This window comes from Peptoniphilus grossensis, assembly GCF_001940285.1.
Lineage (GTDB): Bacteria > Bacillota > Clostridia > Tissierellales > Peptoniphilaceae > Peptoniphilus_A > Peptoniphilus_A faecalis.
Map to the genome: position 1 here is coordinate 57,672 of NZ_MJIH01000001.1, position 57,671 is coordinate 115,342.

A 57,671-nucleotide genomic window follows, 5' to 3' on the forward strand; every position below is an offset into this window, starting at 1 on the left:
AATTTATAATCCTAGAAATTTTATTACTAGTGCTGGTCTTGGCACTATGGGCTTTGGAATGGGAGCAAGTATAGGGGCTAAATGTGCAAACACAGATAAAGAAGTGATTCTAATTACTGGAGATGGATCTTTTCATATGAATTTAAATGAATTAGCTACATCAGTATTTTATGGAATAAAAATTATTGTAATAGTTCTAAATAATAAAGCTTTAGGAATGATAAAACAATGGCAACATTTAATATATCATGATAGATTTTCACATACAAAGGGCAAAGATACAAAATTTGATATTGTTGCAAAGGGATTTGGGGCAATGGGATATGATGTAAACTCACTAGAAGAATTTAGAGATGCCTTTAACAAGGCAAAGGAAAGTAAAATTACATCAGTGATAAATGTTAATATATCAGATAAAAATTTAGTTTTACCAATGATACCAGCTGGTGGAACGGTGGATGATTTAATTGTGGAGTAGTTTATGAAATATGAAGTATTAAGTTTATTAGTAGATAATCAGTCAGGAACACTGACAAGGATAGCATCTCTATTTGCAAGAAGAGGCTATAATATTGAATCTCTTACAGTTTCTGCTGTTAAAGATAGCAAGCATTCTAAAATAACAATAACAACTATTATAGAAGACAAATATGAGTTAAAGCAAATTGTTAGTCAATGTGCAAAACTTGAAGTAGTTAGAGATATTGAAATCATAACTAGGGAAGAGGCTGTACAAAGAGAGATTTGTCTAGTAAAGATAAAATGTAAAAGTGAAAGGGCAATAGAAGTTGTAAACATTGCAAATATATATAAAGCTAATATAGTGGATTTTTCAAAGGACTCACTAATAGTAGAAATTACAGGTAAGCCTGCAAAAGTCGATGCCTTTTTAAAGGTCATTGAATCTTATGAAATTATAGATTTTTGTAGAACTGGCATAACAGCCATGAAAAGATGAAGGGAGTAAAAAATGATAAAAAAATATTATGACAAAGACGCAAATTTAGAATTATTAAGTGGTAAAACAGTAGCTATTATTGGCTTTGGATCGCAAGGTCATGCTCATGCATTAAACCTTAAAGAAAGTGGAGTAAATGTAATAGTTGGACTTCATGAAGGTTCGAAATCAATACAAAAAGCAAAAGAATATGGTCTAGAGGTTTTTAGCGTAGAAGAAGCTGCAAAAAAAGGCGATATGGTTATGATGCTCGTACCAGATGAAATTTCTGCTGATTTGTATAAGGAAAAAGTTGCACCATATATGAAAAAAGGTGACACATTGATGTATGCTCATGGATTTAATATTCATTATAATCTAGTGAGACCATCAGAAGACATAAATGTAATTATGGTTGCTCCAAAGGGACCAGGACACACTGTTAGAAGTGAATATGAAAAGGGAGCAGGAGTACCTTCTCTAATTGCAGTATATCAAGATGCAACAGGTAATGCAAAGGATCTTGCTCTTGCATATGCATCAGGAATTGGAGCAGGCCGTGCAGGAATTCTTGAAACTACATTTAAAGAAGAAACAGAAACAGATTTATTTGGAGAACAAGCTGTACTTTGTGGTGGAGTTACAGAACTTATGAAATCAGGTTTTGAAACATTAGTAAATGCTGGATATGAACCAGAAATGGCATATTTTGAATGTATACATGAAATGAAATTAATTGTAGATATGATTATTGAAGGTGGATTTGAAAACATGAGAAATTCAATTTCAAATACAGCTGAATATGGGGACTATCATGCTGGCAAAAAAATAATTGGCAAAGAAACGAGAGAAGCTATGAAAGATATTCTTGATGATATACAAACAGGTGCTTTTGCATCAGAATTTATGACAGAATTTTCATCAGGAAGAAAAATCAAATTCTTAACAACCAGAAGAAAAGAAAGAGAACATCAATTAGAATCTGTTGGCAAAGAACTTAGAAAAATGATGAGTTGGTTGAAAAAATAAGAGAGGAGAAATTATGAATTTAAGAAGTGATAATGTAGTAAGGGGACCCGAAAGGGCTCCCAACAGGTCACTTTTTTATGCATTAGGATATACTGATGAACAGCTAGATAGACCACTTGTTGGAATAATATCTGCATATAGCGAAATAGTACCAGGTCATATGTTTTTAGACAAGCTTGAAAAAGCTGTAAGAGAAGGAGTTTTAATGAATGGAGGAACTCCAATAATGATTCCTTCAATAGGAGTATGTGATGGGATAGCTATGGGACATACAGGAATGAAATATTCACTTCCAAGTAGAGAACTCATTGCAGACAGTGTAGAATCTATGGCTATTGCACATGGGCTTGATGCATTAGTACTTGTCCCTAACTGTGATAAAATTGTGCCTGGAATGATAATGGGTGCACTTAGAGTAAATATTCCTACTATTTTAGTTAGTGGAGGACCAATGCTTGCAGGACATGATCAAAATGATGAAATTTCTCTATCAAAAATGTTTGAAGCTGTTGGTGCATTTAAGGCAGATTTAATAACAGCAGAAAAACTTATGGAATTAGAAAAATCCGCATGTCCTAGTTGTGGATCATGTGCAGGAATGTATACAGCTAATTCAATGAATTGTCTTAGTGAAGCAATAGGACTTGCTTTAACTGGAAATGGCACAATCCCAGCAGTATACTCGGAAAGACTAAGATTAGGTAAAAAAACAGGAATGCAAATAATGAATCTTTTAAAAGAAGATATAAAGATAAAAGATATCATAAACAAAGATTCAGTTAAAAACGCACTAACTTGTGATATGGCACTAGGTTGTTCTACAAATACAATTCTTCATCTTTTAGCAATTGCAAATGAAGCAGGAATTGAAGTAGATTTAAATGATATAAATGAAGTTAGCGATAAAGTGCCAAATCTTTGTCATCTTGCACCAGCAGGAGATACTCATATAGAAGATTTATATTTTGCTGGCGGTATTGCGGCTGTTCAAAAAGAACTTTCAAAGAAAAACCTCTTAAAACTTGACGTAATAACTGCAAGTGGCAAAAATCTTTCTGAAAACATAAAAAATGCTATAAATAAAAATAAAAATATTATTAGAGATATTAATAATCCCTTTTCTGAAACAGGAGGACTTTGCGTTTTATTTGGAAATATTGCAAAAGATGGAGCAGTTGTAAAAAAATCTGCTGTTGCAGACAATATGTTGAAACACACTGGACCAGCTCGAGTATTTAATTCAGAAGATGATGCCATAAAGGCGATTTATAGAGGAGATATAAATCAGGGCGATGTGGTAGTAATTAGATACGAAGGACCTAAGGGTGGACCAGGAATGAGAGAAATGTTAAACCCAACATCAGCCCTTGCAGGTATGAAACTTGATACATCTGTTGCACTTATAACAGATGGAAGATTTTCAGGAGCAAGTAGAGGCGCATCCATTGGTCATGTTTCTCCAGAAGCTGCTCAAGGCGGAGCTATTGGAATAATAAATGAAGGGGATTTAATAGAAATAGATATATTAAATCATAGTTTAAATTTAAAAGTATCAGATGAAGAGTTTAGTAAGAGAATTGAAAACTTTACCCCTATTGAAACTAACAAAGTATCTGGATATTTAAATAGATATAGAAGGTTGGTAACAAGTGCTGATAAAGGAGCTATATTAAAATAAGTTCCATATAAATATAGGAGACTCAATTTTAAACTGACAACAAAAGTTGGATCTAAAACCAACATAGGAGGCAGTTCATTTTTGAGTCTCTTTTATTATTTTAAAGACATGAAAGTACATGAAAAGGATTTAATTGTAAAATTAATTTTCAGAAAAAATTTTACAATTTTCAGAACATGGCTTAAGAATTTTTAATAATTTAAGAAGGATAAAATATTTACGATTAGATATTTTTGCAGTAAAAATTATAAAAAATGATTAATTTTAAAATACTTAAAGATTAGATTAAACAATACGTAAAAATTTTAATAATTACTTTTCAGTTATAATTTTTTTGTTATAATAAGTGATGTAGTGAAAAAGGAGGTATTATAAAAACGTGAACATTTCATTCAATTTAATGCAAACGGTAGGATTTGCGATAATAGTTTACTACATAGGAAAATTTCTAAGACAAAAAATTAATTTTTTTCAAAAGTTTTGTGTGCCAGCACCTGTAATTGGCGGATTTTTATTTGCTATAATTAGATTTTTATTACAAATAGGTGGCATTGCAACTTTTGAATTTGATCAAACCCTACAAAATCCATTTATGATGGTATTCTTTACAGCAATAGGTGTTGGAGCAGACATTGACACTTTGAAAAAAGGTGGAAAAGGATTTTTAATATTCTGGTTAATATCAGCAATATTAGTTATAGGACAGGATACAATTGGACTTGTACTAGCTAAAACTCTTAACCAAAATCCTCTTCTAGGGCTTATTTGTGGTTCAGTTACAATGGTAGGTGGACATGGTTCTGCTGGAGCTTGGGGAGGCACATTTGCTAAATTAGGTTTGGACAATGCCAAGACATTTGGATTAGCTGCAGCAACTTTCGGAGTTATTATGGGGTCTTTAATTGGTGGACCAATTGGATCAACTCTAATTAGAAAGCATAATCTCACAGGAAACAACCCTAATGTATCAAACTTTGACGAAGTGTTGGAAAACCTTGAAGAAAACAATGCAGGAGAAGGATATGAAAGAGTAATTCCTCTTCAAGCAGGTGATTTCATTAAAGTTCTTGGATTAATTTTTGTATCAGTTGGATTAGGTTCAATTCTTCAAGAATTTATCAGAACTCATGTATCAATTCTTGGAAAAGAATTAAATTTACCGGCTTACGTAACTGCCATGATTATTGCAGGGATTTTTGTAAATACTATTGGCAAAAAGGGACCACTAATGGTTAGCCAAAGAGCTAACTCTATTTGCGGCGATGTGGGGCTAAATGTATTCTTAGTAATGGCATTAATCGATATTAATTTATTAGATCTTAAAGATGTTGCAGGTCCTATGTTAATAATTCTATTTGCACAAACAATATTCATGGCTCTATTTGCTTACTTTGTAACTTTTTGGGCAATGGGTAAAAATTATGATGCAGCAGTTTTATCAGGCGGTATTTGTGGATTTGGTATGGGTGCAACTTATAATGCGCTTGCAAATATGGACTCAATTACTGAGAGATTTGGGCCATCACCAAAAGCATATTTTATATTGCCTATGGTAGGTGCTTTTGCAATCGACATTACAAATTCAGTATTTATAACAGTATTCTTAAATATTGCGCAAAGTATTTCATAAAAATATTTAGGTCAAGACCGAGCACAAAAGGTGTTCGGTCTTTTTGTGATGAGTTTAATTGATTAATAAATTTTTAAATGATATTATATTTTATAATAGTCTTTTAGACTACATTAGAAGAGGTGAAGACAATGAAATGTCCTTTTTGCGGATACAATGATTCAAAAGTTTTAGACACCAGACCAACAGATGAAGGTTATACAATTAGAAGAAGACGCGAGTGTTTAAAATGTCAAAAAAGATTTACTACTTATGAAAAAATAGAACAGTCTCCTGTAATGGTTATAAAAAAAGATGGAAATAGGCAAGCTTTTGATCGAGAAAAAATAATTAAGGGAATGATCAAGTCATGTGAAAAAAGGCCAGTTTCTGCTGATAAGATAGAAGAAGCAGTTAATAATATTGAAAAGAAAATTGAAAACTCTATGCGCCGAGAAATTACTTCTCTAGAAATTGGAGAAATGGTAATGAATGAACTAAAAGATTTAGATGAAGTTTCCTATGTAAGATTTGCATCAGTTTACAGGGAATTTAAAGATTTACAATCTTTTGTTGATGAACTTGAAAGTTTTGTAAAAAAGAAGAATTAATATGGACTTATTTGAACTTAGCATGCAAAAAAATTTAATGAAGCAGGCACCTCTTGCCGATAGGATGAGACCTAGAAATTTGCTTGAGTTTGTAGGACAAGATCATGTTATTGGCGAGGGAAAATATCTTTCACGACTTATAAAAAGCGACAGACTTAGTTCAATTTTATTTTATGGTCCACCTGGAGTTGGTAAAACTACTTTGGCAGAAATAATTGCAAAGACTACAAATAAAAATTTTATAAAACTTTCCGCTGTCACATCAAACTTAAAAGAACTTCGTGAAGTTTTGAAAAAGGCTGAAGACTCTATGAAATTTCACGATATTTCAACAATAGTTTTCATTGACGAAATTCATAGATTTAATAAGACGCAACAAGATGCACTTTTGCCTTTTGTAGAAAGAGGAGTAATAACTTTAATTGGAGCAACAACAGAAAATCCATATTTTGAAGTTAATAGAGCTTTGTTGTCTAGGATGCAAATAATAAATTTATTTCCACTTGAAGACAAGGATTTATTCAAAATATTAGAAATGGCTTTAAGTGATAGGGAAAGAGGATTTGGCAATAATAATATAGAGATCACAGATCTGGCAAAAAAAATTCTTATAAAAAACTCCAATGGAGATGGAAGATTTTTGTTAAATAGTTTAGAAATTGCAATTCTTTCAACGGATAAAATTGATGGGAAAATTTTAGTGGATGAAAATGTAATAGAAAATTCTCTTTTAATAAAAAATGTAAAATACGATAAAAATAATAATGAGCATTACGATACAATTTCTGCTTTTATAAAGTCCATGAGAGGCTCTGACCCAGATGCAGCTCTTATTTATCTTGCAAAGATGCTTGAAGGTGGAGAGGACATAAAATTTATTGCAAGAAGACTTATGATTTTTGCATCAGAAGATGTGGGAAACGCAAATCCACAAGCAATGGTCATGGCTTCAGCGTGTTTTAATAGTGTCAACGCTGTGGGAATGCCTGAAGCTAGAATTATTTTAGCACAGACTGTAACTTATCTTGCATCCTCAGAGAAATCAAATGCATCCTATCTTGGTATTAATAAAGCCATGGCGGATGTCAGAAATTCAAGTAATATAATTATTCCTAAAATTATTAGAGACAAGCATAATCCGCAAAATGAAACTAATGAAAATTATTTGTATCCACATAATTATAAAAACTCCTATGTAGATCAAACTTATATGCCAGATAATTTTATTGGCAGAAAATATTATGAGCCAAAAAATATTGGATATGAAAAGATTATTAAGGAGTATTTAGACAGTTTAAAGTGAGTAAAATTGACAAATAAGGGATTTAATTATATACTTAAACATTATGTGACAAATACAAATTAGGAGGAATTATGTCAATTAGCATTAGAGATATTTTTAAAAATCCAGAAGATTTTTTAGATAAAGAAATATTATTAAATGGTTGGATAAAAACAAGCAGAGCATCAAAGAATTTTGGGTTTATTGAGCTTACAGATGGTACAAGCTTTAAACCAATTCAAGTAGTTTATGGAAAAGACTTGGAAAATTTTGATTTAGTTGAAAAATATCCAATTAGTTCATCATTAGAAGTTAGTGGAAAGGTTGTCAAATCTCCAGGAAAGAATCAATCTTTTGAACTTCAAGCGGATAAAATTGTTGCGCTTTGTTCATCTGATCCTTCCTATCCTTTGCAAAAAAAGAGACATACATTGGAATATTTAAGGACAATTGCACATCTTCGCCCAAGGGCAAATACTTTCAATGCTGTTTTTAGAGTAAGGTCATTAATTGCTTATGCAATTCACAAATTCTTCCAAGAAAAAGGGTTTATTTATGTTCATGCTCCAATTATCACAACATCAGATGCTGAAGGTGCAGGAGAGATGTTTCAAGTAACAACACTTGATATAGATAGTATTGCAAAGTCAAATCCAACAGAAGTTGATTATTCAAAGGACTTTTTTAACAAAAAGACTCACTTAACTGTATCTGGTCAACTTGAAGCTGAAGCATTTGCAGAAGCTTTCAAAAATATTTATACTTTTGGACCTACATTTAGAGCAGAAAACTCAAATACACAAAGACATGCAGCTGAGTTTTGGATGATTGAACCAGAAATGGCATTTGCTGATTTAAATGTAAATATGGATGTTTCAGAAGAAATGTTAAAATATATTATTTCTTATGTTTTGGAAAATGCACCACAAGAAATGGAATTTTTCAACAATTTTATTGACAAAGGTCTTTTTGAAAGATTGCAAAATGTACTTAAAAATGAATTTGCAAGAATAACATATACAGAAGCTATTGAAATTCTTGAAAAAGCAGATAGAGAATTTAACTATCCTGTAAGTTGGGGCATTGATCTTCAAACTGAACATGAAAGATATATTACAGAAGAAGTTTATAAAAAACCAGTTTTCGTAACAGATTATCCTAAAGAAATTAAAGCTTTTTATATGTATCAAAATGAAGACGAAAAAACTGTTGCAGCAATGGATCTTTTAGTTCCAGGAGTTGGGGAAATCATTGGAGGAAGCCAAAGGGAACATAGACTTGAAGTACTAGAAGAAAAAATGAAAAATATTGGAATGAATATGGATACTTATAATTGGTATCTTGATTTGAGAAGATATGGCTCTGTTGTTCACTCTGGTTATGGACTTGGATTCGAAAGGGCTGTAATGTATATAACTGGAATGAAAAACATAAGAGATGTAATTCCATTCCCAAGAACTGTTGGAAATGCTGAGTTTTAGGAGTTAATATGAAAAAATATATACCTAGTGAAATAGAAAAAAAGTGGCAAGACTTTTGGGATGAACACGAGTCCTTTGTATGTGAAAATAATTCCGACAAAGAAAAATTCTATGCACTTGTAGAATTTCCTTATCCATCAGGGCAAGGACTTCATGTAGGGCATCCGAGACCTTATACTGCTCTTGATATTGTTTCTAGAATGAAGAGAATGCAGGGATATAATGTACTTTATCCAATGGGTTGGGATGCTTTTGGCTTGCCGACTGAAAATTATGCAATAAAAAATAAAATTCATCCAGCAATTGTTACAAAAAACAATATTGAACATTTTAAAAGACAATTAAAGTCTATTGGCTTTTCCTTTGATTGGTCGAGAGAAATAAATACAACTGATCCTGAATATTATAAGTGGACACAATGGATCTTTTTACAACTTTTTAAACATGGACTTGCTTACAAAAAAGAAATGCCAATAAACTGGTGTCCTTCTTGTAAAGTTGGACTTTCTAATGAAGAAGTTGTTGGTGGAAAATGCGAAAGATGTGGAGAAGTTGTTGTAAGGCGTGTAAAAAGTCAATGGATGTTAAAAATTACTGATTATGCAGATAGACTCATTGAGGATCTTGATGACCTTGACTTCATCGAAAGAGTTGTAACACAACAAAAAAACTGGATTGGAAGAAGTGAAGGGGCAAGTATAAAATTTTCTCTTAAGGATTTTGATGAAAAACTTGAAGTTTTCACTACTAGACCTGATACAATTTACGGAGCAACTTATATGGTAATTGCACCCGAACATCCGCTAATTAAAAATCATTCAGATAAAATTGAAAATTTAGATGAAATAAATGCTTATAAAGAAGAAGTTGCAAAGAAAAGTGACTTTGAAAGAACTGAACTTGAAAAAGAGAAAACGGGTGTTGAAATTAAGGGAATTAAAGCCATTAATCCTCTTACGAATAAAGAAATGCCAATTTGGATTTCAGATTATGTTCTCATGACTTATGGAACTGGAGCAATTATGGCTGTTCCTGCTCATGATGATCGTGACTACGACTTTGCAAAAAAATTTGGTCTTGAAATAATTCCTGTAATCGAAGGTTCTGACATAAGTGAACATGTAAACACTGAAACTTCTACTGGAAAAATGATAAACTCAGGTATTTTAAATGGTCTTGAAGTTAAAGAGGCTATTGCCAAGATGATTGATTATCTTGAAGAAAATAATATTGGAGATAGAAAGGTCAATTATAAGCTTAGAGACTGGTTGTTCTCAAGACAAAGATATTGGGGAGAGCCAATACCAATAGTTCATTGTGATAAATGTGGTTATGTTGCTCTTCCTGAAGAAGAACTTCCACTTTTACTTCCAAAAGTTGAAAATTACGAACCAACTGATTCTGGTGAATCACCACTTGCTACGATGACTGATTGGGTTAATACTACTTGTCCAAAATGCGGAGGACCTGCAAAAAGAGAAACAGATACTATGCCACAATGGGCTGGATCATCTTGGTATTTCTTGAGATATACCGATCCACACAATGACAAAGAGCTTGCAAGTAAGGAAGCGCTTGAATATTGGACTCCAGTAGACTGGTATAATGGTGGTATGGAACATACTACACTTCACTTACTTTATTCAAGATTTTGGCATAAATTTTTGTATGATATTGGAGTAGTTCCAACTAAAGAACCATATAAAAAGAGAACTTCTCATGGCATGATTCTAGGCAATAACAACGAAAAAATGTCTAAATCAAGAGGAAATGTTGTAAATCCAGATGATATTGTAAGGGATTATGGTGCTGATACACTTAGATGTTATGAAATGTTTATTGGTGATTTTGAAAAGCCTGTTCCATGGTCAGAAAATGGAGTTAAGGGTTGCAGAAGATTTTTGGAAAGAGTTTGGAATTTACAAAGTATTGTCGTAGATGGAGAAGATTATAGCGAAGGTTTAGTTTCAGAGATTCACAAAACTATTAAAAAAGTTACAGAAGATTATACAAATCTAAAAGCTAATACTGCAATAGCACAACTTATGACACTTTCAAATGAGTTTAATTCTGTTGGAAAAATCACAAAAGAAGACTTCAGGACTTATTTAATTTTATTAAATCCCGTTGCTCCACATATAACTGAAGAATTGTGGCAAATATGTGATTTAGGCGGAATTTTATCAGAAAAAGATTGGCCTAAATTTAATGAAAAAATAATTATAGATGATGAAATTGAAATTCCAGTTCAATTTAATGGTAAGGTTAGGTATACTATTAAAATTGAAAGAGATGCATCTGAAAGTAAAGTATTTGAAATAGTAGAGGAGAACGAACTTTTTGCTAAAAATACTGAATCAAAGAAAGTTATAAAGAAAATTTATATTTCAAATAAGATAGTAAATATTGTTGTAAAATAAAACTGAAAGGCACTATATAGTGCTTTTTAGTTTTTATGAGGAGTTTTTATGAATAGCATGACTGGCTACGGCCTTTTTGAGAAGAGAAGTGATGATTTTTGTATCAAAGTGGAGATGAAATCTGTTAATAATAGATTTCTTGATATTAATGTAAGGATGCCGAGTTCTATTATGTATGCTGAAGAATCCGTTAAATCTTTTATAAAAGATAAAATTAAAAGAGGTAAAGTTGATGTTTTTATAAATTTTGATTATCTAAACTCTAAAGATGTTAAAATTGATATTGACTATGAGCTTTTAAATAAGTATATTAGTATAAGTAAAGATTTACAGAAAAAATTCGGAGTTATAGAAGATCTTTCTTTTTCAAAATTAACTGAAGATTCGAATATTTTTAAACCACAAAAAGCTGAATTTGATGGCGACTATATTAAAAAAGAGCTACTAGAGGTTGTTGAATTTGCCGCAAAGGATTTTATCGAAGCTAGAAATATTGAAGGTGAAAAAATCAAAAATGATTTTCTAGTTAAACTTGAAGAAATTAAAAAATTAACTGATTTTATAGAAAAGAGAGCTCCAATTACTCTTAAAGAAAATGAAAAAAGACTTAGAGATAGAGTTAGTGAATATCTTGATTCGAATAAAATAGATGAAGATAGAATTTTGACTGAAATTGCGATAATGCTTGACAAGCTTTCCATTGATGAAGAAATCACTAGATTGAAAATACATATAGACAATTTTAATGATATAATAAATTCAGAGGGAGCTATTGGAAGAAGATTAGATTTTCTTATTCAAGAGATGAATAGGGAATCTAATACAATTGCTTCAAAATCTAATGATATCGAAATTATAAGTAAAGTTCTTCTACTTAAATCTGAAATTGAAAAGCTGCGTGAACAAGCACAAAATGTTGAATAGTTAATAATTAGGATGGTGATGATTTGGACGGCGGATTTTTATTGGTTTTATCAGGTCCTTCTGGTTCTGGGAAGGGAACTGTAAGCGAGGCTCTTATGAAAAACAATGACGATATAATTTTTTCTACTTCTGTAACCACGAGAACACCTAGACCAGGCGAAGTTAATGGTGAAAATTATTTTTTTGCTACAAGAGAAGAATTTGAAAAAATGGTGGACAATGATGAACTTTTAGAACATGCCTTTGTTCATACAAATTATTATGGCACACCAAAAAAGTTTGTTTTTGATGAAATTGAAAAGGGCGAAATTGTACTTTTAGAAATTGATGTGCAAGGAGCTTTACAAATTAAAGAAAAATACAAGGAAGCAGTCTTTATTTTTTTAATTCCTCCAACTATGGATGAACTTAAATCTCGTCTTGTTAAGAGGGATACAGAAACTGAAGATGAAATTGAAACTAGATATAGAAATGCCTTTAAAGAACTGGATTTTGTTGGTGAATATGATTATTTTGTTATAAATGATGTAATAGATAATGCCGTTAAGGATATCGAAAATATTATTGCTGCAGAAAAGTTAAGAGTAAAAAGACATAAAAATATTAAAAAAGAAGTTCAAGCAGAAGAGGAGAGAAATAAATGATAATACCATCTTTTAAAGATTTAAGAGAAGTTGCAAATTCCAGATATGAACTTGCAATTTTAGTTTCAAAGAGAGCTAGAAAGATAATTGACGGAAATCCAAAACTTGTTGATACAGAAAGTAAAAAGCCAGTTACAATTGCTTTGGAAGAAATTATGGCTGGAAAAATTAAATTTGGAGAAAAGTTATCTGACTCTCAATATGAAAAGAAAATTGCAGAAGAAAAAGAAGAATTAATTGAAAAAATTAAACAAGAAAGAATTGAAAAAATAAACTCTGAAGGATTGGAAGAGGAATAAAATGTTAAAGGGCAAAAAAATTCTACTTGGCGTAACAGGTGGAATTGCATCTTATAAATCACCTGGAATTTGTAGTTTACTTAGAAAACTAGGGGCAGAAGTAAAGGTTGTAATGACCAAAAATGCAACAGAGTTTGTAACTCCTCTTACTTTTCAGACTATGTCAAACAATACAGTACACTGCGAAATGTTTAATCAATTATTTAACATGGATGTGGAGCATATTTCTCTTGCAAAATGGGCAGATATAATTGTAATTGCACCAGCAACTGCAAATGTAATTGGAAAATTTGCAAATGGAATAGCAGACGATATGCTTACTACAGTTTTAATGGCATCTAGGTCAAAAGTAATAATTGCACCGGGAATGAACACTGTAATGTTAGAGTCAGAGGCTAATCAAAAAAATATGGAAATTCTCAGAAAAAGAGGAGTAATTATTTTAGATACTAAAGAAGATCTTTTGGCTTGCAATGATTATGGCAGTGGAAAAATGCTTGAACCAAGTGAAATTGTCGACGAAATAGATAGGGCTTTGACAGAAAAAGATTTGAAGGGAAAACATGTTGTAATTACGGCTGGACCTACTGTTGAACCAATTGATCCGGTGAGATTTATTTCAAATTATTCTTCAGGGAAAATGGGCTATGCTTTGGCGGATAATGCAAAAAAAAGAGGAGCAAAGGTAACTCTAATCTCTGGGCCAACTAAAATAGACATTCCAAAAGTCGACAATTTTGTAAGAGTTAAAACTACACGAGATATGTATGAAATTGTTGGAAAATATTTTGACGATTGCGACATACTTATTAAGGCTGCCGCACCTAGTGATTATAGACCAAAATTTTATAGTGAAGAAAAAATTAAAAAGGGCAATGACAGTCAAATGAATTTAATTGAAATGGAAAAAAACCCAGATATTGCTGCTCATTATGGAAGCCTTAAGAAAAATCAAATTATTGTTGGCTTTGCAGCTGAGTCAACAAATATTTACGAGTATGCAAAGGAAAAACTCGTAAAAAAGAATTTTGACATGATTGTTGTAAATAATATTAAGAAAAAGGGTGCAGGTTTTGGAAGTGACACTAATATAGTTTCTATTATCAGTAAAAGTAAAACTGATGATTTAGAAATTATGAGTAAATCTGATCTTGCAAAGGAAATTTTAGATAGAATATTAAAGCTTATGAGCTAGAGAAATCTAGCTCTTTTGTAGGTGAAAAAGTGTTTGCAGATATTTTTATAGAAAATAATTTTCAAAAAATAGATAAACTTTATACATATATCGTAAAAGATGATGTTAAACCAGGTATGCGAGTTCTTGTAAATTTTGGAAATAGCTACCGAGTTGGTATCGTCCTTTCTTTGCATGCAAATTATTCTGAAAAGTATTTAGATAAATTAAAAGAAATTCATTCGGTACTAGATGACGAGCCAATTATTTCAAGGGATTTAATTGAACTTGGACTTTGGATGAAAGATAGGTATTTAATTGGATATTCAAAGGCTTTTTCTCCAATTTTACCTCCTGGAAATTTGCAAAAAATAAAAAAGAAAATTATTGTAGAAAAATATCCTCATGGAAAGGACCTTGAAAAATTAAATTCTATTGATATAAATAAATATTTTGAAGATTTAAGTGAAACTGAAAAGAAATTTATAAAAAAATTAAGAGCCAAGGGTTTCATTAAATATATTTACGATTCTCTAGTTATGGTAAAGCCAAAGCTTGTAAATTATCTTAAAGTATCAGAAAATTTTGCCCCAAAAAATTTGGAAGGTATAAGTGAAAAACAAGCTCAAGTCTTTAATTTTGTAAAAGAAAAAAAAGATATATCAAGAGTTGATGTAATGGCTAGTCTTGGAATTTCTTATTCTCCAATAAAAACTTTAATAAAAAAAGATTTAATCTGTGAATATAAAAAGGAAATAAAAAGGGAGCCAGTTGAGAAAAATTTTGCAACACAAAAGATTTCTTTAAACGAAGAGCAGCAAAAAGCTATAAAAAGTATAATAGAAACTGATAAAGTTGTTTCACTGCTCCATGGGCTTACGGGAAGTGGGAAGACTGAAGTCTATTTAAATCTTGCATCAAAGGTAATAGAAAAGGGTGGGGAAGTAATAGTTCTAGTGCCAGAAATTGGACTTACTCCACAAATGATAGATAGATTTAAGGGAAGATTTGGAGATAAGGTTGCAGTTATTCACTCAAAACTTTCTCAAGGAGAAAGATACGATGAGTATAGAAAAGTTTTAAATGGAGAAGTAAATATTGTTGTTGGAGTAAGAAGTGCAGTCTTCGTTCCCTTTAAAAATTTAAAAATGATTATAATAGATGAATCTCACGACTCTTCCTACGAATTTCACGACAACCTAAAGTATGACACTATTGAAGTTGCAATAAATCGAATGAAGCACAGAGGAAAAGTTGTCCTTGGTTCAGCAACGCCTTCTATTGAAACCTATTTTTATGCAAAGAAAAATTTTTACAATTTATGTGAGTTAAAGAATAGAGCAAAAAAGGGTGCCTATCTTCCAGAAACAAAAGTTGTGGACATGAGAGATGAATTAATCATGGGAAATATTTCTATTTTTAGCAGAGAACTTAAAAAAGCAATGGAAGAAAAATTAAAAAAGAAGGAACAAATAATTTTATTTTTAAATCGCCGTGGTTTTTCTAATTTTATTTCATGCAGATCTTGTGGCGAAGTTATAAAATGTGACGATTGTGATATTTCCATGACTTATCATAAGACAAAGAATAGGCTTATTTGTCATTATTGCGGAAGTACAAAACCTCTTCCTAAGGTATGTCCAAGTTGTGGATCAAAATTTATCAAACAATTTGGAGTTGGAACACAAAAGGTTGAAGAGGAAGTAAAAAAATTGTTTCCTGAGGCACGAGTGCTTAGAATGGATAGAGATACCACTACAAAAAAAGATTCCTTCGATAAATTTTATGAAATTGTAAAAAATAGGAAAGCAGATGTAATTATTGGAACGCAAATGGTTTCAAAGGGTTTTGACTTTGAAAATGTTACTTTAGTTGGAATTGTTGCAGCTGATATGTCTCTTTATGTTTCTGATTACAAGGCAAAGGAAAGAACTTTTCAACTTATCACTCAGGTTTCAGGAAGAGCTGGGCGTGCATCGAAAAAAGGTGAGGTAATTATTCAAACATATAGTCCTGATAGCGAGATCATAAAATATTCTGCCACTGGCGATTATGTTGATTTTTACGATTATGAAATTGAAGAGAGAAAACTATTTTTATATCCACCTTATACAAAATTAATTGAGATTGAATTTTCTTCCTACGATGAAAAGTTAACTCAAATATGGGCAGAAAGGTTTTTGCATCAAATGTCTACTGATATAAAAAATGTAGAATTAATGGTAACAAAATTTATTAAGATGCCAAAGATAAAAAATATAAATAGAACTAAATTTTCAATAAAGGTAAAACCAAAAAATTTAGTTCTGTTAATAGATGGACTTAAAAGGGTAATTAATAATAGTAAGATAGAAGAAGATAATAAAATATTTTTAAACATAGATTTTAGGTGATTATATGGCAATAAGAAAAATTAGAACGGATGGAGATCCAATACTTAGAAAAAAATCAAAAGTAGTTTCAAATTACAACGACAGATTAAAAGTTTTAATTGACGATATGTACGAAACCATGGATATAGCTTATGGAGTAGGTCTTGCCGCACCGCAAGTTGGAATTTTAAAAAGAGTTATTGTAATTGACAATAGAGACGAAGAAGATGGCAATAGATTTTACATGATTAATCCTGAAATTATTGAAAAGGAAGGAGAAGAAGTTTCCTTGGAAGGTTGTCTTTCAGTTCCTGGCAAACAAGGAAGTGTAAAGAGGGCAAAAGATGTAAAAGTTAGATACAATGATTTATATGGAGAAGAAAAAATTATGGAAGCTGAGGATTTTTTAGCGAGAATTCTTCAACATGAGATTGACCACTTAGATGGAGTTTTATACACGGACAAGGCAATTGAAATGTTTGAAGCGGAGAGTGAATAGAAATGAGATTTATTTTTATGGGAACGCCAGATTTTTCAGTTCCTATTTTAGATAAATTAAATAATCTTGGTGAAGTTGCTCTAGTTGTTTCTCAAGAAGATAAGAGAAAGGGAAGGGGCAAAAAACTCACAAAAACTCCAGTAAAGATTAAGGCTGAAAATTTAGGACTAGAAATTTTTCAACCTGCTGATGTAAATTCAAAGGATTCTATAAATAAATTAAAAGAAGTTGATGCTGATATTATTGTAGTTGTTGCTTATGGACAAATATTATCTAGAGAAATAATTGATCTTCCAAAAAAATATATTGTAAATGTTCACGCATCAATCCTTCCAGAGTTAAGGGGAGCTGCCCCAATTAACCGAGCAATTATGGAAGGACACAAAAAAACTGGAGTTAGCCTTATGAAAGTAGAAGAATGTCTTGACTCTGGCGCAGTTTCATCTGTAAAAGAAATTGAAATAAAAAATATGAATGCTGGAGAATTGGAAGATAAACTTTCACTAATGGGTGCAGATCTTTTGGAAGAATTTATTAATGAAGTTGAAGAAAATAAAGTTAAATTTACTGAACAAGATGATTCAAAAAAACTTATGCAAATAAAATTTTGAAAAAGGATTTGATTTTAGATTTTAAGGACAATTCAAAAAATATTGTAAATAAAATAAAAGGGCTTAGTCCACACTATGGTGCAAAATTTAATTATGAGGACAAAGTTTATAAAATTTTTGATGCAGAAGAAATTAAAAGTTCAGCGATTGAAGTTCCAGGAACAATTTTAAATTCAGATGAGAAATTAATTATCAAGACAAAGGATGGAGCAATTTCAGTAAAAGTTATACAAGCACCTGGCAAAAAAGCCATGGGAATTGATGATTTCCTCAGAGGAAATAAAATTGAAGAAAATTATGTGATTGGAGGAAAATGATGTTTCCATATTTTTATATTTATGATTATAGCTATTTAGTTTATATTTTACCTGGACTTATTTTAGCATTTTACGCACAGGCAAAGATAAGTTCTGCTTATGAAAAATATAATAAAATTGGATCTTCCACAAATCTAAGTGGAGCAGAAGTTGCGAGAGAAATTTTAGATAGAAATGGACTAAATTATGTAAAAATAAATTTAGTTGATGGAAAACTTTCGGATCACTATGACCCAAGGGATAAAACTCTAAATCTATCTCGAGATGTTTATTACAAAAATTCTATTGCATCAGTTTCCATTGCTGCTCACGAAGTAGGCCATGCAATTCAAGATTCAGTTGAATATGTACCTTTAAGAATTAGAGGTGCTTTAGTTCCTCTTGCAAATTTGGGAACTCAAGTAAGTTTCTTTTTAATAATACTCGGATTCTTCTTTTCAGTTTTTTTTACAAAACTTGGAGTTGCATTATTTTTCTTTGCAGTTTTATTTCAAATAGTTACGCTTCCTGTGGAATTTAACGCATCAAATAGAGCAAAAAAAGAACTTGCAAAGGGAATTATAACTGAAGAAGATTTGACAGGGACTAAGGAAGTTTTAAATGCAGCAGCACTTACTTATGTTGCATCGACAATAGTTGCAATAGGACAATTTTTGAGACTACTTAGCATATTTGGAAGAAGAGATTAATGAAAAATACTAGGGAAAAAGCATTACAAATAATTAACGATGTCCTCTACAAGGGGGCATTTTTAGAAGAAAGTCTAGAAATTCTTAAAAAATCAAATATTGATGATAGGGACTACAATTTTATAAAAGAAATAACAACTGGAGTAATTAGGAATAGATCTTATTTAGATTACGTAGTGAAAATAAACTCTAAAGTAAAGATTAATAAAATTCATAAAATCATTTTAACTATTCTAGAGATGGCAATTTATCAAATGTATTTTTTGGATAAAGTTCCAGATTATTCAATTGTCGATGAGTCGGTAAATCTTGCAAAAATTTATGGGAATAGAGGCTCAATTTCTTTCACAAATGGAATCTTAAGAAGTATTTCAAAAAAAGAAGCACCACAAGTTAAAATTGAAGATAGCATTGAAAATTTATCTACTTTTTATTCTCATCAAAAGTTCTATACAGAATATTTTTATAAAAACTATGGAGAGAATTTTACAAAAAAACTTTTAAAAGCAAATAATGAAAAACCTCCCTTTACCATTAGAGTAAATACTCTTAAGACTAATAAAAAGGACTTAATGAAAAATTTAAAGGATTTAGGCTTTGAAATAAGAGAGACAACTTATGAGAATGCTTTAAACATTTTAAACCCAAAGGGAATAATTGATACAGAATTTTTTAAAAAGGGACAATTTTATGTGCAAGATCTTGGATCAATTTTGGTTTCAACCTTTTTAAATCCAAAGGAAGAGAGCAAAGTTCTGGATTTATGTGCAGCACCAGGGGGCAAGACAACTCATCTTTCTGAAATTATGAATAACACTGGTGAGATCATTGCCTGTGATAAATCAAAGGGAAAAATAAAATTAATAGAAGAAAATGCCGAGAGACTTGGTGCAAAAAATATTAAAACAATGGTTAATGATGCCAGAGTTTTAAATGAAAGTTTCCTAAATAAATTTGACTATGTCTTAGTTGATGCACCTTGTTCTGGTACAGGATTATACAGGAAAAAACCTGATATAAAGTGGAATAAGAGCATAGAAGACATAAGGGAACTTTCAAAAATTCAAATAGAAATTTTAGAAAAAGCAAAAAATTATGTAAAAGATAAGGGAAAAATTTTATATTCAACTTGCTCTCTTTCAAAAATTGAAAATGAAGATGTAATAAATGAATTTTTAAAAAGCAATAAAAATTTTAAAATAAAAAATTTAAGAGATAAAGAAATACTAAAATTATTTCCATCAATAGATGGTACGGACGGTTTTTCTATAACTCTTTTAGAAAAGATTGGACTGTGATTAGACAGTCCTTTTATTTTATTAAATTTTTTAAATTCATTTTTATTTGTCAGAGTCTAATGGTATAATGAGTAAATGAATAGGTGATTTAATGGAATTAAATTCTATGTATGAAGATGAATTGCGCGGTTTTTTTGAAAATAAAGGTGAGAAGCCTTTTAGAGGATCTCAACTCTTTATTTTTTTCCATGACAAAAAGAGATATGATATAGAAAATTCAAATCTTTCCGATAGGGCAATTTCCATAATAAAAAACGAAGAAATAAATAAAGTGAAAATTTTTAAAAGTTTCGATTCAAAATTAGATGAGACAAAAAAATTTATCTTTAAACTAAAAGACGAAAACTTAATAGAAGGTGTCCTCATGGAGTACAAACACGGTTATTCTCAGTGCATATCAACTCAAGTAGGTTGTAGAATGGGTTGCGATTTTTGTGCCTCTACAAAATCTGGTCTTGTGAGAAATCTTACAGCTGCAGAAATGTTAAGTGAGGTCTATGAAATTGAAAATAGATTAAATATTAAGGTTTCTAATTTTATCTTAATGGGAAGTGGTGAACCCCTTGATAATTTTCAAGAAGTGATGAGATTTATAAAACTTCTTCACGATGAAAGGGGACACAACACAAGTTATAGAAATATAACAATATCAACTTGCGGAATAGCAGATAAAATTTATGAATTAGCAGATTATAACTTACCTATAAATCTTGCGATTAGTCTTCATCAGACAAATGATTTTGATAGGTCAGTCCTTATGCCAATTAACAGAAAATTTAATTTAGCGGAATTGAAAAAATCTTTAAAATATTATGTCAATAAGACAAATAATAGAATTACCTTTGAATACACTTTAATTAAAAATCAAAATGATGGTAAAAAAATATTGAAGAGCTTTATAATTTTGCCAAAAATTTAAAATGCCATATTAATTTAATACCATTAAATCCAATTGATGAATTTGACGAAAAAAGACCTTCCAAATTAGAAATAAATGAATTTAAAGATAAGCTTGAAAAAATAGGATTTAATGTGACTATAAGAAGAGAGCTTGGAAGGGACATCAGCGCTTCATGTGGACAACTTAGGCGCAAAGTTGAGGTGAAATAAATGATTGTTGTATCAGCAACAAATGTAGGCAATTACAGAAAAAATAACGAAGACAGTTATTTTGTAAATGAATCAAAAAATTTATATATATTGGCTGATGGAATGGGAGGACATCTTGCTGGCGAAAGAGCATCTAAGATGGCAACTGAAATAATTGCTTCTGATTTTGAAAAGGCAGAGGAAGTTAATAAGATTGAAGATGCTATTGAAATTTTGTCTTCTTCAATTAGAGATGCTAATAGAGAAATATTTAATAGTTCTGAAAAAAATGAGGATTACAGAGGTATGGGTACAACAGTATCTGCTGGTATCATTTTAGGAGATTTTTTAATTTATTCAAATGTTGGCGATTCAAGAATTTATAAAATAAATAAAGATATAGAGCAAATTACAAGAGATGATTCCTTTGTAAATTACTTAAAGGAGATTGGAGAAATCACTGAAGAAGAGGCAAAAAATCATCCAAAGAAAAATGTGCTTACAAAAGCCGTTGGAACAATAGCTGATTTAGATGTACATGTAAACACTTTAAAGATCGAAGAAGGGGACATATTTTTATTTTGTTCAGACGGACTTACAAATATGATTCCTGATGAAGAAATTTTCAAAATAATAAAAGAAAACACTCCTGAAGTTGCAAAGGATAAACTTTTGGCTCTCGCTTTAAAAAATGGCGGCATGGATAATATTACATTTATTTTAGTATTTAATGAGTAGGTGCACAATGATAAATAAAATTTTAGCAAATAGATATGAAATATTAGAAAAAATTGGAACAGGCGGAATGGGCAATGTATTCAAAGCTCATGATAAAAAGCTTGATAGAATTGTTGCCATAAAGGTTTTAAAATTAGAATATAACGAAGACAATAATTTTATTAGAAAATTCAAGAGAGAGTCCCTTGCAGCTGCAAGTATTTCTCATCCTAATATTGTAAGTATTTATGATGTAGGAACTGAAAAAGTTGAAGACAAAGAAGTTCATTACATTGTAATGGAATATATTGATGGTAAAACTCTAAAAGATTTGATAAATGATGAGGGCAGGCTTTCTGAAAAAAGGGCATTAAATTACTGCATTCAAATTGCAGAGGCTTTAAAGGTTGCTCACTCAAAACATATTGTCCATAGAGATATTAAGTCACAAAATATCATGGTTACTCGTGATGATCGAATTAAAGTTACAGATTTTGGAATTGCAAGAGTTGCGGATAATACAACTGTTACAGCGACTAATGCAGTAATGGGTTCAGTTCATTATTTTTCACCAGAACAAGCAAGAGGAGCAAAGGTAGATAATAGATCGGATATATATTCTTTGGGTATTGTTCTTTTTGAAATGCTTACAGGAAGACTTCCTTTTGATGCAGATAATCCTGTGTCCGTTGCACTTATGCAAGTTCAATCACAAATGCCAAAGCCTTCAGATTTTATTAAGAGTATAGATCCATCTGTTGATGCACTTGTTATTAAAATGACTGAAAAAGATCCTAAAGATAGATATAAAGATGTCTTCGAACTAATTAAAGATATTAAGGATTATACAATTGGAGCAAAAACTTTCTCAGTTAAAAGAGAATACCAAGAGGATGATAGAAGGGTCGTTACTCCAACAGTTAATAGAAGACCAAAAAGAAATCATTCCAATAATATGGATATAGAACGACAAAAGCCAAAAAAAGTTGTTAAAAAGAAAAAATCGGCTGCTCCAGCCATACTTGGAATTTTTTCTGCAATAGTTATTATAGCTCTATTGATTTATGTCGTTCCAAAGGCTATGAAAGGTATGAAGAATAGCGATGTAGTTGAAAAGATTGCCGTAGAAAATTATATTGGAAAAACAAGGGATGAGGCTAAGGAGCTAATAGAAGCTCAAGGTTTGGTTTTAGATGTTAATACCGTAGAAAATGAAAATGAACCTGATGGCGTTGTACTTGGTCAAAAGCCAGAAAAGGGAACTTCCGTTGATAAGGGCTCAACTGTTACTCTAGAAATTAATGAACTCCCTGATTCTGTTCCAGTTCCACCACTAAAGGGATTAAGCAAAAAAGATGCACAAAAAGTTTTAGAAGAAAATTCTCTAAAACTTGGTTCTGTTGAAGAAGAGTTTAATGAAGATGTTGAGGAAGGTAAGGTAATTTATTCAAATCCAGATGGCGGTTATTCTGTTAAAAGAGGAACTGCTGTAAAAGTTATAATATCTAAGGGTGTTGACAAGACTCCAGTCGTATTAAGTGACTACAAGGGAATGGAACAAGATGTTGTTGTAAATCAATTAAAGAGTTTAGGATTTACTGTTGTAATTGAAAATGGAAATAGCAATAGCGTTGGCGAAGGACAAGTTTATGACATGGATCCAAAGCCAAATACAAGTGTGGAAAAGGGCTCTACTGTTACTATTTACATCTCAAAGGGGTCAAAGGTTGACGAAGAAGTAAATGAGGACAACGAAAGCAATCAAAATGAAGATAATTTCAATAAAGTAAATCATGTAAAGGTAAGGGTTCCAGATGATGGTGCTACTCACAATGTTTCAGCTGAAAGAGTAAAAGACGGCAATGGAAATAAAATTGGAGCAACTTCTGTTTGGGATTACAATGTTGATAGTGGACAAGTTAGTAATGTAGAGTTAATTGGTCCTGGTGAATACAATATATACGTAGATGGAAATCTAGTGAAGACTGAGAAAATAAAATAATGATTGGAAAAATTATTAAGCTAACAGGTGGCTTCTATTATATAAAATCTGGAGATAAAATTTTTGAAACTAGAGCTAGAGGAAATTTTAGACATTCAAAAGTAACACCTATTGTTGGTGATGATGTAGAATTTAAATATGAAGAAAAAACTCTGGGATATATTGAAAAAGTATATCCCAGAAAAAATATGCTCACAAGACCAAAGGTTAGCAATGTTGATTTAGCTTTAATTGTTATACCAGTAATGGATCCAAAGTATAATCTAGTAATAATAGATAAAACCATTGTACAAGCTGAGCATGAAGGAATTGATGTTGCCGTTGTAGTAAATAAATCAGATTTAGATAAGGAAAGCGCAAAAGAACTTACGAAAATTTATAAAAATTCAGGATTTGATACTTTTATGATTTCTGATAAGGATGACAGCATTAAACTATTGAGAGAATATCTTCATGGAAAGACTGTTGCCCTTTGCGGCGTAAGTGGTGCTGGTAAATCTACTATTACTTCAAGAATTTTGGATAAAGATGTGGAAATTGGAAAAGTTTCTGAAAAAACCAAGAGAGGCAAACACACCACTAGGCACACAGAAATACTTTACAATAAAGATATTTATATTTTTGATACTCCTGGATTTTCTTCATTAAGTTTAAAAATTGGCGAAGATAATTTAAAAAATTATTTTCGAGAATTTAAAAAATTTACAAGTTGTAAATTTAACAATTGCAATCACATTAAGGAGCCAAAATGTGCTATTAAAGATGCAGTTGATAGTGGCGAAATAGAAAAATCAAGATACGAAAATTATTTATACATTTACAATGAATTAAAAGAAAAAGGAGAATACTAATGATTTCACCTTCATTACTTTCAGCAGATTTTACAAATTTAGAAAAGGAATTTAAAATTTTGAATGAAGAAAAAGTTGACTTCATTCACTTAGATATTATGGACGGAAATTATGTACCTAATATTTCCTATGGTCCAGGAATTGTAAAAAGTCTTAGACATCTAACTGAAATACCCTTTGATACACATCTAATGATTGAAAGACCAGAAAATTTTATTGAAGAATTTGTAAAAGCTGGATCGGATATTATTACAATTCATCCCATGACAACAAAACATCTTGATAGAACTCTTTCTCTAATTAAAAGTTATGGAAAAAAGACAGGACTTGCATTAAATCCTGGAGATAGTCTTGATGTTTTAAATTACAACTTAGAAAAATTAGATTTAGTATTAATTATGAGTGTAAATCCTGGATTTGGGGGACAAAAGTTTATTCCATCTGTTTTAAGGAAAATTAGAGAAGTAAAAAAATTAATTGAGGAGAGAAATTTAGATACATTAATTGAAGTCGATGGTGGAGTTAAACTAGATAATGCAAAGGAAGTTCTCGATGCAGGAGCAGATATTTTAGTTGCCGGATCTGCAATTTTTAAAAAAGACAAGACTCGTGAAAATATAAAAGCTTTTAAGGAATTATAATGAAAAAAGCACTTTTAATTTCAGGAGGAAGACAGGTTTCAAGGGAATTAATAGAAAAATATAGTGATAGATTTATTTTAGTTGCCGACGGAGGAGCAAAACTTTTAAAAAAGTACGAACTTGACGCAGATCTTCTTCTTGGAGATTTAGATTCAATTGATGAAGAGTCTTTATATTATGTAAAAAAACATAATATAAAGATAAAAAAATTTCCTAAAAAAAAAGATTTTACAGACACAGCACTTTGTTTAGATTATCTTTTTGATGAAGGCTATGATGATATAATAATATTGGGAGCATTGGGAACGAGACTTGATCACGAGCTTGCAAATCTATCTTATCTTAAAAAGGCATATAGATGTGGGGTTTCTGCAAAAATCATTGATAATTATAACGAAATCACCTATGCTGAAGAAGGAGAATATGAATTTTATAAATCAGATAAAAAATATTTTTCATTAATAAATGCTGGTGATAAAATGAACTTTACAACTAAGGGACTTTATTATGAGGTAAAGAATTTAGAAGTTAACTCTGAGAATCCAAGTAGAGCTGTTAGCAATGAAATAGTGGCTGATAAGGCAATTATAAAAATAAACTATGGAGCTGCTTTTATAATTCAGTCTAGGGACTAATTTTAAATATTAATTAGAAATAAGGATGAACAAAAAAAACCAGCGGTGAAACTGGTTTTTTTATGTTAATAATCTATTTCTCTAATTTATAGTACATTTTATAATGTTTTATTGAACCATATTTTCTCTTTAGATAAGTTATTTTTCTACTAAAGCTGAAATCTTTTTTGTTGTTAATTGTAAATTCGTAGCCATTTTTTAAAAGTTCATCAATAATTTTGTGATATTTTTTGTCAGTATACTCCTTTAACAATTTAGGGTGGGCATTCATCCAAATTTTTGAAGTTTCCTTGTGGTAATAAACTTCTTCCTCAAATCCTAAATCTAAAAGGTCTCTAATGTAAAAATCCAAAACATTAACGCCACCAGCAGCCATAAAGTAATGACTTTGGGGAAGTCTCAAGTTCATCTCAAAGGCCTTATAAGTATTGTCTCTTGGATCATATTTTAAATCTATATTTGAATAGCCAGTATAGTTGATGGATTCAAGCTTTTCTTTGTAAAATTTAAAAAGTTCAGGCATATATTTTGTATAGATTGCATCGTTATTTCCAATTCTAAGGGGAAGAGGGTCTGCAAGAAGAATTTGTCCATAGACCATCATGCGTACCTTGCCAAATTTGTCACAATACACATTAAAGGATGCTTGGTTTGATGCGGGTCCAGGGATGTATTCTTGCACAAGCATTGTGCCTTCATAGTGATTGTCATCGTAAATAGTTTCTACAACAGATTTAAGCTCATCGTAGCTATAAATAGTGTAGACTTTATATTTATTAGGAAAGGATAATTTTACATAGGAAATTGAATCGTTGGGTTTAAGTATTAGAGGAAATTGTAAGTCCAATTTTTCGATTTCCTTGGAATTATTTATAATTGCAAATTTTGGATAAGGTATGCCTAATTCTTCACAAGAATTGTAGAAATCAATTTTATTTTCCAATCTTTCATTTAATTCTGTAGAAGGTGTGTTAAATTTATAGTACTCTTTAATTTTTTCCTTATTGTTTGAAAGAAGTTTTGAATATTCATCTCCGCAAGGAATAGTTATTAAAGTGGCATCTTTATTTTCTTCCGCAAATTTTATCATCTCATTTACAAAAACATCATCATTAGAAAAGTTATTTATAATTTTTCTATCTAAAATTTTTGAGTTATTTGTGGCAGGGAGTGCCCTTTGACAAAATATAGTTGAGATCAAATCATAGTTGTCATTTAATATTCTAGCAATTCCATAGGCATTTTCATCGGATCCAAGAATTACAAATTTGACATTTAATTTTTTTAGTATATCTTTAGAAATGTTTTTCATATTTCTCCTTATAAATTAAAATTTAACATTATCTTACATTATACACTAGAGCAAAGTATTTTTTAACCTTTATCAATAAATGCATTATCTTTATCTTTCCAATAAGATACTATTTTTTTAATTTTATCCTCTGTTACAATTTTTTCATTAGATTCCTTTAGTTTTTTATCAATTTTTGAAATTACTGAAAGTTTGTCAGCACACCACTTTGGCTCAAAAAGTTTAGATTTTGGCGGATCACCAGTAATTCTGTGAACTACAGTTTTTTCGTCAATATTTTTTAGTGCAAAAATAACTATATCAATATATTCTTCCCTTGTTAATATTTTAAAACTTTTATTTTTATAAAGCTTATAGATTGGCGAGTCCTTTAAAATATATAAATTGTGAAATTTAACTCCAAAGGGAGATACATTTTTTATGTAATCAATAGTATTTACAAAATCAATATAATCTTCAAAGGGAAGACCAAAAATTGCGTGAATTAAAAATAATAAATTTGCATCTTTGAGTTTACTAATAGTATCATCAAAAAATTTATGAGAGTAACCTCGATTAATTAATTTAATAGTATTTTCATTCACACTTTGCATTCCAAGTTCAAGCCAAAGTGTTTTTTTATGAGAAATTTCCTCAAGATATTTTATCTTTTCTTTGTCAAGACAATCGCATCTAGTTGCAATAGATATGGCAGAAATGTCATTGCGACTTGCAACTGGATCGTAAATTTTTCTTAAATCATTTAATGAACCATAAGTGTTTGTAAAATTTTGAAAGTAAGCAATATAGTTTTTTGCTTTCCACTTTTTTTCTAAAAATATTTTTTGAGACTCAATTTGCCTAGATATAGAGTAATTTTTTGAGGCAGCAAACTCACCGCTGCCCTCGTCAGAGCAAAAAACACAGCCAATATTTGATAAAGTGCCGTCTCTATTTGGACAAGAAAAACCACCGTCTAGAGAGAGTTTTACGCTCTTTCCAGAAAAATATTTGCGAAAAAAATCGTTAAAAGATAAAAATCTTCTCATTTAATCACCTAATTCATTATATATTCTTTTAAAAATTATTTCCATGGGTTTGAAATTAGAAAAAATACTATATAATATAATAAGAATTGGAGTTTTTTATGGATTTAAAGTTTAAAAATTATTTAATTTTAGCAGAAGAGTTCTTATTAGAAGGCGATAGCGATAAGGCGGAAAATTTGTTACTTAAATCTCTTAAATTTACTAACGATGAAGATGCAGATGAGAGGATTTCTGTTTATTTTGAACTAGCTGATATATATCTCAAGGAAGAAAATTATGCTAGGGCAAAGTTTTATTTTGAAAAAATTTTGAGCATAAAGAAAATGGCAGGTGCTTTTTATGGGCTTGCAATAACAAATGACTTTATAGATGGAGATATAAATTATTCAATAAAAAATTATAAAAGGGCAATTGAACTAGATGATGATTATGATAGAGCGCACTATTACCTTGCCCATGCCTACGATAAAATTGGAAAAACTAATCTTGCCATAGAGGAATTTAAAAAAGTTCTTGCCATTGATGAATACGACTTTGTAACTTATAATGATTTAGGTTCAATTTATGAAATAGAAAATAAAAATGATTTAGCAGAAAAATTTGTGAAAAAATCTCTTGAGATAAAAGCGGATTATGGAAGAGCACTATATAACATGGGAGTACTCTCAAAAAGAAGGGCGACAACAAATTGGCTTTAAAATATTATTACGAAGCTATTGGAAAATTTGAAGATCCTTTTTTATTTTTAAATATGTCCGCAGTATATATTGAAGAAAAAGATTATAAATCTGCTATAAATATTTTAGATAGGGGATTAATGGATTTTCCAAATTCAGTGAACCTACATTATAATAAGGCTTGCTCCTTCTCTTTACTTGGAGATGTTAAAAGAGCAAAGGAAGAAATTATAAAGGCAATAAAAATAAACGGCGATGCCTATACATGGGCAAAAACCGATGTCGATTTATGTGAAATTGTAAAGGAGTTAAAATGATTATTATTAAAACAGAAGACGAAATAAAAAAAATGCAAGTTGCAGGAAAAGTATTATCTGATGTACATCATAAACTTAGAGATCTTATAAAACCAGGCGTAAAAACTATTGAGATAGATAGATTTGTAGAAAATTATTTAAGGGAAAGAGGAGCTTATCCTGAACAAAAGGGATATGAAGGCTATCCTTATTCAATTTGTGCATCTGTAAATGATGAAATTTGCCATGGATTTCCATCAGAATATGAATTAAAAAATGGCGATATAATCACTGTTGATATGGTTGTAAATGTTGACGGATGGCTAGCTGATTCGGCATGGTCTTATGAAGTTGGAGAAGTTTCTCCTGAAGCAAAAAAATTACTACAAGTTACTCGTGAATCTATGTACAAGGGAATTGAAAAGGCTGTAATAGGAAATAGACTTGGCGATATAGCAGCGGCAGTTCAAAAACATGCAGAAGAAAATGGATACTCTGTTGTAAGAGAATTTGTAGGTCATGGAATTGGTCAAGAAATGCACGAAGACCCTCAAGTTCTTCACTATGGAAAGCCTGGTCGTGGATTAAGATTACAAGAGGGGATGGTATTTACAATTGAGCCAATGATTAATATGGGGAAAAAGGAACTTACAATAGATGACAATGGTTGGACAGCAAGAACTAAGGACGGCTCTCTTTCTGCACAATATGAGCACCAAATTGCAATTACAAAGGATGGACCAATAATAATTACTGACCAAGGCGATTGTTGATAAATGAGAGAAGTAAATTTGTTAAAGGGAAATATTTTTTCTGCACTATTAAAAATGGCTTTACCATTAATGGGTACTGCCTTTGTGCAAATGGCATATTCCTTAGTTGATTTAATGTGGCTTGGAAGACTTTCCACAGGAGCAGTTGCTGCTGTGGGAACTTGTTCCTTTTTAGTTTGGATTGCACAATCCATTACTCTTATTGCTAAAACGGGGATTTCTGTTGGACTTTCTCAGTCTTATGGCAAGGGAGATAGCGAAGGTTGCAAGAGTGTTTGGGTTTCTGGGTTTGTCTTAAATCTTATTTTTTGCCTAAGTCTTACAATTTTTTATATCGCTATGAGGAATAAAATTATTGGATTTTATAATCTCGACAGAGATGTACACGCCATGGCAGTAGATTATCTTGTAATAATAAGTGGTGGACTAATTTTTACTTTTTTGAATCCAGTTTTATCAGCTGCATTTTTTGCAAAGGGAAATTCAATAACTCCCTTTAAAATTTCAATAATTTCGCTAATTATAAATTTAATACTTGATCCCTTTTTAATTTTTGGAATTTCTATTTTCCCTAAACTTGGTATTAAAGGCGCAGCAGCGGCAACTGTTTTTGCACAAATGATTTCCACACTTTTATACTTACACATTGGATTAAAGTCACGAGAAATATTTGTGCGAACTAATTACTTTAAAATGCCCGAGAAAAATTACTTTAAATCAATTTTAAATTTAGGATTTCCTGCCTCACTTCAATCCATGATTCACGCAATGGTAGGCATGGTTTTAAATAAATATATTTCGAGTTTTGGATCATTATACATTGCAGTTTATTCCATTGGGTCACAAATTGAATCGATTTCTTGGATGACTGCTGATGGATTTTCTGTAGCATTTTCAGCTTTTTTTGGTCAAAATTTTGGTGCAAAAAATTATGACAGACTTCACGACGGAAGAAGAGAAGCAATGAAGATAGTAAATATGATTGGGATTTTTACTTCATTTTTGTTATTTTTCTTTGCTAGAAATTTATTTACACTTTTTATACCAAGGGACCCAATGGCGATTGTCAAGGGAATTGATTATCTAAAAATTATGGCTCTGTCACAGTATTTTATGGCATTGGAAATAGGAACTACGGGGATGTTAAATGGTTTGGGGCTTACAAAATACCCTGCAATCAATGCAATGATATTAAATATTAGCAGAATACCTTTGGCACTAATTTTGATGCCAATTCTTGCAATTAATGGTATTTGGGTAGCTATGAGTTTATCATCTATTTTAAAGGGAATATTTTTAACTTTAATTTATTTCTATTTGCGTAAAAAGACAGATGGCTTTAGAATTAATTTGAAGACATATATTTGAAAGGAGACACAATGTTAAAACAATTTGAAAAACCTGCAATTGGAGAAAAAATTGCGGTACTAAAGACAAGTAAGGGAGATATAAAAGTTAGATTATTTGAAGAAGCAGCACCTCTTGCTGTTGAAAATTTTATTTCATTAATAGAAGACAAGTATTATGATGGAATAATTTTCCACAGAGTTATCGAAAACTTTATGATTCAAGGTGGAGATCCAAGTGGAACTGGTAGAGGTGGTGAAAGCAAATGGAAAAAACCTTTTAAAGATGAATTTGATGTAAACTTTAGAAACTTTAGAGGAGCACTTTCCATGGCAAATGCTGGTCCAAATACTAATGGTTCACAATTTTTTATAGTGCAAGGAGATAAACTTTCCGATGACATTTTAAGTCAAATGAAGGATGCCGGAGCTGAAAAGGGATATCCTGAAGAAATTATTGAAGCTTACGAAAAAGTTGGTGGAGCTTTTTGGCTTGATGGCAAGCACACTGTTTTCGGACAAGTTTTTGAAGGAATGGATGTAGTTGACGATATTGCAAAATCAAAAGTTGGCTTTATGGATAAGCCTGTTTTTGATATTGTAATTGAAGAAGCAATAGTTACAGATTACCAAGGATAAATTATGCATCAATACAGAGGAAGAATGATTTTACACACTGGTTCAATGTTTTCTGGGAAGACTAGCTCGCTTGAAAAGGACTTGAAGAGATTTTCAATTGCAAATTATAAAGTCATTGCCTTCAAACCAATGCTTGACAAAAGGTATTCAAGAGAAGAAATTGTTACTCATGATAAAATTTCTCTAAAAGCGATTGAAATTGAGTCTATAAAAGAAATTTTAGATTATGCAGAGAAAAATTCACCACAAGTAATTGGAATAGATGAAGTTCAGTTTTTAAAAGATGATCCAAAAGTTGTATTAGAAAATTTAGAAAAAATGTTAGAGATGGGAATTACAATTGTAATGGCAGGTCTCGATATGGATTACATGGCTGAGCCCTTTGAAATTGTAAAAGAAATCATGCCAAAGACAGATTATTTAAACAAACATCATGCGGTTTGTAAAAGATGTGGGACAGACGCTTGGGTCTCTCATAGAAAGATAAAAAGTAACAATAGAGTTGAGCTTGGAGCAGTAGAAGAATACGAACCCCTTTGCAGAAGATGTTACAAAGAAGCAATTGCTGAAGACAAATTAAAAGAAAATCAAGAAAAGTTTTTATAAAGCATTGACAACCTCTAATCATTTGATTAAAATTTAAGTAAATGATTAGAGGTGTTTTTTTGACTCCAAGAGAAAAAGAAATTATAAATCTTTTGAAAAAAAATCCTGGAATTTCACAACAAGAAATTGCCGACGAATTAAATATTACAAGGTCAGGTGTATCCACTCATATAAATAATTTGATGAGTTCTGGATATATTTTAGGTAGAGGATATATTCTTAGAGAAGATACCTATGTTGCGGTTCTAGGTGGGTGCAATATGGATATTATTGGTTATTCCTTTGACAATTTAAAGGTGAGAGATTCAAATCCGGGAAAGATTAAATATTCTAGTGGCGGCGTTGGGAGAAATATTTGTGAAAATTTAGCAAGGCTTGGCATAAATACAACTTTTCTTTCGGTTTTAGGAAAAGATGATGCAGCCAAAAATATTTTAGATGAGCTAAATCACATAAATGTCGACAGTTCCAAAATTCTAATATCTGAGGGAATTACTCCTCATTATCTGGCGATTTTAGATGAAGAGAAGGATATGTATGTAGCAATTGCCGACATGGATCTTTTAAAAAATATAGATAAAGATTATATTGATAAGAATAAAAAAATTATTGAAAATGCTGAATTTACAATAATTGATACAAATTTAGAAGAGGAAACTTTAGATTATATTCTAAAAAATATAAAGGGTAAATTTTTAATCGACGGAGTTTCCACAAAAAAGGTAATAAAAATTAAGAATTTATTGAATAAAATTGATTTCTTAAAAGTAAATAATTACGAGGCAAAGACTCTTTCTGGTTTAGATACAGACAATATTAATAGCCTTGGAGAAGATTTAATAGATAAAGGTTTAAAAAGTCTTGTAATAACAGCTGGTAGTAGGGGAGCTTTTTATTTTGAAAAAGATTTTAAAAGGGTTAGAAAACCTGATCCAGTAAAAGTTGTAAATGCAAGTGGAGCAGGTGATGCTTTTATGGCAGGATATGCCTATGGACTATACAATGATTTTGATATAGATAAGAGAATGAAAGCGGCAGAAGCTGCTGCGAGGATTGCTTTAAAAAGTGCTAATTCATGTTCAAAGGACATGAATGAAAATAATTTAAAAGGAGAAATTTATGATTAATAATGAAATGCTAAAAAAATATGTTGAGTATAATGATGAAGTGAAAGATGCTATGGAAAAGGGAAAACCAATAGTTGCACTTGAATCTACAATAATCTCTCATGGGATGCCCTATCCTCAAAATATTGAGACAGCAAAGGCTTGTGAGAAAATCATAAGAGAGGGGGGAGCTATTCCTGCAACAACTGCAATTATAGGTGGAAAAATTAAAATTGGTTTAAATGATGAAGAATTAGAATTTATGGCAAGATCAAAGGACATTATAAAAACATCAAGAAGAGACTTTGCCTATATTGTTTCTCGTGGATTAAATGGTGCTACAACAGTAGCATCAACAATTATTGCATCAAGACTTGCTGGAATTAAAATTTTTGTAACTGGAGGACTTGGTGGCGTTCACAGACATGCTGAAACTACTTTTGACATCTCAAGGGATCTTGATGAACTTGCATCAAATGATATTATGATAGTTTGTGCAGGATGCAAATCAATTCTAGATATTGGACTTACTCTTGAATACCTTGAAACTAAGGGAGTACCAGTATTTGGTTATCAAACAGACTATATGCCAGCTTTTTTTACAAGAAAGAGTGAATTTAAAGTTGATTATAATATCAAAAATCCTAAAGAAGCAGCGGATGCAGCTAATACTCAATGGAATTTAGGATTACAAGGCGGAATTCTTCTTACAAATCCAATTCCTGAAGAGGATTCAATGGATGAAGATAAAATTAATTCTGCAATAGAAAAAGCTCTTTTAGAAGCTGAAGAAAAGGGAATTCACGGAAAAGAAACAACGCCATTCTTACTTTCAAAAGTTCTTGAAGTAACAGAAGGAAAATCACTTGAAGCAAATATTGCCCTTGTAAAAAATAATGCAAGATTAGGTGCTGAAGTTGCAAAATATCTTTACTAATTCAAAGAAAGTTTCTGAATCAAAGGTTGTTTTCACTTACGGAGTAATGCCAACAGATTTAAACACTGGAGGCACAATGTATGGGGCAAGAATTTTTGAAATTGCTGATCACAGTTCTGGAACTTGTGCTATAAGGCATACTAGGGGAAGAGTCGCTACAATTTCTTGTGACAACTTAACATTTTTAAAGCCAATTAATCTAGGAGATTTTTTAACTGCGACTACATTTATATCTGGAGTGGGAAATTCATCTGTTGAAGTTTTTACAAAGTTTACAAAGGAAAAATCAATGACAGGCGAGACAGAACTTGCAGCTTTCTGTTTTTTGACCTTTAAATGTAAAGGGACAGATTCAGGAAAAATTCCTGCTATAATTGGAGAAACTCTCGAAGAGAAAAATATCATTGAAGGATATGAAAATCGAAGAGAAATAAATAAGATAAGACAGAGAAATAATGCTCAGATAAAGGAGTTTCTAAAATAGATTAATCATAAAATTGCACCACTTTGGTGCTTTTTTTTACTTAATTTAAAATATTTTAAAATTAAATAATTTTATATATCAAAGTAAAAAATTTAATTTCTTATGTTATAATTTTAATTATGATAATAGGAATATGTACTTGCGAAATATTTATTTACAATGCAAACTCTTTGAAATCAAAGAGATCCGTTGTAAAAAGTATTGTCGAGAAATCAAAAAATAGATTTAATGTATCAATTGCTGAAGTTGGCGAGAATGACAAGTGGCAAAAAAGTGTAATAGGATTTGCTACAGTATCCAAGGACAAAAAAATTGTGGATGAAACTATGGAAAACGTAATACAATTTTTTAATAGCTACAGTGAAATTGAAATTATGAATATAGAAAAAGAAATTTTGTAAGAGGAGGAATATGAAGGATATTTTAACTCATGAAGAGGCGGAAAAATGCCTAGATATATTAGAAGAAACTTACCCAGATGCACATTGCGAACTTGAACATAATAGTCCCTATGAACTTTTAGTTGCAACAATTTTATCGGCACAATGCACAGATATTAGAGTCAATAAAGTTACTAGAGAGATGTTTAAAAAATATAATACTCCAAAAGATTTTGCTTATATGGACATAAAAAAACTTGAAAGCCTAATAAAGGAATGTGGAATTTATAGAAATAAGGCAAAAAATATTAAGGCAAGCTCAAGTGTCATTTTGGAAGAATATAATGGTGAAGTTCCAAATACAATTGAAGAACTTATGAAGCTACCAGGAGTTGGCAAAAAAACAGCTAATGTTGTTGCATCGACTGCTTTTGGTGTGCCTGCAATTGCAGTTGATACTCATGTTTTCAGAGTTAGCAATAGAATTGGTTTTGTTCACGAAAAAAATGTAGAAGCCACTGAAAGGGCGCTTCAAAATAAAATTGATAAAAATAGATGGACTAAGGCTCATCATTTGTTTATATTTCATGGAAGAAGATGTTGCACCGCAAGAAATCCAAAGTGTGAAATTTGCACCATAAATAAAATTTGTAGATATTATGAGGGTGATAGTTGATGGAAAATTTAGGAACAAAAATTCTAAATATTAATAAAAAGATATTAATTACAATTGCAATTATTTTGATGATTATTTTTATGTCTGTTATTTATTTCACTCAAGAATATGTAAATCCAAATATACACAGAGGTATAAAAATCGAAGGTGTAGATGTCTCAAATTTATCAAAAGAGGAAGCATTAAAAGAAGTTAAGACAGTTACAGATGAAATAATTAAAAATAAAGTGGTTAATTTTTATTATGATGATATTAATTTATCTGTTCCATTAAGGGATTTTGGTTATGAATTAAATTTGCATGATGCCGTAAATTCAGCCTTTAATTATGGACGAAGTGAAAATTTATTTTATAATTATTTTGATATAGTTAAGATTTCAATATTTAAAAAGAATTTTATTGCAAAATCATATATAAATGATGCAAAACGAGAAAAAATAATTCTTGACATGGGAAATAAAGTTTTTAAAAAACCTGTCGATGCCCATCCTATTATTAATACCGATAGACGTGTAAAAATTGCAGAATCTGAAATTGGAAGATACATGGATATTGACGAAGCAAAAAAACTTATTAATTTAGATATTTTAAATGAAGAAAAAATAGAACTTCCAGTTTACAAAACTGAGCCAAAAATTTATTCAAATTATTACGAAGGGATAGACAAAGAACTTGGCAACTTTGAAACAGACTATTCATCTTCAGCGAAAAATAGAAAGGAAAACATTAAAATTGCTGCATCAAAATTCAATAACATGAAATTAAATCCAGGAGATGAAGTTTCTTTTAACGATGTCATTGGAGAAATTTCCTCAGAAACAGGATTTAAGAATGCAACTGTAATTGTTGGTGGAGAATATGAAGATGGAATTGGTGGAGGAATTTGCCAAGTATCTACAACTCTATATAATTCATTAATATTATCAGATCTTGAAATTACAGAAAGACATAATCATTCAAGACCTATCCACTATGTTGATCTTGGCACAGATGCTGCAGTTGCAAGAGGTTATAAGGATTTAAAATTTAAAAATAATACTAATAATCCAATTTTAATTTTGTCAGAAGCTAATGGCGAAAAATTAAATTTTAAAATTTTAGGAAATGCCGCAGATAGGGATTATGAAATAAAAATAATTCCTAAACTTTTAGAAACAGTGAGTCCAGGCGTTGACACAATTTATTCAGATGAATTACCAGAAGGGGAATCAACGGTAAAAGATAGTGGAGCTAGAGGTTATTCTTACAAAACTTATAAAGAAATAATAAAAAATGGCGAAGTTATTGAAAATAAAGAAATTTCAAAATCCTACTATTTACCAAAGGATAAAATTGTAGTTGTGGGAACAGGAACATCAAATAGCAATGATGATAAGGATAAGGATAAAGATTGATAAGAGCATAAGCTCTTATTTTTTTATCTGTATTTCCTCATATTGTTTATCCTTTCGTTTTTTTAGTGTAAAATATTTGTAGCGATTTATAATTGGTTTTGATTTTTACTTGCCTTTGCAAACACTATTTTATCATATACTGTGCATTATTTTTTCTTGCATTATATTATAAATTCAAGACATATAAAAATACTTGTAGTTGTGATAAAATAGCATTATGAAAATATTTAAGAGATTTAAAAAGAAAAAGTCAATTTATAAAATTCTTTGGGAAAATAATTTTGATTTACAAAAATTAGAAGAGATAGATGATCTTAATTTATCTGATGGAAGCTATGAACTTTCTATTTTGAAAGGCGAAAAAGAAATAAATCACATTAATACAAGAGAGATAAACAAAGCTGTTGACGATTATTATCTAAGGGAAAGTAAAGCCATAGATGAATTTGAAGAATTTTTTGGTGGACATAGAGCTTTAGAATCTGAGAGAAATTTTTTGACTTTTTTGCTTCAAAAAATTGAATTTGATGAATCAAAATTAGTTGGACTTTCCATTTTGCTTATGAGAGATTCGAAAGTAGAAGAATGTGTAAAATTTGGAATGCTTCTTACAAAGTACTATAATCTCGTTGAAGTAAAAAGGGCATACGAAATATTTTTAAATTTATTAAAACATCCTTCATTTATTTACTATGGCATAGATGTTTTAAAAAATATAGATTATGGAATAATCGACGATTTGTACGATGAAACCACAGAAATTGGAAAAGAAATAATAGAGGAGAAGGCATGGAATTAGGAAAAGTGCAAAAATTAAAAGTTGAGTCAAAAAAAGATAGAAAAATAATTTTAACAGACAATGAAAATAATAGAGTAAATCTTGCAATTGGCGAAGGGGAAAATTTAAAAGTTGGAGATGAAGTTGAAGCCTTTGTATACAATATTCACGATGAATTTGAAGCAACTTTAAAAAAACCTTTTGCACAAGTTGGCGATTTAAAAAAATTAAAAGTAGTTGACAAAGCAAAAATTGGATATTTTGTAGATAATGGAATTGGAAAGGACATCTTCCTTCCATTTAAAGAAAGTTACGGAAGATTAACAGTTGGAGGAGAATATCTTTTATATTTGTACCATGATAAGAGCAATAGACTTGCACTTACAATGAATATTAAGGACAAACTCAAGGTTAATGAAAATTACAAAGTAAATGACATAGTCAAGGGTACGATTTATAGCATTGGAAGACCTGGAGCTTTCGTTGCAATTGAAAACAAATACGATGGAATGATTCCTGCTGAAGAAATCAAGGGGATTTATAGAATTGGAGACGAAGTAGAAGCTAGAGTTCAAAGAATTTTGCAGAGCGGATTTATAACTTTGACCTTAAGAGAAAAAGCCTACAAACAAATTGATGCCGATGCCGATTTAATTTTAGAACTTTTAGAAGAAAATGATGGAGTTCTTGAACTTGGCGATAAATCTAATCCAGAAATTATAAAAGATTTAACAGGACTTAGCAAAAAAGCCTACAAGAGAGCAGTGGGACATCTTTATAAAAATCGACTTATAAATATTTATGATACAAAAATAGAGTTGAAACATGGAAGAAAATAAATTTATAAGAGAAATAATTGACTTTGACTTTAAAGGACTTGGAATTACAAAAATCGATGGAATTCCAGTATTTTTAGATGGCGGAGTAATTGGAGATGAGGTTGAATTTCTCGTAACTAAAAAAAAGAAAAATTTCTGTAAAGGAAAAATTCAAAAAATAATAAAAAAATCTAAGGACAGAGTAAACGGCCCCTGCCCTTATTTTAAAGATTGCGGAGGTTGCGACTTTCTAAATTATTCTAACGAAAAAGAATTAAAGTGGAAAGAAAACGGTATAAACAAAAATTTAAACAAAATTGCAGGACTAGATATAAAAGTTCAAGAAGTAATTGATTCGCCTGAAAAAACTCATTACAGAAATAATATGCAGTTTCAAGTGCGAGATAGCATCATAGGTCTTTATGCAAAAAATTCAAAGGAAATAGTTCCTATAAAAAATTGTATAATGCAAAAAGATATTGCCAATAAAGTATTAAAGATAATGTGGCGATACAAACAATTAAGGGAATTAAAGAGAATTGGGATAAGGACAAACTATAGAGGAGAAGTTCTTTTAATACTCGTAACAAAGGCTGCCAAAGTTGAAATAAAGGATATACTTCCAGAATTAATTGATGTGGGAGTAAAATCAATTTATCTAAATTACAACACAGGTGATAAAATTCATTACTCAAGAGAATTTAAAAAAATTTATGGCGAAGACTTTATCGAAGAAAAATTATTAGACATAGATTATAGAATTTCTCCAGAATCCTTTTTTCAAATAAATAGATTGGCAACAGAAAAATTATATGAAAAAGCCATAGAATACTTAGATCCAAAAGCAGAAGATAAAATTTACGATTTATATTGCGGAGTAGGTTCAATATCAATATCAATATCAATTGCAAAAAAAGCTACAAATGTAATAGGAATAGAAATTGTAGAAAGTGCCATAGAAGATGCAAGAATTAATGCAGAAAATAATAACATTGAAGCTAGATTTATCAAAGGAGCAGCTGAAGAAACAATAGAAAAAATTTATAAAGAAGAAAAAATTTCACCAAATAAAATAATAGTGGATCCACCGCGAAGGGGACTAGATGACAAATTAGTGAATTTTTTAAAAGAAAACCCAGTTGAAAGACTAGTGTATATCTCATGCAACCCAGCAACACAAGCAAGAGACTTGAAAACTTTAAAAAAAGTATATAAAGTTGAAAAAATAGCGCTAGTAAATTTATTCCCTAACACAGCTCATGTAGAGACGATAGTATTGATGTCAAGAAAATAGAGTACATTTAGATTTTCACAAAGTAATATTACGATATTTTTTGCACTGATAATATAGAACATAAAAGAAAAACTTTTTGTATAATTAAAAAGAAAAGTGGTGAAAATATGGATATTATGAAAACTTTTAATTTGGCAATTGATTATATTGAGGATAAATTAACAGAAGAAATAGATGAGAGAGAAATAATGAAAATAACAGGTTATTCCTATCCTATGTTTTCAAGAATATTTTCAGTCATTTCAGGCTATTCACTATCTGAATATATTAGACTTAGAAAGATGACAAAGGCAGCAAATGAATTAAAGAACTCAGACGAAAGAGTTATAGATATTGCCTTTAAATATGGATATAATTCTCAAGATTCATTTACATTAGCATTTAAAAATTTTCATATGGTGACTCCAGGACAAGTAAAAAGAGGCGCAAAATATCAATATTTCCCAAGGATCTACTTTTCAATTTCAGTACAAGGAGGGAATCAAATGGATATTAAGATCGAAAAAAAGAAAGCATTTAAAGTAGCGGGTGTCAAGTCAGATGTAACCAAAGGCTCAAACTTCTCAAAAGTATGGGATGAGTTAATTGAAAAAGTTCCAAGAGAAAAATTTGATGAATTTGGTAGTGGCCAAATTTATGGTGTAGGCTATGATTATTTAATGGACGAGGAAGATTCATTCATCTATCTAGCAGGATTTGATGTAAAAGACGAAAGAAAAGCAAAAGATTTAGGTTTAGAGATACTAAACATTCCAGAAAAAGAATATGCTATTTTGAGTTTAAAAGGTTCTATGCCAGAATGTATACATGAGGGGTGGAAATATATAATTTCTTATTTCTTTCCAAAAGAAGGGTATAGGCATGATGAGAGTCCCGATTTTGAAGTTTATGGAAATGGAAATCCTACTTCAGAGGATTATGAAATGGAATTATGGGTTCCAATTGTAAGAGAATCAGATTATAAAATAACTTCATAATTATATATATATATATATATATATATATATATTATAGTGTCGGTGACCCCTTTTTTGGATTTCTGTTGTCGAACTTATATAGTGTAAGGGCTTTTGGAATTTCACATCAAATTCAAAAAGTCCTTTTTTAGTTGGTTGAAATAAAGCCAATAAATTAATAGCTGAACTTGATATTAAGTCGGGGATAGGACTGATTGAAAAGAAAAGACAAGGACTGGGAAAGCCTAACAGAATTTATGTTAAAGACTTTATGAGCATATTTAATAATATGGAATTAAAAAATCAAGAAGTTCGAAAAACAAAATTCCAGAAGTTCGATAATCGAAATTCAAGAGATTCGAATATCGAAAGTCAAGATTTTCGAAAATCGGAAGGTAACTATAACAATATTAGTAATAATGAGTTAAGAAAGAATGATTTTAGTAAAGGGCAAAAACCTTATGGAATATATAAAAATATATTTTTGACTGATGAAGAATACAAAGACTTAACAAATGAGTTAGGAAGTAGAATTAGTGAGTACATTGATAGATTGTCGTCATATATGAAATCAAATAACAGAGATTATCAGGATCACAAGGCAACGATAATCAATTGGTATCTTAATGATCAGGCAAAAAATATTAATGACAATTCAACAAGAAAAATGAATTACGATATAGGAGAGAGTTTATGACAAGCTTAAAAGATTTTGTATTAAGAGAAAATGATGTTGAAAGAAATTGTCATATCTATTGTAAGGTATGTGATAAAAGAGTCGATGGAGAATTACTTGACCTTGGATTTACAAAGTTTATTCCAAGAATTAAATGTGAATGTGAAATAAAAAGAGATAAGGAAAATGAAGAAAGAGAAAGACTAATGAAAATATCATCGATAAAAAGAGAGTGCTTCTCATCTCCAATCCAACACCAGTATACTTTTGAGAAATTCTTAAATGAAAAAGGTCAAGCTTATAAGGTTGCTTACAACTATGCCAAAAGCTTTGAACAAATGAAAAAAGACAATGTAGGACTTTTATTTTACGGAGATGTTGGTAGTGGAAAGACTTATCTTGCTTGTTCAATTGCAAATGAATTAATCGAAAGAAAACAAGTTAAAGTTAAGATTATGAATTTATCTCAGGTTATAAACCAAATACAAAATCAGCATTTAAGCTAGATTCAAATGAAATTATAGATAACCTATCTAATATTCCATTGTTAATATTAGATTATCTTGGAATTGAAAGGGATACATCTTATGCAAGAGAGCAAGTATATAACATTATAAACTCAAGATACTTAAAGGGTAGGCCGACAATTTTTACTACAAACTTATCATTGGAAATTATTCAAAATCCTAATATTGACCTTGAGTATCAGAGGATATATTCAAGAATACTTGAAATGACAATACCAGTTAAAGTTACGGGAGAAGATTTTAGAAGAAAAATCCATCAAGAGAAGTTAAGAAAATACAAAGAGTTACTTTTATATGGAGGTGGAATAGATGATTAATGAAGAAGTATCTAGGTCGGGTCTTAATCTTGAAGTAAGACTTGCAAAAGCAACAAGTAAAGCAATTCTTGATGCCTTAAAGAAAGTTCACAAGCAAATAGAAGAACAAGGAGGTTTGAAAAATGTAATAAAAAATAATGGAGAAGAAGTAAAACTAAAAGATATGGTTAAAAAGGGACAGTTAGAAGAAATTAATCTAAAAGATCCTGAGTTAAAAGAACTAAAGAAAATTTTAAACAAACACGGAGTGAGGTTTTCTGTTATGAAAGATAAGGAAACTGGTAACCACTCTGTGTTTTTTCAATCTAAGGATATAAAGGTAATGGAACATGCCTTTAAAAAGCAGTTAAGGCTTCTGAAAGAAAGTATAGTTACTTTAAGAGATAAGAATTACAAGAACACAAGAGCTATTAAAGATACTGAAAAGAAAATAGATGACAGAGTACAACTTATCGACCACGCCGAAAAATATTCGAAGCACAAAAATACCTACAAATCCTATATAAAATTAAAGAAAAGCAAACAGGAAGATTTTTATAACGAGCATACCGCAGAAATTATTTTGTTTGAAAGTGCAAAGAAATATCTGAAAGAGCATTTAGTAGAAAGTAAGACCTTAGCTATATCCAAATGTAAATCAGAAGCAATAGTCTTGAAGAAAGAAAAAGATAGCCTATATTCTCAAATCTTAGATATGCGAAAAGAGGTTGAACAAGCTGAAAAAGTTAAGATTTGTATAGAACAGTTATAGGAACATTCAAAGGAACAGACGCAGAGCAAGAATAAAGATTTTCAACTTTAGAAAAAAGGAAAGTATACTTGACATTTTTGAAAATAATGATTATACTATATGTAAAGTTAGCTTGTCATTTGAAGAAGGTGGTTTAATGTGAAGAACAGACTTGAAGAAATAAGAAAAGCAAATGGAATAACGCAAGAGGAGTTAGCTTCTATTCTGGAGGTATCAAGGCAGACGATTGGTTCTTTAGAAAATGGAAGATATAATCCATCAATAATGTTGGCATTTAAAATTGCAAGGTACTTTCAAATGAACATTGAAGAAATTTTTATTTATGAGGAGGAATAAGATGAAAAATAAAATTGAATATGAAATGAAGACTGGTAAAAAAGTAGGTATTTTATTTATTTGTATTGGTGTGTTATTTGCTTTATTTGGCGTAATACTATTTTCTAAGAAAGATATTTTACAAATATTTCCAAGAATGGATATTGCTTGGATTGGATTTTCTGTTGTTGCTTTTATTCTATGTGTTAGTGGGATAAATGTATTCTTAATTTCTGGGAAAAAGCAAGAATGGATAAATGAAACTGATGAAAGAGAGTTACTAATTACTGCTAAGGCTAGTATGGTAGGGTATTATATTCAAACAGTTTTACTGGGAGTAGTTTTTTTCCTATTAACTTTTATGGGATATTTAAATAAAGCTTCAGGATTTTCTATACTAGGAGTCATTTTGATAAGTGGTATTGTGTCATGGATTTATAATTTATATTTACGAAAAGTAGAATAGATAACTAAAAAGTAATATTTATTAGAAAACAGTAAATCACAAAAAGGTTTACTGTTTTTTCTTGTTCAAATGTTAAAAGAAAGAGCGTCAATAAATCAAAAAAGGTACTTGACAAAACGCTTCCTGGGGAGAAAGCAAGGATATTGCTCCATACATTGACCCTAAGTTTGAAAACAATGTACTAATAACTAATACTGAAAGACTTACAATGAACTCAAGACCTAAAAACCCTAAATATGCTAGAAATAAAAATGTATTAGTAATAGGTGGTTCTGGATCAGGTAAAACGAGATTTTATGTAAAGCCAAATCTAATGCAAATGCACTCTTCCTATGTAGTAACAGACCCTAAGGGGACACTTGTGTTAGAGTGTGGGAAAATGCTTTATGAAAATGGATATGACATAAAGATTTTGAACACAATAAACTTTAAAAAATCTATGAAATACAATCCATTTGCTTATTTGAGAAGTGAGAAAGATATTTTAAAGCTTGTCCAAACAATAATTGCTAATACTAAGGGAGATGGAGAAAAGGCAGGAGAAGATTTCTGGGTAAAGGCTGAGAAGTTATATTACACTGCCCTCATCGGTTATATCTATTATGAAGCACCAGAAGAAGAAAAGAACTTTAAGACACTATTGGATATGATTGACGCAAGTGAAGTCAGAGAAGATGACGAAACCTATATGAACCCAATTGATAGGCTCTTTGAAGCTCTTGAAAAGAAAGACCCAACTCATTTTGCAGTTAAGCAATATAAGAAATATAAGCTTGCAGCTGGAAAAACTGCCAAGTCAATTCTAATATCATGTGGAGCAAGACTTGCACCTTTTGATATAAGAGAGCTTAGAGAACTAATGAGCGAAGATGAACTAGAGCTTGATAAAATTGGAGATAGGAAAACTGCTTTGTTCGTAATAATATCAGATACAGATGATACCTTTAATTTTGTAGTTTCAATAATGTATTCTCAGCTATTTAATCTACTATGTGATAAGGCAGATGATGTGTATGGTGGAAGACTTCCAGTTCATGTTAGGTGTCTACTTGATGAGTTTGCAAATATAGGATTAATTCCAAAATTTGAAAAATTGATTGCAACAATTCGTTCAAGAGAAATATCAGCAAGCATAATACTGCAAGCACAATCTCAATTAAAAGCAATCTATAAAGACCATGCAGATACAATAGTTGGTAACTGCGACTCTACACTCTTTTTAGGAGGAAAAGAAAAAACAACAGTAAAAGAATTATCTGAAACCTTAGGAAAAGAAACCATAGACCTATATAACACATCAGAAACAAGATCCAATCAAAAATATTTTGGTCTAAATTACCAAAAAACTGGCAAGGAACTTATGAGTCAAGATGAAATAACTGTAATGGATGGTGGTAAGTGCATATACCAGCTAAGAGGGGTAAGACCTTTCTTGTCTGATAAATTCGATATTACAAAGCATAAGAATTACAAGTTGTTGGAAGATTATGATAAGAAAAACTTGTTTGATGTGGAAGAGTATTTAAAGAATAGAGATAAAATAAAAATAAACAGGAACAGTTTGATTACAAGATTATGAATTAAGCCTAGGATAAAAATATTTTTGGTATAATATCTATATATAAACCATGGAGGTAGGCATATGAGGTCTTATGAAAGTAAGGAAGAATTAAAAAATGAGATAAAGAAAACTTTTGGAAAATATATTTCAGAGTTTGATAATATTCCAGAAGAATTAAAAGATAAAAGAGTAGATCAAGTTGATAGGACACCAGCTGAAAATCTTGCCTATCAAGTGGGTTGGACAACTTTAGTTTTGAAATGGGAAGAAGATGAAAAAAAGGGAATTGAGGTTAAAACGCCATCTGACAAATTTAAGTGGAATCAACTTGGAGAATTGTATCAATGGTTTACAGATACCTATGCTCATAAATCGTTAAAGGAATTAAAAGAACAACTATCACAGAATATAGAAGATATTTACTCTTTGATAGATAATCTTACAGAGGAAGAATTATTTAAACCACATATGAGAAAATGGGCAGATGAAGCAACAAAAACTGCAACTTGGGAAGTATATAAATTTATCCATGTAAATACAGTAGCACCATTTGGAACATTTAGGACTAAGATTAGAAAATGGAAAAAACTTAATAATTTTGTGAATGTAATTAAATAATAAGGTTGGTGCTTTAATTGAATTATGAAAAATTTAAAAAAATAATAAATAGAAAAACCTCTATAATAGTATTAGATACAAATGTAATACTTGACTTAGCTCGATATTCATTATACAGTAGCAAAAACATATTAGAAATTTTCAAGGAGTGTAAGGATTTAATATGGATTCCGAATCAAGTGTATAAAGAATTTAATAAAAATAAATATAGCGTATTCGGACAATTGAAAAAAAGTATCAAAATTTTGAAAAAGATTTACTAAGAGTAATTGAAAGGAGTCAAAAAAATTTAGAGAGTGTCTTGATTAAATCATCTAAATATAATTATTTTGGAAGAAAAAATTTGGAGAATGATTTAAATAACAAGTTAGTTGAATTAAAACAAATAATCAAATCTTATAAAAATAGTGTTGGTATTGAATATGATGAAATAACAACAGATTCTCCTGAAATAATTAAAGATATAAATAATCTTATTTCATATTTAGAAAAAAATAATAGGATAGGTAATAGGATAAGGTTTAGTGAACAATTAAAAATTATTAGAGAGGGTGAACTTAGGTATAAATATAAAATTCCGCCTGGATATGAGGACATTAATAAAGATGGAGTTGAAAAATTTGGAGATTTATTTGTTTGGAAAGAGATATTAGATTTACCAGTTGAAAAATCAGTAAAAGATATTATTTTTATTACGAATGATATAAAAGAAGACTGGTGGAGTAAGGATAGTCAAGATAATTTAGTAGTTCACGATAAATTATTAGGTGAATTTAAAGAAAAAAATCCAAATGTAAATATTGAATTTTTAACAACAGGAATGTTTCAGAATTTCGCTTCAAAAGTATATGATAGATATGATTTTAATGTTTATGTAGATTTAAATAGAAAAGATGTGTCATATGTAGAAAGAGTAAAACAAGATATTTCTAATGATATAGTTGACAGTATTTATAATAACAACTATTATTATCTAGAATCGTATGTTATTGGAAGTGAGGGTATTGAAGAATTAGATATAAATAATTGTGAATTCAATGAGATATTAGATACTTATGCAGAGTTTACAGACGAGATTGTTAGTATAACTTATGAGCTAGAATATTTAATAAATTTAAGTTGTGTATCCTTTGATTATTGGGGACGTGATGATGATACAAAAGAAGTCATACAATCACCACCAATAGAACAAGAATTTAGTGGAAGTGTCATAGTTAATGTCACAAGATTAATTAATAAAGATGATATCGAAGAAGATTCTTTTTATATTAATAATGATAAAGAATATACAGATATTGAAATAATTGAAATTCAGATAGATCAAGATTCTATAAACAAAAATGAAGAAGACTACGATGACTCTTATTTAGAAGAGGAGAATTACAATAATGATTATGCATTTATTTGCTCTAAATGTGGAAAGGGATTTAAGGATAGGCGAGAAGATGTAGGTGGTATTTGTCGAGATTGTTCATTTAATGATTAATAATATAGGATATTTTATTAAAGCAGTAATTATAAAGTTTACTGCTTTTTTTATACTCAAAATTAGGAGGTTAAGATGTTAAGGATAAGAGCTCCTACTTAGAACAATTTAATAAGGAATAATGTATAGCGATTGGAAATAAATAGATCCAGTCGCTTTTTTAATTTAAATTTATAGATTAAGGAGAAGAAATTAATGGATAGAGAAATGATAAATATTAATGCAAATTTAGTTAAGGAAGCTGAATTTTCAGAATTTGAAAAGGATGGAGAAAATGTTCAAGTAGCAAATTTTGCTCTTGTTAAAAATTATGGAAAGGGCAAAGAATATACAAATTGCTCAGTATATGGAGAAAAGGTAGAAATTGTAAAAGAATTTGAAAAAGGAGATCTAATCCATGTCTTTGGATATTTTAAAGAAAATAAAAAAGGAGATAAGGTCTACAAGAATTTTATAGTTAAATCACTAAACAAAATAGAAAAAGACAAGAAAACGAGGAGGAATAATATGGAATTTTTTACAGCTGGAGTTGGAGTTTTAAAGACACTTGTAACTGCAATTGGTGCAGGTTTAGGTGCATGGGGAGTTATTAACTTAATGGAAGGTTATGGTAATGATAACCGTGCGACACGTTCATAAGTGAAAAGCTTATGCACTAAGTCGAAGGACTGAAAGTTCAAAACTTAGGAGAACTGGCAATCTGATAGGTAGAATGACGGGGTAACGCCCTGAAATGCCTACACTGATACTCCGATTGGCAATGAATATTAGACTATTTCATTGTCAAAAGCTCGGTGAAGTCGGCAGAGAGTAGCCGTAAGACTGATATTAACATCAGACACGAAAGCTGTTCAGAGGTGGACGGTGCTACCTATATGTCGGGTGTCGAATACGCATGGTGAGAATGTGTATACCAAAGCACTGACGTACTTCCGAATGTAAGGGTCTAAACGTTTGAATTTGCCTAACGGCAATTCCCATCAAAGATGGGGTGTTTGTGGATGAGTAAGAATGGTTGTTATGAAAATCCATATATCGTTACAGGCGATATGGTGAAAACTAAACACAGGCTTAGAGGAAGAACCTAAACGTATTCAAAGATAAGATTGTCGGAACGTGGTAAGCCAAGAGCATGGAAGCAGTCTAATGCTAATGAAGTGTTGAATGGGAAAATGACTGAAAAAAACAGCATATAACCGTTCTTTATCTTGGTGAAAGCGGTGGCACAGTACCTATGAAGCGAAAATAATAAGTTCGTGGAGGGATAGCCACCAGTCACAGGAAAGTACAAGAACTGAAATTAAGACAAACACAGCTTCGAGTATGACAAAGAAAATCAAATCCGAAAGGAGATGGTGACTGTGTCCACTTCGAAACAAACACTGAAACAAAGCAAAATCCGTTATACGGAATACTATGACTTGCAAAAAGTCCTTGATGATTTATATGAAGATAGCGGTAAGAATAAAGTATTTTCAAATTTAATGGAGTTGATAACTTCAAGAGAAAATATAAAACTTGCCTATCGCAGTATCAAAGGGAACAAAGGAAGTCATACAGCCGGAGTAGATGGCAGAACAATAAAGCATCTATCAAGGCTAAATGAAGAAGAATACATTTCTCTCATACAAAAACAGTTTCATTGGTATAAACCACGCCCTGTAAAGAGAGTGGAGATACTAAAGCCTAATGGGAAAATAAGACCTTTAGGAATACCGACTATTGTAGACAGAATTGTACAACAATGTATCTTGCAAATATTAGAGCCGATATGTGAAGCCAAGTTTCATGACAGCTCCTATGGGTTTCGACCTAACAGGAGTACGGAACACGCTATTGCAGAATGTGCGAGACTAATGCAGATACAGCATTTACACTATGTAGTTGATATTGATATACAAGGATTTTTCGACAATGTATATCATGCAAAGCTCATAAGGCAACTTTGGAATTTGGGTATCCAAGACAAAAAGCTACTTTGTATCATTAAGGAAATGCTGAAAGCAGACATAGTTATGCCCGATAAAAAGGTAATTACACCAACAAAGGGAACACCACAAGGCGGTATATTATCACCGCTACTATCTAATGTAGTCTTGAACGAATTAGATTGGTGGGTTTCTTCTCAATGGCTGACAATGCCCACGCATTATCCATATAAACAGAGAACGAACAGTCAAGGAACAGAGATAAAAAGCCATACCTACAGAGCTTTAAGAACAAGCAACCTAAAAGAAATATACATTGTAAGGTATGCTGATGATTTTAAGATATTTTGCCGTAATTACTACGATGCAAAAAGAACCTATCAGGCAGTTACAAAATGGTTGCAAGACAGATTAAAACTAAATGTAAGTGAAGAAAAATCTAAAATAACAAATCTAAAACAAAAGTATTCGGAGTTCTTAGGTTTCAAGCTGAAGGTTAAACCAAAAGGCAAAAAGTTTGTTGTACAGTCGCATATAAGTGATAAGGCACTGAAAAATGCAAAAGAAGATATTTCTAAATGTGTTGCGGATATAAAAAGACCTGCAAACAAAAAGGAACAGTACAAAGCAATAGCCAAGTATAATGCCACTGTTTCAGGCTTGCATAATTACTACCAAATAGCAACAAATGTAAGTTTGGACTTTGCTAAAATAGCCTTTCACATTAAAAAGCAGATGAACAACAGACTTGATATTAAAACCAGTGGAACGCTAAACAAAGGATTTATCAAAGAAAAATATGGAAAAAGTAAACAGCTTCGCTTCCTTAATGGACATCCGCTAATTCCAGTTGGATATATTAGGACAAAGGACGCAAAACACAAGAAAAAGGTTGTAAATAAATACACTGTAAAGGGCAGAGCTTTTATTCATAAAAATCTGCAAATTGATGTAGATACACTTGTTTGGTTGATGAGACATCCTGTGCTTGATAAAAGCATAGAGTTTGCAGACAACAGAATCTCGCTCTTTGCAGCTCAATATGGCAGATGTGGAGTAACAGGTGTAAAACTTATACCAAACGACATACATTGCCATCACAAGATACCGCTTGAACAAGGCGGTACAGATAGTTACAGCAACTTAATTCTTGTTACAGAAGCAGTTCATATACTCATCCATGCAACAAAAGTAGATACAATCCAAAAATATATAAAAGAGCTTGGGTTAACAGTCAAGCAGATTGAGAAATGTAATAAGCTTAGAAAAATGGCAGAACTGCCACTAATTTAGAGAAAAAAATAATTTGTTACGAAGTGTGTAAGTCTTAGTTAAAACGTGAAAATCTTTCTTGTGATGGAACGCCGTGTGCGGTGAAAGTCGCATGCACGGTGTGAAGTGGGGGAAAATCCGGAGATAACATCAAAGGATTACCTATCACTATCTGGTGCTAAATCTCAAGGTATTAAGCAATTTATGGCAAGATAAGGACGGAATAACACAACAAATTCTCTAAAACAAAATATTAAATCAATGTAAGATTGAATGAAATCAATATTTATTTTATAATTAAATAAATCTAATAAAGAGAAAAAGAGGGATATTATGGCACTTAACTATAAACCATTATGGATACAGTTAGCAAAAAAAGATTAAAAAAACAGATGTAATAGCCATGGCAGGACTTACAACAAATGTTATGGCACAAATGGGCAAGGATAAACCAATTACATTTAAAAATTTAGAAAGAATATGTAAGGCTCTATCTTACACACCTAATGATATTATTAGTTTTGAAGATGAATTCGAAAGAGAGATTTAAAACTGAACGGAGATGTATTAAAATATAAAAATTATCATTTTAAATGGTCAAAACACTTGACTATTTTTTAAAATTATGACATACTCAAAACGAAAATAATTAAAGATATAAAAATGCAAAAGCAAATGAAAATGTAATTTATATAGGAGGTAATATAGTTGGAATTTTCAGATGGTGAACTACTAGTAATGGAAGAGTTGTGGAAGGGCGATGTCTTAGATGAAAATGGAGAAATCCAAGCCTTAGCCTTATCAAAAATATTAATGGAAAGGCACAATATAAGCAAAACATCTTGCTACACATTTTTTGGAAGATTAGTAGAAAAAGGGGCGATAGCTAGAAGATACCCTAAATATACAATTAGAGTCCTTGTATCAAGAGAGGATGCTCTTTTGAATAAGCAAAAAGAAGCCTTTCATAAACTTTTCAAAGGATCACTTCTAAATATGTGTAAAACGTTTTTGCAAAATGAAAAAGTTACAAAAGAAGAAATAGAAGAAATGAAAAAATTAATAGATAGCTTTGACGAAGAGGACCAAGAGGAAGACAAGGATGGCAATAAGTCTAGTTAGGGTAATTACTCTAGAAAAATCTATAAAAAGTCTTTTTTTACTAGTTGTTATTCTTTTAGTTAGACCAATCTTAAATAAAAAAGCCTTTAGGTCAGCAAGTATTATTTTGTGGATAGTATTATTAATCTATTTAGTAAGTCCCTATGAACTTATGATAGGAATAGATTGTGTCAAGGAAAATGGTATCCTACCATATTTGCTAGGTTTAATAAATCTTTTTAATTCTTGCTTATGCTGGTTAATAAATAAACTAGGCTATATATTTTTTAAGTTAAACCGAATAATAGGTTCGATTTTGATTTTTACTTACCTAGGAATAAAAATTTATAAATTTCATAAAGTTATGAAAGGCTCTACCCTTACCCATAATACTTTATGCAAAGAAAAAATAAGTGAATTTGGATTAAAAAGAAAAGTAGAGATTTATATAAATAATAATTTAAAAACACCCCTTACCTTTGGAATTTTAAGACCTAGGATAATCCTACAAGATCATATCTTAGCTGATGAGAAATTACTAGACCATGTTTTGATCCATGAACTAATGCATATAAAGAAATTTCATATTTTACTAACCCACCTGATAAATATTGTAGCCTGCCTATATTGGTACAATCCACTCTTATGGCTAAGCTTAAAATATATAGACCAAGATATAGAAATAAATTGCGATAAGCTAGTGGTTCAACAATTAGGCGACACAATAAAAAATAGAAAAGAATATTGCATGTCAATGCTAAAGTTATTAGAAATAAAAAGCAATACAAATAATTTTGTTTTAAATTTAAACACAAATAAAGAAAGGATGCTTATTATGAAAAAATGGAAAAAGACACTTGCAGGTTTGATGATTTTTATGTTTGCGTTTACATTTTGTTTACCGGTATTTGCTAATGTGGCTGACCTAAATCAAGATAGGATTGATACAGTAGGTGATATAGTCACTAATATAAACTCGGAATTTGGAGATAGGGTTCAAATAATAAGTGACGAAGAGTATCAAAAGTTAGAATTAGGAGAAGTATCGAGGACAGGTCTTAGAGCAGCAAATGTTGATGAGAATATAAGATTAAGTAGATTTGATAAGATAGACTATGAATTTAACATGGATACCTGGACAGGTCCAGTTCATGATGGTTTTACAGTTAGATTAAAAGATATGTCTTGCTCAGGTGGAATTAAATATCAGGTAATTATTGAAGAAGATGGAAAAATTATATATAACAAATTTTTTTCTTCAGACTCAATATTAAAGGTTAAGGCTAATAGAGGAAGTAGATATGTTGTTACGATTGATAATGAATCAAATAAAACATTATCAGGAAAGGTAAAGATAAACTCATATGTAAGATAGATAGGAGGTGAAATAATGGATTTAAATCCTATGAGATATAGTAATGGCGATTAGTTTAGATGCTATATTCTATAATATAGCTAGAAACAGCGGTTAGAAAATCAGATTATATTTGATTTTAATGTCAAATATATTGATGACAGACAAAATTATATGAGGAGGTTAGAAATGAAGAGAAGATTTACTCTATTAATAGCCATGGTGATGCTGTTAACAACAATGGCAACAAATGTATTTGCTTCATCAGCAAATAATAACTCAAAAGTCAGCCCTAAAGAATGGCAAGAATGGTTTAATGGTCTAAGTAAAGAGGAACAATTAAGTGTAAACTATGAGCCTGCATCATCAAAACAACTTAGATTCACAGATGATGATATGGAGTGGTTAAACTGGTATAATTCTCTTTCAAAAGAAGAACAATTAGCAGTTAAATATGTTCCAAGTCAAGTTTTAAAAGTGTTTGGTGATACAAAAGTATCTAAAACAGCAATTGATAGCCTACGATTAAAAGAAGAAACTAAAGAAAGCATAGAGTTGCGTTCAACTAAAATGCCTACTGGTGGATATGAGTTTCCATACAATCCAAGTTATTGGAATGAAAACAAGGAGTATGCAAACTGTTATGCATATGCTTTAAATGTAAAATCTAAAACGAGAGGTCATAAACTTCAACCCGGTGAAATATCTGGCAGAATGTTTACTGATTTAACATGTAGAGATATAATCAATGCAGCATATAGAGATATGCCAGAATTAGATTATAAGCTTAGACGTTCGTCATATAGTGAGCGACCAGGATATAGAGAATATAAGGTTGCGTTAGTTGTTGGAAGATATGATTACCATTGGTATAGACAAGATAAAGATGGTGGTTGGTCTCATAAAAGAGGACTTTCAGAACTATCTTATAAAGATGCTTCTGGTAAATATATTTATGATCCAGAAGAATGTGACAGAGACTATGGAAATCTTAGTTATCCAACATTTTGTGGATACTATATAATTAGATACTAAAAAAACAATCTTACAGAGGGGCATATCCCCTCTGTAAGATATATATTATTATGAAATTAACGATAAATACTCTAAAAAGAGTTATTAATAATTTTGATAGTCCAGATATATGGGATTATTTAGAAAAGTATGAACATAATGATTTAGGCAGTGGAGTTTATTATTGGGAATTTTACATTGAAGACTCTTATAAGTTAACAATAATTGGTTAAGACAAGAACAATAGAGCTGATAAAATTAGAATTGAAAAAATTAGATAAGATTAAATATATTTAAAATTTAAATAGATCGGAATTAGATAAGGAAGATATGCAATGAATGAAATAAAAAAATATTAGCACTATTAATACTTGTGGATTAATATTTTCTATTAATGCAAGTGTATTTACTTATAACTCAAAAATTCAAATGATGAAAAGATAGTTGATTGAAATTATGATGGAGGTAATTATGAAAAAGTTTAATAAATTTTGGATGGTTTCGTTAATACTATGTCTGGTGGTTGGAATATTCTTACCTAGTTCAGCATTAGCACAAGAAAATAATCAAGCCAATACTTCGTATACTCAATATGAACAGTATATAAGGGAGGGCATATTAGGAGAAGATGTTAGTTATGACGAGTGGAAAAATCTAGTAGAGTCCTCTCAGAAACTAGAAGAGATACTATCTAACTCAACAGATTTTTATGAAGTGTATTCTTCTGATGCCACAATGGCAAGAGCAAGTTTTACACCTAAAAAGGGAGACGTTATAATAACAAATGGAACAAGTTCAGCTGGGATTTTAGGGCATGCTGGGATTGCAACTTCTAGTAGTCAAATACTTCATATAGCTGGAAAAGGTGAGAATCCAAAAACTATTTCATTCACTAAATGGCATTCAGATTACACAAATAAAGACAGAAGTTCATGGACAAAAGTATATAGACATAAGAATAGCTCTGTTGCGGACCATGCTGCTAACTGGGCGATAGAAAAATATAAAGACTCTAATGCACAATATAAGATTACGCCAAATTTAGCCAGTACCGATGTAACATATTGCTCAAAAATAGTATGGCAGGCATATTACTATGGTCCAGTGCCAGCTGAAGCTAACGGTCCTACATGGGGATATAGATTACCATATGATTTGCCTGATACAATACACAATTTAAGCTATCAACACACTTATTAAGGCAATGATTTAAGATGAAAAAAACGAAAATTATCCTTATAATATTATCTATAGTTCTGGCTTGTTTTTTAATATATCAATACCCGATTCAAAGGGTGCTAGCTTTGAAAAACTTTAAAAGTTATATAAGTCAACAAGGCATAGAGCCTGAAATTATCAAAAGCAAAAAAGTATTCAAAAATTGGAAAGATGGGGGATATAAAATTATAGTAATTCTTGATGATGATCCGAACTATATATACATTTATCGCTATCAACCATGGACACACAAAAAGAATGAACATATAAAATTCAATAGAATTACTTTACAAATTACGGATATTGAAAAATCTATGGTGTTAGACCCTCCGTATGACGGTAAGTGTAAGTATCCTCCTATTGATGAGTGATGAAGATGTGGATGATTAAGCAAAGACTGATAAGGATAGAAAGGGTATATTCTTGAAGCTTCATTAAAAAACTAGACTGAATGATGTTGAAAAATACGGATAATGTAACAAATCATGAATAAAATAGATACGGGAAAAACAATTCCAAGTCCAAAAACTGCTAACGAGATTTCAAATGCGCTTGGCGTTTGTATATTTTAAGATTTGATTTAGATGTACAGGGAATGTTTATGTGTCCAAATTGTAGTTGATAACTGTGTGTTAAGACTTGTGCTTCAAATATATGAAAGTGGGTTGAACTATATAAATTATAGCAACCCTCAGAGATATAGGAACGGTGATCAGTTTAGAAGCTATATTCTATAATATAGATAAAAGAACTGTAAGAAAATAGATTATATTTGATTTTAATGTCAAATATATTGAGGTCAGACAAAATTATATGAGGAGGTTAGAAATGAAGAGAAGATTTACTCTATTAATAGCCATGGTGATGCTGTTAACAGCAATGGCAACAAATGTATTTGCTTCATCAGCAAATAATAACTCAAAAGTCAGCCCTAAAGAATGGCAAGAATGGTTTAATAAATTAAGTGAAGAAGAACAAAAAAGTGTAGATTATTCGCCTGAAATAAAACTACAGGATTTAGGCATAGATAAGGTTAAAGAATACAAAAATGATGAGTTATCATATATGGATATTGCTATTTCAGCAGCTATTAGATTAAATTCTTCAAATGAAGATGAAGATATACTAAAAAATGGCTCAAAGATAGAAAAAATAGCCTCTATATATGATTCAAAAAATACAAGGATTGCATATTATATAACTTTTAGTCCAACTGGATATGCGATTGTTAATAATAATCCTAATAATCCAGAATTAATTGAATTTGGATATGGTAAAAATGAAGATATAGAAGAAGTATTAAATAATGATTCTGTTGCTAAATATTTTAATCAAAATAATAATTTTGAGAAAAATAATTATCTTAGGATAGATATAAAATCAGATGAAATATATAATATTTATCCTGATTTAAAGGAAGATAATCAGGAATTGCTCAAAGAAATTAGATCAGTTAAAGAGAGTATAAAGGAATCAATTTCTTTAAGTGGTAAAGGAGGTTATGGATTCTATGATTGGGGACAAATGCCTAGTGGAAATTATGAGTCGAGAACAATTAGTGGTGCTAGTTCCACAGATTGGATTACAACTGGAGAAGTAAGTGATTTAGCTAAAAATCATTGTGGTGCAACAGCTGTAACTAATATAGCTTTATACTTTAATAATAGAGGTTATAGTAAATTAAAAATTAATGGAGATAAACGTGAAACGTTTAAAAAAGTACATGCGATAGTTGGAAATGGTCCAGTAATGACTATT

The 57,671-nt window shown here is 30.6% G+C and carries 57 protein-coding genes and 5 pseudogenes (2 of these 62 cut by a window edge); 60 read left to right on the forward strand and 2 right to left on the reverse strand.

Going from position 1 to position 57,671, the window contains the following annotated elements; all coding sequences use genetic code 11:
* The 25 genes from ilvB to BIV18_RS00375 all read left to right on the forward strand — a co-directional run.
* Positions 1-478, forward strand: partial view of a biosynthetic-type acetolactate synthase large subunit gene (gene ilvB, locus BIV18_RS00260; RefSeq protein WP_075658599.1) — the final stretch only. Its footprint begins 1,178 nt before the window's first position; only the last 478 of its 1,656 coding nucleotides appear in the window; its start codon lies off the left edge, out of view; it ends in the stop codon at positions 476-478.
* Positions 479-481: 3 nt separating this feature from the next.
* Positions 482-958 carry an acetolactate synthase small subunit gene (gene ilvN / locus BIV18_RS00265; protein WP_075658601.1) on the forward strand — a complete coding sequence of 159 codons (477 nt, stop codon included), beginning with the start codon at positions 482-484 and terminating at the stop codon, positions 956-958.
* Between the two features lie 12 nt (positions 959-970).
* Positions 971-1,966, forward strand: a complete 996-nt coding sequence (gene ilvC / locus BIV18_RS00270; protein WP_075658603.1) for a ketol-acid reductoisomerase — start codon at positions 971-973, stop codon at positions 1,964-1,966.
* 13 nt (positions 1,967-1,979) lie between these two features.
* Positions 1,980-3,644, forward strand: a complete 1,665-nt coding sequence (gene ilvD, locus BIV18_RS00275) for a dihydroxy-acid dehydratase (RefSeq protein WP_075658605.1) — start codon at positions 1,980-1,982, stop codon at positions 3,642-3,644.
* A gap of 379 nt (positions 3,645-4,023) precedes the next feature.
* Positions 4,024-5,274, forward strand: a complete 1,251-nt coding sequence (gene gltS, locus BIV18_RS00280; RefSeq protein WP_144015187.1) for a sodium/glutamate symporter — start codon at positions 4,024-4,026, stop codon at positions 5,272-5,274.
* Positions 5,275-5,405: 131 nt separating this feature from the next.
* A complete protein-coding gene (gene nrdR / locus BIV18_RS00285) occupies positions 5,406-5,864 on the forward strand; it encodes a transcriptional regulator NrdR (protein WP_075658609.1) in 459 nt (152 codons plus the stop codon).
* Position 5,865: 1 nt separating this feature from the next.
* Positions 5,866-7,167, forward strand: a complete 1,302-nt coding sequence (locus BIV18_RS00290) for a replication-associated recombination protein A (RefSeq protein ID WP_075658611.1) — start codon at positions 5,866-5,868, stop codon at positions 7,165-7,167.
* A gap of 71 nt (positions 7,168-7,238) precedes the next feature.
* Positions 7,239-8,627: an asparagine--tRNA ligase gene (gene asnS, locus BIV18_RS00295; RefSeq protein ID WP_075658613.1), complete on the forward strand. Its 1,389-nt coding sequence runs from the start codon at positions 7,239-7,241 to the stop codon at positions 8,625-8,627.
* 8 nt (positions 8,628-8,635) lie between these two features.
* Entirely contained in the window at positions 8,636-11,047 is a 2,412-nt protein-coding gene (leuS, locus tag BIV18_RS00300; RefSeq protein ID WP_075658615.1) for a leucine--tRNA ligase, read from the forward strand.
* A gap of 48 nt (positions 11,048-11,095) precedes the next feature.
* The gene (locus BIV18_RS00305) at positions 11,096-11,971 is read left to right on the forward strand and encodes a YicC/YloC family endoribonuclease (RefSeq protein ID WP_075658617.1); all 876 of its coding nucleotides are present in this window, start codon (positions 11,096-11,098) and stop codon (positions 11,969-11,971) included.
* A gap of 23 nt (positions 11,972-11,994) precedes the next feature.
* On the forward strand, positions 11,995-12,615 hold the full coding sequence (gene gmk, locus BIV18_RS00310) for a guanylate kinase (protein ID WP_075658619.1): 621 nt from the start codon (positions 11,995-11,997) through the stop codon (positions 12,613-12,615).
* Complete coding sequence (gene rpoZ, locus BIV18_RS00315; RefSeq protein WP_075658621.1) at positions 12,612-12,914, forward strand: DNA-directed RNA polymerase subunit omega; 303 nt, start codon at positions 12,612-12,614, stop codon at positions 12,912-12,914. Before gmk ends, rpoZ begins: the two co-directional genes overlap by 4 nt.
* Position 12,915: 1 nt before the next feature.
* The gene (gene coaBC / locus BIV18_RS00320; RefSeq protein WP_075658623.1) at positions 12,916-14,109 is read left to right on the forward strand and encodes a bifunctional phosphopantothenoylcysteine decarboxylase/phosphopantothenate--cysteine ligase CoaBC; all 1,194 of its coding nucleotides are present in this window, start codon (positions 12,916-12,918) and stop codon (positions 14,107-14,109) included.
* A 29-nt stretch (positions 14,110-14,138) separates the two neighbouring features.
* The gene (gene priA, locus BIV18_RS00325) at positions 14,139-16,481 is read left to right on the forward strand and encodes a primosomal protein N' (protein ID WP_075658625.1); all 2,343 of its coding nucleotides are present in this window, start codon (positions 14,139-14,141) and stop codon (positions 16,479-16,481) included.
* 4 nt (positions 16,482-16,485) lie between these two features.
* A complete protein-coding gene (def, locus tag BIV18_RS00330; RefSeq protein WP_075658627.1) occupies positions 16,486-16,959 on the forward strand; it encodes a peptide deformylase in 474 nt (157 codons plus the stop codon).
* A 2-nt stretch (positions 16,960-16,961) separates the two neighbouring features.
* Positions 16,962-17,570, forward strand: coding sequence for a methionyl-tRNA formyltransferase (locus BIV18_RS00335; RefSeq protein WP_235860741.1), 609 nt, complete (start codon positions 16,962-16,964; stop codon positions 17,568-17,570).
* A complete protein-coding gene (locus tag BIV18_RS10835) occupies positions 17,567-17,887 on the forward strand; it encodes a DNA-3-methyladenine glycosylase (RefSeq protein ID WP_235860742.1) in 321 nt (106 codons plus the stop codon). The genes BIV18_RS00335 and BIV18_RS10835 overlap by 4 nt, the downstream gene beginning before the upstream one ends.
* Positions 17,884-18,576: a zinc metallopeptidase gene (locus BIV18_RS00340; protein ID WP_075658629.1), complete on the forward strand. Its 693-nt coding sequence runs from the start codon at positions 17,884-17,886 to the stop codon at positions 18,574-18,576. Before BIV18_RS10835 ends, BIV18_RS00340 begins: the two co-directional genes overlap by 4 nt.
* Positions 18,576-19,874, forward strand: a complete 1,299-nt coding sequence (gene rsmB / locus BIV18_RS00345; protein ID WP_075658631.1) for a 16S rRNA (cytosine(967)-C(5))-methyltransferase RsmB — start codon at positions 18,576-18,578, stop codon at positions 19,872-19,874. The genes BIV18_RS00340 and rsmB overlap by 1 nt, the downstream gene beginning before the upstream one ends.
* A gap of 91 nt (positions 19,875-19,965) precedes the next feature.
* Complete coding sequence (gene rlmN / locus BIV18_RS00350; RefSeq protein WP_328585298.1) at positions 19,966-20,793, forward strand: 23S rRNA (adenine(2503)-C(2))-methyltransferase RlmN; 828 nt, start codon at positions 19,966-19,968, stop codon at positions 20,791-20,793.
* Positions 20,794-20,984: 191 nt separating this feature from the next.
* Positions 20,985-21,701 carry a Stp1/IreP family PP2C-type Ser/Thr phosphatase gene (locus tag BIV18_RS00355; RefSeq protein ID WP_075658633.1) on the forward strand — a complete coding sequence of 239 codons (717 nt, stop codon included), beginning with the start codon at positions 20,985-20,987 and terminating at the stop codon, positions 21,699-21,701.
* 7 nt (positions 21,702-21,708) lie between these two features.
* Entirely contained in the window at positions 21,709-23,682 is a 1,974-nt protein-coding gene (gene pknB, locus BIV18_RS00360; RefSeq protein ID WP_075658635.1) for a Stk1 family PASTA domain-containing Ser/Thr kinase, read from the forward strand.
* A complete protein-coding gene (rsgA, locus tag BIV18_RS00365) occupies positions 23,682-24,533 on the forward strand; it encodes a ribosome small subunit-dependent GTPase A (protein WP_075658637.1) in 852 nt (283 codons plus the stop codon). Before pknB ends, rsgA begins: the two co-directional genes overlap by 1 nt.
* The gene (gene rpe / locus BIV18_RS00370) at positions 24,533-25,174 is read left to right on the forward strand and encodes a ribulose-phosphate 3-epimerase (protein WP_075658639.1); all 642 of its coding nucleotides are present in this window, start codon (positions 24,533-24,535) and stop codon (positions 25,172-25,174) included. The genes rsgA and rpe overlap by 1 nt, the downstream gene beginning before the upstream one ends.
* Positions 25,174-25,809 (forward strand): thiamine diphosphokinase, encoded by a 636-nt coding sequence (locus tag BIV18_RS00375; RefSeq protein ID WP_075658641.1) that lies wholly within the window; start codon positions 25,174-25,176, stop codon positions 25,807-25,809. Before rpe ends, BIV18_RS00375 begins: the two co-directional genes overlap by 1 nt.
* 73 nt (positions 25,810-25,882) lie before the next feature.
* Here the strand turns inward: BIV18_RS00375 and BIV18_RS00380 are convergent, their stop codons facing one another.
* Together BIV18_RS00380 and mnmL are read right to left on the reverse strand one after the other, a co-directional pair.
* A complete protein-coding gene (locus BIV18_RS00380) occupies positions 25,883-27,121 on the reverse strand; it encodes a carboxylate--amine ligase (RefSeq protein ID WP_075658643.1) in 1,239 nt (412 codons plus the stop codon).
* Positions 27,122-27,183: 62 nt separating this feature from the next.
* Positions 27,184-28,149 (reverse strand): tRNA modification radical SAM protein MnmL/YtqA, encoded by a 966-nt coding sequence (mnmL, locus tag BIV18_RS00385; protein WP_075658645.1) that lies wholly within the window; start codon positions 28,147-28,149, stop codon positions 27,184-27,186.
* A 98-nt stretch (positions 28,150-28,247) separates the two neighbouring features.
* On the opposite strand from mnmL, the gene BIV18_RS00390 reads away from it, so the two are divergent.
* From BIV18_RS00390 to BIV18_RS10610, 35 genes and pseudogenes are all read left to right on the forward strand, one after another.
* Positions 28,248-28,847 carry a tetratricopeptide repeat protein gene (locus BIV18_RS00390; protein ID WP_235860743.1) on the forward strand — a complete coding sequence of 200 codons (600 nt, stop codon included), beginning with the start codon at positions 28,248-28,250 and terminating at the stop codon, positions 28,845-28,847.
* Positions 28,838-29,143, forward strand: a complete 306-nt coding sequence (locus BIV18_RS10840) for a tetratricopeptide repeat protein (protein WP_235860744.1) — start codon at positions 28,838-28,840, stop codon at positions 29,141-29,143. Before BIV18_RS00390 ends, BIV18_RS10840 begins: the two co-directional genes overlap by 10 nt.
* Positions 29,140-29,895, forward strand: coding sequence for a type I methionyl aminopeptidase (gene map / locus BIV18_RS00395; protein WP_075658647.1), 756 nt, complete (start codon positions 29,140-29,142; stop codon positions 29,893-29,895). The genes BIV18_RS10840 and map overlap by 4 nt, the downstream gene beginning before the upstream one ends.
* Before the next feature lie 3 nt (positions 29,896-29,898).
* Positions 29,899-31,263, forward strand: a complete 1,365-nt coding sequence (locus BIV18_RS00400) for an MATE family efflux transporter (RefSeq protein WP_075658649.1) — start codon at positions 29,899-29,901, stop codon at positions 31,261-31,263.
* Between the two features lie 11 nt (positions 31,264-31,274).
* Positions 31,275-31,880 (forward strand): peptidylprolyl isomerase, encoded by a 606-nt coding sequence (locus tag BIV18_RS00405; RefSeq protein WP_075658651.1) that lies wholly within the window; start codon positions 31,275-31,277, stop codon positions 31,878-31,880.
* Between the two features lie 3 nt (positions 31,881-31,883).
* Positions 31,884-32,486: a thymidine kinase gene (locus BIV18_RS00410; RefSeq protein WP_075658653.1), complete on the forward strand. Its 603-nt coding sequence runs from the start codon at positions 31,884-31,886 to the stop codon at positions 32,484-32,486.
* 59 nt (positions 32,487-32,545) lie between these two features.
* The gene (locus BIV18_RS00415) at positions 32,546-33,613 is read left to right on the forward strand and encodes a carbohydrate kinase (protein ID WP_075658655.1); all 1,068 of its coding nucleotides are present in this window, start codon (positions 32,546-32,548) and stop codon (positions 33,611-33,613) included.
* Positions 33,606-34,529 (forward strand): pseudouridine-5'-phosphate glycosidase, encoded by a 924-nt coding sequence (locus BIV18_RS00420; RefSeq protein ID WP_075658657.1) that lies wholly within the window; start codon positions 33,606-33,608, stop codon positions 34,527-34,529. Before BIV18_RS00415 ends, BIV18_RS00420 begins: the two co-directional genes overlap by 8 nt.
* Positions 34,501-35,013 carry an acyl-CoA thioesterase gene (locus tag BIV18_RS00425; RefSeq protein WP_235860745.1) on the forward strand — a complete coding sequence of 171 codons (513 nt, stop codon included), beginning with the start codon at positions 34,501-34,503 and terminating at the stop codon, positions 35,011-35,013. Before BIV18_RS00420 ends, BIV18_RS00425 begins: the two co-directional genes overlap by 29 nt.
* Positions 35,014-35,132: 119 nt before the next feature.
* Positions 35,133-35,414 (forward strand): DUF503 domain-containing protein, encoded by a 282-nt coding sequence (locus BIV18_RS00430; RefSeq protein WP_075658659.1) that lies wholly within the window; start codon positions 35,133-35,135, stop codon positions 35,412-35,414.
* 10 nt (positions 35,415-35,424) lie between these two features.
* Positions 35,425-36,069: an endonuclease III gene (gene nth, locus BIV18_RS00435; protein WP_075658661.1), complete on the forward strand. Its 645-nt coding sequence runs from the start codon at positions 35,425-35,427 to the stop codon at positions 36,067-36,069.
* Positions 36,069-37,463 (forward strand): VanW family protein, encoded by a 1,395-nt coding sequence (locus BIV18_RS00440; RefSeq protein WP_075658663.1) that lies wholly within the window; start codon positions 36,069-36,071, stop codon positions 37,461-37,463. Before nth ends, BIV18_RS00440 begins: the two co-directional genes overlap by 1 nt.
* 217 nt (positions 37,464-37,680) lie before the next feature.
* Positions 37,681-38,262, forward strand: coding sequence for a hypothetical protein (locus BIV18_RS00445; RefSeq protein ID WP_075658665.1), 582 nt, complete (start codon positions 37,681-37,683; stop codon positions 38,260-38,262).
* Positions 38,253-39,080: a CvfB family protein gene (locus BIV18_RS00450; protein ID WP_075658667.1), complete on the forward strand. Its 828-nt coding sequence runs from the start codon at positions 38,253-38,255 to the stop codon at positions 39,078-39,080. Before BIV18_RS00445 ends, BIV18_RS00450 begins: the two co-directional genes overlap by 10 nt.
* Entirely contained in the window at positions 39,067-40,353 is a 1,287-nt protein-coding gene (rlmD, locus tag BIV18_RS00455; protein WP_075658669.1) for a 23S rRNA (uracil(1939)-C(5))-methyltransferase RlmD, read from the forward strand. Before BIV18_RS00450 ends, rlmD begins: the two co-directional genes overlap by 14 nt.
* Positions 40,354-40,469: 116 nt before the next feature.
* Positions 40,470-41,330, forward strand: coding sequence for an AraC family transcriptional regulator (locus BIV18_RS00460; protein WP_235860746.1), 861 nt, complete (start codon positions 40,470-40,472; stop codon positions 41,328-41,330).
* Between the two features lie 142 nt (positions 41,331-41,472).
* Positions 41,473-42,006 (forward strand): annotated as a pseudogene (locus tag BIV18_RS00465) (replication initiator protein A); the annotation flags it as partial.
* A pseudogene (locus BIV18_RS00470) lies at positions 42,003-42,829 on the forward strand (ATP-binding protein). The pseudogenes BIV18_RS00465 and BIV18_RS00470, both read left to right, overlap by 4 nt.
* Positions 42,822-43,580: a PcfB family protein gene (locus BIV18_RS00475; protein WP_075658674.1), complete on the forward strand. Its 759-nt coding sequence runs from the start codon at positions 42,822-42,824 to the stop codon at positions 43,578-43,580. The pseudogene BIV18_RS00470 and the gene BIV18_RS00475 overlap by 8 nt, the downstream one beginning before the upstream one ends.
* Positions 43,581-43,718: 138 nt before the next feature.
* Entirely contained in the window at positions 43,719-43,916 is a 198-nt protein-coding gene (locus BIV18_RS00480) for a type II toxin-antitoxin system RelB family anti-toxin (protein WP_075658676.1), read from the forward strand.
* A 1-nt stretch (position 43,917) separates the two neighbouring features.
* On the forward strand, positions 43,918-44,361 hold the full coding sequence (locus tag BIV18_RS00485) for a hypothetical protein (protein WP_202968677.1): 444 nt from the start codon (positions 43,918-43,920) through the stop codon (positions 44,359-44,361).
* A 115-nt stretch (positions 44,362-44,476) separates the two neighbouring features.
* Positions 44,477-45,940 (forward strand): annotated as a pseudogene (locus BIV18_RS00490) (VirD4-like conjugal transfer protein, CD1115 family); the annotation flags it as partial.
* Between the two features lie 63 nt (positions 45,941-46,003).
* Positions 46,004-46,540, forward strand: coding sequence for a ClbS/DfsB family four-helix bundle protein (locus BIV18_RS00495; protein WP_001258251.1), 537 nt, complete (start codon positions 46,004-46,006; stop codon positions 46,538-46,540).
* 17 nt (positions 46,541-46,557) lie between these two features.
* Positions 46,558-48,026, forward strand: a pseudogene (locus tag BIV18_RS00500) (PIN-like domain-containing protein).
* A 195-nt stretch (positions 48,027-48,221) separates the two neighbouring features.
* Positions 48,222-48,532 (forward strand): annotated as a pseudogene (locus tag BIV18_RS00505) (single-stranded DNA-binding protein).
* 1 nt (position 48,533) lies between these two features.
* Entirely contained in the window at positions 48,534-48,665 is a 132-nt protein-coding gene (locus tag BIV18_RS00510) for a Maff2 family mobile element protein (RefSeq protein ID WP_000394205.1), read from the forward strand.
* Positions 48,666-49,387: 722 nt separating this feature from the next.
* Positions 49,388-51,247, forward strand: a complete 1,860-nt coding sequence (gene ltrA, locus BIV18_RS00515; protein ID WP_075658678.1) for a group II intron reverse transcriptase/maturase — start codon at positions 49,388-49,390, stop codon at positions 51,245-51,247.
* Positions 51,248-51,629: 382 nt separating this feature from the next.
* Positions 51,630-51,776 (forward strand): helix-turn-helix domain-containing protein, encoded by a 147-nt coding sequence (locus tag BIV18_RS00520; RefSeq protein ID WP_456238491.1) that lies wholly within the window; start codon positions 51,630-51,632, stop codon positions 51,774-51,776.
* 158 nt (positions 51,777-51,934) lie between these two features.
* Positions 51,935-52,348: a BlaI/MecI/CopY family transcriptional regulator gene (locus tag BIV18_RS00525; protein ID WP_075658680.1), complete on the forward strand. Its 414-nt coding sequence runs from the start codon at positions 51,935-51,937 to the stop codon at positions 52,346-52,348.
* 151 nt (positions 52,349-52,499) lie between these two features.
* Positions 52,500-53,702 (forward strand): M56 family metallopeptidase, encoded by a 1,203-nt coding sequence (locus BIV18_RS00530; protein WP_235860747.1) that lies wholly within the window; start codon positions 52,500-52,502, stop codon positions 53,700-53,702.
* A 168-nt stretch (positions 53,703-53,870) separates the two neighbouring features.
* Positions 53,871-54,716 carry a hypothetical protein gene (locus BIV18_RS10600; RefSeq protein ID WP_075658684.1) on the forward strand — a complete coding sequence of 282 codons (846 nt, stop codon included), beginning with the start codon at positions 53,871-53,873 and terminating at the stop codon, positions 54,714-54,716.
* A 50-nt stretch (positions 54,717-54,766) separates the two neighbouring features.
* On the forward strand, positions 54,767-54,928 hold the full coding sequence (locus BIV18_RS10605) for a hypothetical protein (protein WP_178385760.1): 162 nt from the start codon (positions 54,767-54,769) through the stop codon (positions 54,926-54,928).
* 286 nt (positions 54,929-55,214) lie between these two features.
* Complete coding sequence (locus BIV18_RS00540) at positions 55,215-55,895, forward strand: hypothetical protein (protein ID WP_144015188.1); 681 nt, start codon at positions 55,215-55,217, stop codon at positions 55,893-55,895.
* Positions 55,896-55,909: 14 nt separating this feature from the next.
* A complete protein-coding gene (locus tag BIV18_RS00545) occupies positions 55,910-56,284 on the forward strand; it encodes a DUF3139 domain-containing protein (protein ID WP_211660242.1) in 375 nt (124 codons plus the stop codon).
* Positions 56,285-56,741: 457 nt separating this feature from the next.
* A protein-coding gene (locus BIV18_RS10610; RefSeq protein WP_075658688.1) for a hypothetical protein crosses the window boundary here: on the forward strand, positions 56,742-57,671 show its 5' portion. Its footprint extends 291 nt past the window's final position; the window shows 930 of its 1,221 coding nt (coding positions 1-930); its start codon is at positions 56,742-56,744; the stop codon falls past the right edge of the window.

What these genes read in the sequence shown, in the direction of transcription:
- ilvN (WP_075658601.1), top strand. Translation starts at nt 482, where the DNA reads ATGAAATATGAAGTATTAAGTTTATTAGTAGATAATCAGTCAGGAACA.
- ilvC (WP_075658603.1), top strand. Translation starts at nt 971, where the DNA reads ATGATAAAAAAATATTATGACAAAGACGCAAATTTAGAATTATTAAGT.
- ilvD (WP_075658605.1), top strand. Translation starts at nt 1,980, where the DNA reads ATGAATTTAAGAAGTGATAATGTAGTAAGGGGACCCGAAAGGGCTCCC.
- nrdR (WP_075658609.1), top strand. Translation starts at nt 5,406, where the DNA reads ATGAAATGTCCTTTTTGCGGATACAATGATTCAAAAGTTTTAGACACC.
- BIV18_RS00290 (WP_075658611.1), top strand. Translation starts at nt 5,866, where the DNA reads ATGGACTTATTTGAACTTAGCATGCAAAAAAATTTAATGAAGCAGGCA.
- asnS (WP_075658613.1), top strand. Translation starts at nt 7,239, where the DNA reads ATGTCAATTAGCATTAGAGATATTTTTAAAAATCCAGAAGATTTTTTA.
- leuS (WP_075658615.1), top strand. Translation starts at nt 8,636, where the DNA reads ATGAAAAAATATATACCTAGTGAAATAGAAAAAAAGTGGCAAGACTTT.
- BIV18_RS00305 (WP_075658617.1), top strand. Translation starts at nt 11,096, where the DNA reads ATGAATAGCATGACTGGCTACGGCCTTTTTGAGAAGAGAAGTGATGAT.
- rpoZ (WP_075658621.1), top strand. Translation starts at nt 12,612, where the DNA reads ATGATAATACCATCTTTTAAAGATTTAAGAGAAGTTGCAAATTCCAGA.
- coaBC (WP_075658623.1), top strand. Translation starts at nt 12,916, where the DNA reads ATGTTAAAGGGCAAAAAAATTCTACTTGGCGTAACAGGTGGAATTGCA.
- def (WP_075658627.1), top strand. Translation starts at nt 16,486, where the DNA reads ATGGCAATAAGAAAAATTAGAACGGATGGAGATCCAATACTTAGAAAA.
- BIV18_RS00335 (WP_235860741.1), top strand. Translation starts at nt 16,962, where the DNA reads ATGAGATTTATTTTTATGGGAACGCCAGATTTTTCAGTTCCTATTTTA.
- BIV18_RS00340 (WP_075658629.1), top strand. Translation starts at nt 17,884, where the DNA reads ATGATGTTTCCATATTTTTATATTTATGATTATAGCTATTTAGTTTAT.
- rsmB (WP_075658631.1), top strand. Translation starts at nt 18,576, where the DNA reads ATGAAAAATACTAGGGAAAAAGCATTACAAATAATTAACGATGTCCTC.
- rlmN (WP_328585298.1), top strand. Translation starts at nt 19,966, where the DNA reads ATGGAATTAAATTCTATGTATGAAGATGAATTGCGCGGTTTTTTTGAA.
- BIV18_RS00355 (WP_075658633.1), top strand. Translation starts at nt 20,985, where the DNA reads ATGATTGTTGTATCAGCAACAAATGTAGGCAATTACAGAAAAAATAAC.
- pknB (WP_075658635.1), top strand. Translation starts at nt 21,709, where the DNA reads ATGATAAATAAAATTTTAGCAAATAGATATGAAATATTAGAAAAAATT.
- rsgA (WP_075658637.1), top strand. Translation starts at nt 23,682, where the DNA reads ATGATTGGAAAAATTATTAAGCTAACAGGTGGCTTCTATTATATAAAA.
- rpe (WP_075658639.1), top strand. Translation starts at nt 24,533, where the DNA reads ATGATTTCACCTTCATTACTTTCAGCAGATTTTACAAATTTAGAAAAG.
- BIV18_RS00375 (WP_075658641.1), top strand. Translation starts at nt 25,174, where the DNA reads ATGAAAAAAGCACTTTTAATTTCAGGAGGAAGACAGGTTTCAAGGGAA.
- BIV18_RS00380 (WP_075658643.1), bottom strand. Translation starts at nt 27,121, where the DNA reads ATGAAAAACATTTCTAAAGATATACTAAAAAAATTAAATGTCAAATTT.
- mnmL (WP_075658645.1), bottom strand. Translation starts at nt 28,149, where the DNA reads ATGAGAAGATTTTTATCTTTTAACGATTTTTTTCGCAAATATTTTTCT.
- BIV18_RS00390 (WP_235860743.1), top strand. Translation starts at nt 28,248, where the DNA reads ATGGATTTAAAGTTTAAAAATTATTTAATTTTAGCAGAAGAGTTCTTA.
- map (WP_075658647.1), top strand. Translation starts at nt 29,140, where the DNA reads ATGATTATTATTAAAACAGAAGACGAAATAAAAAAAATGCAAGTTGCA.
- BIV18_RS00400 (WP_075658649.1), top strand. Translation starts at nt 29,899, where the DNA reads ATGAGAGAAGTAAATTTGTTAAAGGGAAATATTTTTTCTGCACTATTA.
- BIV18_RS00405 (WP_075658651.1), top strand. Translation starts at nt 31,275, where the DNA reads ATGTTAAAACAATTTGAAAAACCTGCAATTGGAGAAAAAATTGCGGTA.
- BIV18_RS00410 (WP_075658653.1), top strand. Translation starts at nt 31,884, where the DNA reads ATGCATCAATACAGAGGAAGAATGATTTTACACACTGGTTCAATGTTT.
- BIV18_RS00420 (WP_075658657.1), top strand. Translation starts at nt 33,606, where the DNA reads ATGATTAATAATGAAATGCTAAAAAAATATGTTGAGTATAATGATGAA.
- BIV18_RS00430 (WP_075658659.1), top strand. Translation starts at nt 35,133, where the DNA reads ATGATAATAGGAATATGTACTTGCGAAATATTTATTTACAATGCAAAC.
- nth (WP_075658661.1), top strand. Translation starts at nt 35,425, where the DNA reads ATGAAGGATATTTTAACTCATGAAGAGGCGGAAAAATGCCTAGATATA.
- BIV18_RS00440 (WP_075658663.1), top strand. Translation starts at nt 36,069, where the DNA reads ATGGAAAATTTAGGAACAAAAATTCTAAATATTAATAAAAAGATATTA.
- BIV18_RS00445 (WP_075658665.1), top strand. Translation starts at nt 37,681, where the DNA reads ATGAAAATATTTAAGAGATTTAAAAAGAAAAAGTCAATTTATAAAATT.
- BIV18_RS00450 (WP_075658667.1), top strand. Translation starts at nt 38,253, where the DNA reads ATGGAATTAGGAAAAGTGCAAAAATTAAAAGTTGAGTCAAAAAAAGAT.
- rlmD (WP_075658669.1), top strand. Translation starts at nt 39,067, where the DNA reads ATGGAAGAAAATAAATTTATAAGAGAAATAATTGACTTTGACTTTAAA.
- BIV18_RS00460 (WP_235860746.1), top strand. Translation starts at nt 40,470, where the DNA reads ATGAAAACTTTTAATTTGGCAATTGATTATATTGAGGATAAATTAACA.
- BIV18_RS00475 (WP_075658674.1), top strand. Translation starts at nt 42,822, where the DNA reads ATGATTAATGAAGAAGTATCTAGGTCGGGTCTTAATCTTGAAGTAAGA.
- BIV18_RS00485 (WP_202968677.1), top strand. Translation starts at nt 43,918, where the DNA reads ATGAAAAATAAAATTGAATATGAAATGAAGACTGGTAAAAAAGTAGGT.
- BIV18_RS00495 (WP_001258251.1), top strand. Translation starts at nt 46,004, where the DNA reads ATGAGGTCTTATGAAAGTAAGGAAGAATTAAAAAATGAGATAAAGAAA.
- BIV18_RS00510 (WP_000394205.1), top strand. Translation starts at nt 48,534, where the DNA reads ATGGAATTTTTTACAGCTGGAGTTGGAGTTTTAAAGACACTTGTAACT.
- BIV18_RS00520 (WP_456238491.1), top strand. Translation starts at nt 51,630, where the DNA reads ATGGCAGGACTTACAACAAATGTTATGGCACAAATGGGCAAGGATAAA.
- BIV18_RS00530 (WP_235860747.1), top strand. Translation starts at nt 52,500, where the DNA reads ATGATAGGAATAGATTGTGTCAAGGAAAATGGTATCCTACCATATTTG.
- BIV18_RS10600 (WP_075658684.1), top strand. Translation starts at nt 53,871, where the DNA reads ATGAAGAGAAGATTTACTCTATTAATAGCCATGGTGATGCTGTTAACA.
- BIV18_RS10605 (WP_178385760.1), top strand. Translation starts at nt 54,767, where the DNA reads ATGAAATTAACGATAAATACTCTAAAAAGAGTTATTAATAATTTTGAT.
- BIV18_RS00545 (WP_211660242.1), top strand. Translation starts at nt 55,910, where the DNA reads ATGAAAAAAACGAAAATTATCCTTATAATATTATCTATAGTTCTGGCT.